63 protein-coding genes and 2 pseudogenes (2 of these 65 running past the window's edge) are annotated in these 57,671 nt (G+C 35.1%); 51 read left to right on the top strand and 14 right to left on the bottom strand.

Features of this window, described 5'->3' with window-relative positions; all coding sequences use genetic code 11:
* On the bottom strand, positions 1-918 hold the 5' portion of the coding sequence (locus MN204_RS16420) for a TrkH family potassium uptake protein (protein WP_249872173.1). Its footprint begins 450 nt before the window's first position; 918 of the gene's 1,368 nt are visible here — the first part of the coding sequence; its start codon is at positions 916-918; its stop codon lies off the left edge, out of view.
* 458 nt (positions 919-1,376) lie between these two features.
* Between MN204_RS16420 and MN204_RS16415 the strand changes: the two genes are divergently transcribed.
* Positions 1,377-1,928, top strand: a complete 552-nt coding sequence (locus tag MN204_RS16415; protein WP_249872172.1) for a CueP family metal-binding protein — start codon at positions 1,377-1,379, stop codon at positions 1,926-1,928.
* A gap of 97 nt (positions 1,929-2,025) precedes the next feature.
* Here the strand turns inward: MN204_RS16415 and MN204_RS16410 are convergent, their stop codons facing one another.
* The 4 genes from MN204_RS16410 to MN204_RS16395 form a co-directional block, all read right to left on the bottom strand.
* Positions 2,026-2,547, bottom strand: coding sequence for an RDD family protein (locus MN204_RS16410; RefSeq protein WP_249872171.1), 522 nt, complete (start codon positions 2,545-2,547; stop codon positions 2,026-2,028).
* A 172-nt stretch (positions 2,548-2,719) separates the two neighbouring features.
* Positions 2,720-3,724 (bottom strand): tetratricopeptide repeat protein, encoded by a 1,005-nt coding sequence (locus MN204_RS16405; protein WP_249872170.1) that lies wholly within the window; start codon positions 3,722-3,724, stop codon positions 2,720-2,722.
* A 216-nt stretch (positions 3,725-3,940) separates the two neighbouring features.
* Positions 3,941-4,579 (bottom strand): NAD(P)-dependent oxidoreductase, encoded by a 639-nt coding sequence (locus tag MN204_RS16400; protein WP_249872169.1) that lies wholly within the window; start codon positions 4,577-4,579, stop codon positions 3,941-3,943.
* Between the two features lie 66 nt (positions 4,580-4,645).
* Entirely contained in the window at positions 4,646-5,053 is a 408-nt protein-coding gene (locus MN204_RS16395; RefSeq protein ID WP_249872168.1) for an Rrf2 family transcriptional regulator, read from the bottom strand.
* Positions 5,054-5,515: 462 nt separating this feature from the next.
* Between MN204_RS16395 and MN204_RS16390 the strand changes: the two genes are divergently transcribed.
* Positions 5,516-5,956, top strand: coding sequence for a cell wall hydrolase (locus MN204_RS16390; protein ID WP_249872167.1), 441 nt, complete (start codon positions 5,516-5,518; stop codon positions 5,954-5,956).
* 1,012 nt (positions 5,957-6,968) lie between these two features.
* Positions 6,969-7,376, top strand: a complete 408-nt coding sequence (locus tag MN204_RS16385) for an NUDIX hydrolase (protein ID WP_249872166.1) — start codon at positions 6,969-6,971, stop codon at positions 7,374-7,376.
* 803 nt (positions 7,377-8,179) lie between these two features.
* Here MN204_RS16385 and MN204_RS16380 read toward each other — a convergent pair.
* The 4 genes and pseudogenes from MN204_RS16380 to MN204_RS16370 form a co-directional block, all read right to left on the bottom strand.
* Positions 8,180-8,332 (bottom strand): hypothetical protein, encoded by a 153-nt coding sequence (locus MN204_RS16380; RefSeq protein ID WP_249872165.1) that lies wholly within the window; start codon positions 8,330-8,332, stop codon positions 8,180-8,182.
* A gap of 173 nt (positions 8,333-8,505) precedes the next feature.
* A pseudogene (locus MN204_RS21510) lies at positions 8,506-8,592 on the bottom strand (Mov34/MPN/PAD-1 family protein); the annotation flags it as partial.
* Positions 8,593-8,813: 221 nt separating this feature from the next.
* Positions 8,814-9,128, bottom strand: coding sequence for a hypothetical protein (locus MN204_RS16375; RefSeq protein ID WP_249872164.1), 315 nt, complete (start codon positions 9,126-9,128; stop codon positions 8,814-8,816).
* A 14-nt stretch (positions 9,129-9,142) separates the two neighbouring features.
* Positions 9,143-9,928 (bottom strand): hypothetical protein, encoded by a 786-nt coding sequence (locus MN204_RS16370; protein ID WP_249872163.1) that lies wholly within the window; start codon positions 9,926-9,928, stop codon positions 9,143-9,145.
* Between the two features lie 312 nt (positions 9,929-10,240).
* On the opposite strand from MN204_RS16370, the gene MN204_RS16365 reads away from it, so the two are divergent.
* The 22 genes from MN204_RS16365 (at position 10,241) to pseI (ending at position 32,632) form a co-directional block, all read left to right on the top strand.
* Positions 10,241-10,939: a BMQ_0737 family morphogenetic spore coat protein gene (locus MN204_RS16365; RefSeq protein WP_249872162.1), complete on the top strand. Its 699-nt coding sequence runs from the start codon at positions 10,241-10,243 to the stop codon at positions 10,937-10,939.
* Between the two features lie 376 nt (positions 10,940-11,315).
* On the top strand, positions 11,316-11,576 hold the full coding sequence (locus MN204_RS16360; protein ID WP_249872161.1) for a hypothetical protein: 261 nt from the start codon (positions 11,316-11,318) through the stop codon (positions 11,574-11,576).
* Positions 11,569-11,889 (top strand): hypothetical protein, encoded by a 321-nt coding sequence (locus MN204_RS16355; protein WP_249872160.1) that lies wholly within the window; start codon positions 11,569-11,571, stop codon positions 11,887-11,889. Before MN204_RS16360 ends, MN204_RS16355 begins: the two co-directional genes overlap by 8 nt.
* Before the next feature lie 300 nt (positions 11,890-12,189).
* The gene (locus MN204_RS21355) at positions 12,190-12,312 is read left to right on the top strand and encodes a hypothetical protein (RefSeq protein WP_306798738.1); all 123 of its coding nucleotides are present in this window, start codon (positions 12,190-12,192) and stop codon (positions 12,310-12,312) included.
* Entirely contained in the window at positions 12,270-12,434 is a 165-nt protein-coding gene (locus MN204_RS16350; RefSeq protein WP_249872159.1) for a DUF4183 domain-containing protein, read from the top strand. The genes MN204_RS21355 and MN204_RS16350 overlap by 43 nt, the downstream gene beginning before the upstream one ends.
* A gap of 167 nt (positions 12,435-12,601) precedes the next feature.
* The gene (locus MN204_RS16345) at positions 12,602-12,979 is read left to right on the top strand and encodes a DUF4183 domain-containing protein (RefSeq protein ID WP_249872158.1); all 378 of its coding nucleotides are present in this window, start codon (positions 12,602-12,604) and stop codon (positions 12,977-12,979) included.
* A 387-nt stretch (positions 12,980-13,366) separates the two neighbouring features.
* Positions 13,367-14,641 carry a surface carbohydrate biosynthesis protein gene (locus MN204_RS16340; protein ID WP_249872157.1) on the top strand — a complete coding sequence of 425 codons (1,275 nt, stop codon included), beginning with the start codon at positions 13,367-13,369 and terminating at the stop codon, positions 14,639-14,641.
* A gap of 749 nt (positions 14,642-15,390) precedes the next feature.
* Complete coding sequence (locus MN204_RS16335) at positions 15,391-16,395, top strand: SDR family NAD(P)-dependent oxidoreductase (protein WP_249872156.1); 1,005 nt, start codon at positions 15,391-15,393, stop codon at positions 16,393-16,395.
* 314 nt (positions 16,396-16,709) lie between these two features.
* Entirely contained in the window at positions 16,710-18,128 is a 1,419-nt protein-coding gene (locus tag MN204_RS16330; RefSeq protein ID WP_249872155.1) for a surface carbohydrate biosynthesis protein, read from the top strand.
* A gap of 362 nt (positions 18,129-18,490) precedes the next feature.
* Positions 18,491-19,381 (top strand): NAD-dependent epimerase/dehydratase family protein, encoded by an 891-nt coding sequence (locus MN204_RS16325; RefSeq protein ID WP_249872154.1) that lies wholly within the window; start codon positions 18,491-18,493, stop codon positions 19,379-19,381.
* Positions 19,382-19,594: 213 nt separating this feature from the next.
* Positions 19,595-20,584 (top strand): ATP-grasp domain-containing protein, encoded by a 990-nt coding sequence (locus MN204_RS16320; RefSeq protein ID WP_249872153.1) that lies wholly within the window; start codon positions 19,595-19,597, stop codon positions 20,582-20,584.
* Between the two features lie 140 nt (positions 20,585-20,724).
* Positions 20,725-20,952, top strand: a complete 228-nt coding sequence (locus tag MN204_RS16315; RefSeq protein ID WP_249872152.1) for a hypothetical protein — start codon at positions 20,725-20,727, stop codon at positions 20,950-20,952.
* 885 nt (positions 20,953-21,837) lie between these two features.
* On the top strand, positions 21,838-22,617 hold the full coding sequence (locus MN204_RS16310; RefSeq protein WP_249872151.1) for a 3'(2'),5'-bisphosphate nucleotidase CysQ family protein: 780 nt from the start codon (positions 21,838-21,840) through the stop codon (positions 22,615-22,617).
* 148 nt (positions 22,618-22,765) lie between these two features.
* A complete protein-coding gene (locus MN204_RS16305; protein ID WP_249872150.1) occupies positions 22,766-23,644 on the top strand; it encodes an aldo/keto reductase in 879 nt (292 codons plus the stop codon).
* A 6-nt stretch (positions 23,645-23,650) separates the two neighbouring features.
* A complete protein-coding gene (locus MN204_RS16300; protein ID WP_249872149.1) occupies positions 23,651-24,436 on the top strand; it encodes a cytidylyltransferase domain-containing protein in 786 nt (261 codons plus the stop codon).
* Positions 24,437-25,729, top strand: a complete 1,293-nt coding sequence (locus tag MN204_RS16295; RefSeq protein ID WP_249872148.1) for an aminotransferase class III-fold pyridoxal phosphate-dependent enzyme — start codon at positions 24,437-24,439, stop codon at positions 25,727-25,729.
* A 31-nt stretch (positions 25,730-25,760) separates the two neighbouring features.
* Positions 25,761-26,441 carry an LbetaH domain-containing protein gene (locus tag MN204_RS16290; RefSeq protein ID WP_249872147.1) on the top strand — a complete coding sequence of 227 codons (681 nt, stop codon included), beginning with the start codon at positions 25,761-25,763 and terminating at the stop codon, positions 26,439-26,441.
* A gap of 82 nt (positions 26,442-26,523) precedes the next feature.
* On the top strand, positions 26,524-27,087 hold the full coding sequence (gene pseH, locus MN204_RS16285) for a UDP-4-amino-4,6-dideoxy-N-acetyl-beta-L-altrosamine N-acetyltransferase (protein WP_249872146.1): 564 nt from the start codon (positions 26,524-26,526) through the stop codon (positions 27,085-27,087).
* A 1,435-nt stretch (positions 27,088-28,522) separates the two neighbouring features.
* Complete coding sequence (locus MN204_RS16280; protein WP_249872145.1) at positions 28,523-29,467, top strand: NAD-dependent epimerase/dehydratase family protein; 945 nt, start codon at positions 28,523-28,525, stop codon at positions 29,465-29,467.
* Positions 29,468-29,482: 15 nt separating this feature from the next.
* On the top strand, positions 29,483-30,685 hold the full coding sequence (pseC, locus tag MN204_RS16275) for a UDP-4-amino-4,6-dideoxy-N-acetyl-beta-L-altrosamine transaminase (protein ID WP_249872144.1): 1,203 nt from the start codon (positions 29,483-29,485) through the stop codon (positions 30,683-30,685).
* A gap of 189 nt (positions 30,686-30,874) precedes the next feature.
* Entirely contained in the window at positions 30,875-31,570 is a 696-nt protein-coding gene (locus MN204_RS16270) for a PIG-L deacetylase family protein (RefSeq protein ID WP_249872143.1), read from the top strand.
* A 24-nt stretch (positions 31,571-31,594) separates the two neighbouring features.
* Complete coding sequence (pseI, locus tag MN204_RS16265; RefSeq protein ID WP_249872142.1) at positions 31,595-32,632, top strand: pseudaminic acid synthase; 1,038 nt, start codon at positions 31,595-31,597, stop codon at positions 32,630-32,632.
* Here the strand turns inward: pseI and MN204_RS16260 are convergent.
* Positions 32,625-32,861, bottom strand: coding sequence for a hypothetical protein (locus MN204_RS16260; protein WP_249872141.1), 237 nt, complete (start codon positions 32,859-32,861; stop codon positions 32,625-32,627). The genes pseI and MN204_RS16260 overlap by 8 nt on opposite strands.
* Before the next feature lie 1,046 nt (positions 32,862-33,907).
* Between MN204_RS16260 and MN204_RS16255 the strand changes: the two genes are divergently transcribed.
* Positions 33,908-34,762 carry a BC_2427 family protein gene (locus MN204_RS16255; protein WP_249872140.1) on the top strand — a complete coding sequence of 285 codons (855 nt, stop codon included), beginning with the start codon at positions 33,908-33,910 and terminating at the stop codon, positions 34,760-34,762.
* A gap of 136 nt (positions 34,763-34,898) precedes the next feature.
* Positions 34,899-35,720 carry a CsxC family protein gene (locus MN204_RS16250; protein WP_249872139.1) on the top strand — a complete coding sequence of 274 codons (822 nt, stop codon included), beginning with the start codon at positions 34,899-34,901 and terminating at the stop codon, positions 35,718-35,720.
* 832 nt (positions 35,721-36,552) lie between these two features.
* Here the strand turns inward: MN204_RS16250 and pseG are convergent.
* The gene (gene pseG / locus MN204_RS16245) at positions 36,553-37,644 is read right to left on the bottom strand and encodes a UDP-2,4-diacetamido-2,4,6-trideoxy-beta-L-altropyranose hydrolase (RefSeq protein WP_306798744.1); all 1,092 of its coding nucleotides are present in this window, start codon (positions 37,642-37,644) and stop codon (positions 36,553-36,555) included.
* A gap of 596 nt (positions 37,645-38,240) precedes the next feature.
* On the opposite strand from pseG, the gene MN204_RS16240 reads away from it, so the two are divergent.
* The 3 genes from MN204_RS16240 (at position 38,241) to MN204_RS16230 (ending at position 39,620) form a co-directional block, all read left to right on the top strand.
* Positions 38,241-38,618, top strand: a complete 378-nt coding sequence (locus MN204_RS16240; protein WP_249872137.1) for a hotdog family protein — start codon at positions 38,241-38,243, stop codon at positions 38,616-38,618.
* A 107-nt stretch (positions 38,619-38,725) separates the two neighbouring features.
* Complete coding sequence (locus tag MN204_RS16235; protein ID WP_249872136.1) at positions 38,726-38,917, top strand: DUF6366 family protein; 192 nt, start codon at positions 38,726-38,728, stop codon at positions 38,915-38,917.
* A 118-nt stretch (positions 38,918-39,035) separates the two neighbouring features.
* Positions 39,036-39,620 carry a Crp/Fnr family transcriptional regulator gene (locus MN204_RS16230; RefSeq protein WP_249872135.1) on the top strand — a complete coding sequence of 195 codons (585 nt, stop codon included), beginning with the start codon at positions 39,036-39,038 and terminating at the stop codon, positions 39,618-39,620.
* 240 nt (positions 39,621-39,860) lie between these two features.
* On the opposite strand, the gene MN204_RS16225 is transcribed toward MN204_RS16230, so the two are convergent.
* Positions 39,861-40,592, bottom strand: a complete 732-nt coding sequence (locus tag MN204_RS16225) for a DUF4386 domain-containing protein (RefSeq protein ID WP_249872134.1) — start codon at positions 40,590-40,592, stop codon at positions 39,861-39,863.
* 262 nt (positions 40,593-40,854) lie between these two features.
* Between MN204_RS16225 and MN204_RS16220 the strand changes: the two genes are divergently transcribed.
* The 19 genes and pseudogenes from MN204_RS16220 (at position 40,855) to MN204_RS16130 (ending at position 53,182) form a co-directional block, all read left to right on the top strand.
* On the top strand, positions 40,855-41,742 hold the full coding sequence (locus tag MN204_RS16220) for a spermine/spermidine synthase domain-containing protein (RefSeq protein ID WP_249872133.1): 888 nt from the start codon (positions 40,855-40,857) through the stop codon (positions 41,740-41,742).
* Between the two features lie 172 nt (positions 41,743-41,914).
* Complete coding sequence (gene codY, locus MN204_RS16215) at positions 41,915-42,691, top strand: GTP-sensing pleiotropic transcriptional regulator CodY (RefSeq protein ID WP_249872132.1); 777 nt, start codon at positions 41,915-41,917, stop codon at positions 42,689-42,691.
* 463 nt (positions 42,692-43,154) lie between these two features.
* Positions 43,155-43,610: a VOC family protein gene (locus tag MN204_RS16210; RefSeq protein ID WP_249872131.1), complete on the top strand. Its 456-nt coding sequence runs from the start codon at positions 43,155-43,157 to the stop codon at positions 43,608-43,610.
* 77 nt (positions 43,611-43,687) lie between these two features.
* Positions 43,688-44,146, top strand: a complete 459-nt coding sequence (locus tag MN204_RS16205; protein ID WP_249872130.1) for a GNAT family N-acetyltransferase — start codon at positions 43,688-43,690, stop codon at positions 44,144-44,146.
* Positions 44,147-44,285: 139 nt separating this feature from the next.
* Positions 44,286-44,783, top strand: a complete 498-nt coding sequence (locus MN204_RS16200; protein WP_249872129.1) for a GNAT family N-acetyltransferase — start codon at positions 44,286-44,288, stop codon at positions 44,781-44,783.
* A 118-nt stretch (positions 44,784-44,901) separates the two neighbouring features.
* The gene (locus MN204_RS16195) at positions 44,902-45,468 is read left to right on the top strand and encodes an ATP-binding protein (protein ID WP_249872128.1); all 567 of its coding nucleotides are present in this window, start codon (positions 44,902-44,904) and stop codon (positions 45,466-45,468) included.
* A 67-nt stretch (positions 45,469-45,535) separates the two neighbouring features.
* Complete coding sequence (locus tag MN204_RS16190) at positions 45,536-46,414, top strand: alpha/beta fold hydrolase (RefSeq protein WP_249872127.1); 879 nt, start codon at positions 45,536-45,538, stop codon at positions 46,412-46,414.
* 218 nt (positions 46,415-46,632) lie between these two features.
* Positions 46,633-46,988 (top strand): annotated as a pseudogene (locus MN204_RS16185) (VOC family protein).
* Positions 46,989-47,033: 45 nt separating this feature from the next.
* Positions 47,034-47,255: a hypothetical protein gene (locus MN204_RS16180; protein ID WP_249872126.1), complete on the top strand. Its 222-nt coding sequence runs from the start codon at positions 47,034-47,036 to the stop codon at positions 47,253-47,255.
* A gap of 128 nt (positions 47,256-47,383) precedes the next feature.
* Positions 47,384-47,863: a GNAT family N-acetyltransferase gene (locus MN204_RS16175; RefSeq protein WP_249872125.1), complete on the top strand. Its 480-nt coding sequence runs from the start codon at positions 47,384-47,386 to the stop codon at positions 47,861-47,863.
* A 77-nt stretch (positions 47,864-47,940) separates the two neighbouring features.
* Positions 47,941-48,324 (top strand): DUF3221 domain-containing protein, encoded by a 384-nt coding sequence (locus MN204_RS16170; protein WP_249872124.1) that lies wholly within the window; start codon positions 47,941-47,943, stop codon positions 48,322-48,324.
* Positions 48,325-48,623: 299 nt separating this feature from the next.
* Positions 48,624-49,493 carry a transporter substrate-binding domain-containing protein gene (locus MN204_RS16165; protein WP_249872123.1) on the top strand — a complete coding sequence of 290 codons (870 nt, stop codon included), beginning with the start codon at positions 48,624-48,626 and terminating at the stop codon, positions 49,491-49,493.
* Between the two features lie 103 nt (positions 49,494-49,596).
* Positions 49,597-50,037: a GNAT family N-acetyltransferase gene (locus MN204_RS16160; protein ID WP_249872122.1), complete on the top strand. Its 441-nt coding sequence runs from the start codon at positions 49,597-49,599 to the stop codon at positions 50,035-50,037.
* Positions 50,038-50,258: 221 nt separating this feature from the next.
* The gene (gene fosM, locus MN204_RS16155) at positions 50,259-50,681 is read left to right on the top strand and encodes a FosM family fosfomycin resistance protein (protein ID WP_249872121.1); all 423 of its coding nucleotides are present in this window, start codon (positions 50,259-50,261) and stop codon (positions 50,679-50,681) included.
* Between the two features lie 12 nt (positions 50,682-50,693).
* The gene (locus tag MN204_RS16150; protein ID WP_249872120.1) at positions 50,694-51,443 is read left to right on the top strand and encodes an aminoglycoside phosphotransferase family protein; all 750 of its coding nucleotides are present in this window, start codon (positions 50,694-50,696) and stop codon (positions 51,441-51,443) included.
* 60 nt (positions 51,444-51,503) lie between these two features.
* Positions 51,504-51,932 (top strand): DUF4181 domain-containing protein, encoded by a 429-nt coding sequence (locus MN204_RS16145; protein WP_249872119.1) that lies wholly within the window; start codon positions 51,504-51,506, stop codon positions 51,930-51,932.
* A gap of 196 nt (positions 51,933-52,128) precedes the next feature.
* The gene (locus MN204_RS16140; RefSeq protein WP_249872118.1) at positions 52,129-52,314 is read left to right on the top strand and encodes a DUF2187 family protein; all 186 of its coding nucleotides are present in this window, start codon (positions 52,129-52,131) and stop codon (positions 52,312-52,314) included.
* A gap of 436 nt (positions 52,315-52,750) precedes the next feature.
* Positions 52,751-52,945, top strand: a complete 195-nt coding sequence (locus tag MN204_RS16135; RefSeq protein ID WP_249872117.1) for a hypothetical protein — start codon at positions 52,751-52,753, stop codon at positions 52,943-52,945.
* Between the two features lie 90 nt (positions 52,946-53,035).
* Positions 53,036-53,182 carry a hypothetical protein gene (locus MN204_RS16130; RefSeq protein ID WP_249872116.1) on the top strand — a complete coding sequence of 49 codons (147 nt, stop codon included), beginning with the start codon at positions 53,036-53,038 and terminating at the stop codon, positions 53,180-53,182.
* 237 nt (positions 53,183-53,419) lie between these two features.
* Here the strand turns inward: MN204_RS16130 and MN204_RS16125 are convergent, their stop codons facing one another.
* Positions 53,420-54,550 carry a CAP domain-containing protein gene (locus MN204_RS16125; protein ID WP_249872115.1) on the bottom strand — a complete coding sequence of 377 codons (1,131 nt, stop codon included), beginning with the start codon at positions 54,548-54,550 and terminating at the stop codon, positions 53,420-53,422.
* 232 nt (positions 54,551-54,782) lie between these two features.
* On the opposite strand from MN204_RS16125, the gene MN204_RS21350 reads away from it, so the two are divergent.
* A complete protein-coding gene (locus tag MN204_RS21350) occupies positions 54,783-54,911 on the top strand; it encodes a hypothetical protein (RefSeq protein WP_306798737.1) in 129 nt (42 codons plus the stop codon).
* Between the two features lie 169 nt (positions 54,912-55,080).
* Here MN204_RS21350 and MN204_RS21345 read toward each other — a convergent pair whose 3' ends face one another.
* Positions 55,081-55,263, bottom strand: a complete 183-nt coding sequence (locus MN204_RS21345; RefSeq protein WP_306798736.1) for a YjcZ family sporulation protein — start codon at positions 55,261-55,263, stop codon at positions 55,081-55,083.
* An 851-nt stretch (positions 55,264-56,114) separates the two neighbouring features.
* On the opposite strand from MN204_RS21345, the gene MN204_RS16115 reads away from it, so the two are divergent.
* A protein-coding gene (locus tag MN204_RS16115) for a polyprenyl synthetase family protein (RefSeq protein WP_249872186.1) crosses the window boundary here: on the top strand, positions 56,115-57,671 show its 5' portion. The gene runs 825 nt beyond the window's last position; 1,557 of the gene's 2,382 nt are visible here — the first part of the coding sequence; its start codon is at positions 56,115-56,117; the stop codon falls past the right edge of the window.

The raw sequence follows: 57,671 nt of genomic DNA, 5'->3' as shown, positions 1-57,671 counted from the left end.
CATCATAACTAATGTTGCTGAGGTAAATTCACTTACATCCATGGTAGCCAGCCCTCCATTCCTTGTGGTAACTGATTGGAATAGACTGTAGGCCAATCTTTCATGCCATGTCTTGTCCGCAAAAAAGGCAGCATTATATTCCAATACCAATATTAACAGCCAGCCAACAAGAATCAGGGCAAAGAAAGTAATCGTGGTAAGTTTAGTAAACAAGGAAAAACTGTGTCTAGGGTTACCTTTACTATAATCTCCTCTTAAGAAGTCCTGAAGTTCAAGTAATACCGGAAAACCAATGGCTCCTAGAGTCAGTAAAACAATATTAACGAATTGTACAAAATAATCATCAGCAAAGGGTATTAATGAGGAACCAGTTATATCAAATCCCGCATTGGTTGTCGCACTTACAGCTCCAAAGAATCCTTGAAGGAGAGCTTCCTGCCACGTATCAAAATAGGATAAAAAGTAAGTACTTAAGATAATAGTACCTACCAACTCAATTAACAGGATGGTCTTAAGTATTTTAAGTAATAATATAACAACGCCATTTAAAGTAGCTCTGTTTTGATCGATTTGGATAAGTTGCCTGCCACGCAAACCAATCCTTTTTCCTAATATGATCCATACAAAAGTTCCCAAGGTCATAATTCCAATCCCACCAACTTGCAATACAAAGGAAAGGGCAATGCTCCCTGCAACATTAAAGGTATCTACGGTAGAAACAACGGTTAGTCCTGTGACACTTATAGCACTAACGGCCGTAAATAATAGATCTATAAAAGATAAATCTATCCCTTCCTTATGAAAGAACGGGATACTCAATAATACTGTAGAAAGTGTCACCGCTACAACATAAAGCATGACAATAATTCTGATGGTTGATAAATGACTTACTTTAAATATCCTCGTAAATATATTCATGATAATTTCTCCCTAAAAAAAGTAGACTTCCTTAAATAATATACTCTTTCGGATAATGAAAGTAAATTATCAAAATTGAGACTGGCCAATGAATTCTAAGCTATCTTTTAATAGATAGTTTTTTTGCGCAATACAAAGGGAACATAACTCATAGGCCGATGTTCATTCTACGAAAAACAGCAGTATTTTAGATTAGTTTAGCCGCTAAGTTTATCCTGCTACCCACACTAATGTCGTTCACCCTGTAATTGTGAACTATGGCATCATTGCAGTAAACTTCGGCAAATAGGAGGGAAACTACGGCGAAAACACTGTGAACTATGGCATTTCGACCGTGCATTTTATTCCCAGATGACATAAAATGTTCAACGTTTGAACGCTGCATATAATAATGGATATGTTAAAATGAACGGAGAGCGTGTTTACAGAGATTCATAGAGAGACAGGAGATGAATAACATGAAAAAGAAAATACTTCTATCTACAATAGTCATAGCGGTAGTGCTGGTGGGAATTTACATCTTTACAGTAGTTGGCAGAAGCAATGTTTCCGATGAAGGAACTACGCAGGATATAAAGCAATTGGTAAGTGATTACAGTTTAGGTAATTTAACGGCCGAGGCTGCTTCGATTGACTCGGAACAACTTATCGTGACCGAAAGCGACTCCAATGAGTTAACATATGATTTGCCTCAAGATGAGTTTTTCGTTTCCATCGCACCATTCGTTGAACAGACCCATCCTTGTGCCATTCACAGCTTAACGAGCTGCCAGGGGGAAATGGTGGAAGAGGAGTTTAACGTGTACATTGAGGATACAGAAGGTAATGTAATGGTGGATGAAACGATGAAAACAATGGCTAACGGATTTATCGATTTATGGTTACCACGTGACGAAACATACAACGTGACTATTACACAAGACGGGAAATCAGCCGAGTCGGTGATATCTACGTTTGAAGGTGACAACACTTGTATTACAACCATTCAATTGGCAGAGAAGAGTGCCTGATTATAACAGATTCTCAAACTACCTAAAATAAGAACTGCCTTAGATAATGCAGCATAAGTAAAAAAAGCTCAGTTCAATGAAACTGAGCTTTTTCCTATTAGTTAGAGGAAACGTTGATAACTTGTGTTTTTGCAAGTATGTCGTAAATAGATTGCTTTCTTTTCGTAAAGATTGCAGTGAAAATATAGGCAAACAATAGTATATAGATTAATCCACCGATGAGATAATAATCCAATGGAACATCTTCACTACCTAAATATATCAGGCGGTAAACAAGGAAATGCGATAACTCCCATGGGAAAAATTTCAAGATCGTCCTTAAGGTTACATGTGGCAGTGAAAGATAATTTCCGTTTTTATCAACCACCCGGATACCGATTTTCTTTTTCCCGAAAGACTGCCCGCCAATTACTGAATCGCTGATGATGTAATAAAGCGATACAGGTAAAGTTACCATAAGAAATCCCGTAAACTGAGCTACAAGTACGGAACCAGTAAATAACTCCTGTAAAGATGGAAATACAAATAGACTAAGAATAAAGAGTAAAATTAAATAAACCAATTTTAGTATATAATCAATTATGAAGGCTTTAAAACGCATTATAAATGAAGCATTCAATAATCGTACCTCCTTTTATAGATTATACTGTAAATTAAATTGCAATAGCACAACTTCTTATTTAAGTTAAAATGCTAGAGCCTGTCCACACTGCTTTTTACATTAAGCAGTGCGAGCAGGCACTTTTTTTGGTGAAACAGGGAGAGCGACAACAACCCTATACCTGTGTGCTTTAAAATTCCTTCAATTTCGCTTTTGCCTCTTCATCGCCTTTTAGAGCGGCTTTTTGATACCAATATTTTGCCTTTTTCCTATTGATTGACGTACCAATTCCGGATTCGTAGCACATGCCAAGATTGTACTCCCCATAGGTGTCTTGTCTATCTGCAGCAAGTTTGTACCATCGCAGGGCTTCTTCCCCTTGACCATTCTCAACAGCTTCATTGCCGAGGCGGTTCGCAGCAAAATCATCTCCATTTAAGGCCGATTGGGTGAACCAATGCTTCGCTTTTTCTGCATTCAGCTCTGTGCCGATCCCGTTTTCATATAAATAGCCGAGTGTATACATTGATTCGGCAACACCACGGTCTGCGGCAATGGTAAAGAGTTCGAATGCGCGTTTATCGTTCTTCTCCACATACTCACCTAGAAAATACATATCGGCATAATTATTCATTGCATCTGCATGTCCTTTTAATGCTGCTTCCTTATAATAGTGGAATGCTTTCTCAAAGTTTTTCGCAACAATAATCCCGTCAAAATAATAGTTGCCAAGCCAGTAGATTGCATCGAGATTACCTGCATTAGCTGCTGCTTCATACCATGCGAATGCCCACTCATCTCGTCCCAAGGCCTTGTAGTATTTACCGAGCGCAAGCTGTGCCCCGGAATCAGCCTGCATTGCCTTTTCATATAGAGCAATTACTTCCTGTAGTTCATTCGCTTCCATGAAAATCATAGCCGAATTGCTATTGGGTTTAACGATTTCGAGTAAGATCGTTTCAAAATCCCGTACTACCATTTTTTCGTACTGTTTGTCATAGGAAGATAAAGCGTTCAGTTGAGTGTATAGAATACGTATATCATCTGGGAAATTAATAACTGCAAGGTTACAGTTTTTGAAAATCAACTGGATCAACGTTAGTTTATTGTCATGTTGATTAAACGTATCGAGCAGTTCTGCCGCTTTTTGATAGCCTTGTTGTGACAGCTCTCGTTGTAATTGATGCCATACCATAAAATCACACTTCCTTCGTTCATTCTCCATATCATACCATTTCAGGATATAAGAGGGAAGGTGACTCAAAATCTTGTATTGCCAGGTTATAGTGGCATCGAATAATAATATGTTGGAGGGGAGTCATTCAAGTAGAGGATCAGGAACTAAGTTTTCAGGAGATTGTTTAAAGGGAAAAACGGGGAACAGGACAAATCCTGTCTCCCCATTTCCAGTTTATTCAGCTTCACCAACAACAGTGAATCTTTCTTTCACATGTTGCGGTTTTTCAATTTCATCTATTACCGCGATGGCATAGTCAGCATAGCTGATATAACTTTCGCCTTTTGAATTAACAAGCAGGTTATCTTTTCCGGTTTGATAAGACCCAGTTCTTTTTCCTTCCGCATCAAAGACAGCAGAGGGGCTGATGAATGTCCAGTTTAGGTCTGTAGTTGCTTTTAATTCCTCCAGATTGCGTCCTTGTCCTTTTCCGGTTGGTTTGACGAACTCCGGAAATTCTGGTGTATCAATTAACCGAACTGTTTTTGCTTCGTCAACATAAAGACTTCCGGCACCACCGACTACAATCACTCTTGTTTCTGTTCCTTTTGCAGCTTCAATTAAAGCATGTCCAGCATCCACATGTGCCTGTTCTTCACCAAGGGGAGCTCCAAAGGCATTAACAATGACGTCAAATTGTTTTACATCCTCGGTCGTCAGGTCAAAAATATTTTTTTCAATTACTGCCACTTTGTTATCTGTGATCTTTCCTGCATCTCTAACAATTGCTGTTACTTGATGCCCACGTTCGATGGCTTCTTTTGAAATTAAATGTCCTGCTTTTCCGCTTGCTCCGATTACTGCTATGTTCATAACTATATTCCTCCTATTATATAATTGTAACAATTATAGTTACAATTGAGTGGTGAAAAAACCTCTTTAAACAAAGAGATCTCCTACAATGTCATCGAGTGTTTGATTTGCTAATTCATTTTCCATCGCTTTCTGTGCCCGCATAAAACTGTCCTCAAGTGTGGCTTGAATGTTATTCCCAACTACGCATTGTGGATTAGGGTCTTCGTGTATGGAAAAAGTTGTTTCGTCTTTTCCTTGGACCGCTTTATAAATATCCAATAGTGTAATTTCCGAAGGTTCTCTTGTTAAATAAATACCTGGAATTCCTGCCTGTGACTTTAGGATGCCAGCCTTTTTCAACAAACTATTTATGCGCCTGATAACAACTGGATTCGTGTTAACACTGGCCGCAATGAAATCAGATGTGGCTCCAGATTGAGTAGATGCTATAGACAATATATGAATTGCAACCGCAAACCGACTATTTTTCATATGGTTTCACCACCGTGTAACAATTATAGTTACAATTGAGGATGATTGTCAAATATAACATTAGATTCGAGGAAACAACAAGGAGCGGGTAGACGATTGGGATGAGTGGATAGATTGGCCTGAAAAGTGAACTATCTGAAATTGTGAACTTTGGCTAAAAAGTTGTGAACTATGGCATAGTTGCAGGAAACATCGGCAAATTCGATTGAAACTATGGCTTAAACACTCGTTTCGAATCAGTATTCTGACCATTAATGAAAATAGATCGTTTTTCAGTTGAAGGAAGATATAGTTTTATATGTGAACTATGGCATTTGACTAATCCTGACCATCAACGTAAGCAACAAAAAAATGCATTATCTATAGTGCATATAGCGAGTCGACATGTATCTTTCTAAAACCTTTCTTATAGACGGGCATGAGTCCAGGCTTCTTTTCATACTATATTCTGGAGGTGTAAAAATGGCAAGAGTTGCTTATCGAAGTGCAGATGTCGACTTAATGGCTAGGATGATGAGAGCAGAAGCTGAGGGCGAAGGAAAACAGGGAATGTTATATGTCGGAAATGTAATTGTTAACCGTGCTATAGCAGATTGTATTGACTTTATTGACGTGAGAAACATTGAAGATGTTATTTTTCAAATACAAGGAGGGAATTACTCTTTTGAAGCTGTACAAAAGGGTAATGTATTTTATCAAAGAGCAAGAGAATCTGAAAGAAGGTTAGCAAGGCAGAATTTGGAATATTGGAGAGAACACCCAGCAAAATATTCTCTCTGGTACTTTAATCCATATGCTCCTTGTCCCCCATCGTGGTATGACCAACCCTTTACTGGCCAATTTAAACTACATTGTTTTTACGAACCATTGCCTGGAACATGTGATAGTGTTTATATGGGTTAAATGCAACCTATTTTCTATACATTGTTATGGTATATCTTTATATTATGAAATAAAAGGGAACTTCTTGTTTTTAACAGGTGTTCCTTTTTTCTTTCGTTAATCAAATATAGTAGAATTTCCTCCTTGAAGGTCAAATCGCGAAGGCGGGGTCGGAAAAATGAACTTCATCAGTGGTATGAAGATCAAATTGTGCTAGAAGAGCTGTTGAAACGACCTTCATTAGTGGCATGAAGATCAAATCGCGATGGAGAAGCTGCTGAAATGACCTTCATCAGTTGCATGAAGATCAAATTGCGTAGAATAAGCTGTTGAAATGACCTTCATCAGTGGTTTGAAGATTAAATCGCGATGGAGAAGCTGTTGAAATGACCTCATTAGGGGTATGAAGATCAAAATGCGATAGAAGAGCTGTTGAAATGATCTTCATTAGGGGTATGAAGATCAAAATACGATAGGAAGAGCTGTTTGAATGACCTTCATCAATGGCATGAAGGTCAAAATGCGATGGAAGAGCTGTTGAAGTGATCTTCATCAGGGGTATGAAGGTCAAATTGCGTAGAATAAGCTGTTGAAATGAACTTCATTAGGGATATGAAGATCAAATCGCGATGGAGAAGCCAGTGAAATGAACTTCATCAAGGCGATAAAGCAAATAACCTTCATGATTTCAATGAAGAATTAAATTGTCCAGGTGTAAAAAGTTATGGCACACTTTCATCATTTGAGTTAATATTTAATCGTAGGACTATGAAATGCAATATGCCTTTACATAACTGATTAATCATGGAACTAAAACAAGGTGAGTCTAAAAGCTAGTGGTTAACTTTTTTAAAAGCTGTTAATGTAACCGCTTCACTTAGAGCGGTTACCTGTTAAACAAGCGAAGTGGATGGGGAAAATGAAGTGGCTTTTCTCCAACAATTGAACACATTAACACGACAACGAAATGATCAAGATAGCTTTCTGCCTTATACACAAAGTCGCAAGGTAGTTTTATAGAGGAGTGGAATAGATGGCAATACCGAAGCATATCGTATCAGCAGCTACAATCGTTTTAAACAATGAAAACGAGATTCTTTTAATAAAGGGACCTAGCAGAGGGTGGGAAATGCCAGGTGGTCAAGTTGAAGAGGGGGAGTCATTAAAGGATGCTGCAATCAGGGAAACAAAGGAAGAATCTGGGATTGATATTGAGATAGAAAAGTTTTGTGGAGTTTTTCAAAATGTCAGTGGTGCTATTTGCAATACATTGTTTTTGGCCAGAGCCATTGGAGGAGAACCAACTACTAGTTCGGAAAGTTTAGAAGTAGGTTTTTTTCCAGTAAATAAAGCTCTTGAAATGGTTACATGGGGAAATTTCAGACAACGAATTGAATATAGTCTGAATAAGCGTCTTCATCCTTTTTGTATTGAGTTTTAAGTTTATTATAGTGTGACACAGTAGGTCAAAGAAACAAGGAGTTCAAGTAAAGACGGTAATCAATAAAGGCAGGAGAGTAAAAAAAGCTTAGACAAAGGGAAATAAGCTGTTTAAAAAAATCACTAAGTAATACGCTCAGTGTTCTCAGGATTATAATTGAAATTAGGAACGCAAGTAGCGTAGGCATTTTCTTTTAGGCCATTAAAGAGGAGCTTATATTCCTCAATCCAATCGAAAAGATACAGTATTATCCAGAAATGAAGAAAAGATAGGTAGTAAATTCGTGATTCTGTTTTGCTCTGATACATCTTCGGAAAACGAAAAAAAGGCTAACGTATTTTATTTTAGCCTTTTTCTCATATCCCTAAATAGTTTCCATCTCTTCTCCTGCCACACCTACAAAGTCAGTAACGGATTTTACTATGTTGATGCTTTGTCAATTCATTATACTGTTAAATCCCTTAACAATTTGTTACATGATTATAGCCTAGTGACTTTAAATTCCTATACCATTAGCTATTTGCTGGAGATGGAGGGGTAGTTGGTACTTCCCAACGATTGATTATCATTTAATTGGATTAGTTGCCTAGTAACGATGCCTGTAGTGCTTAATATAGCTTTGAGTAAAATACCTCGATTAGAACCCGCCTGGGTCGATAACGACTGGTACAACTGGTTGTGTAAATATTCCCTCTAGTTTAAGCGGTCTTTCCAAAATCACATCTGGAGGGCAAGCTCCTGGTTACATAATTGATTTTAATTCATTATTAAGACCGTTCTATATCCTATTCGGAGGAGGATAACTAAGGTCCCCAGCTTGCTTTCATACAGCAACCGCCACCGCTTCGTTTTATCGGTCTCCTTTTCATGGTTGATGAGTCAATTACTATTGGTTTACCGGGAGATTTTAAATGCTTATGATTACTTACTGTATTTTTCACTTTTATTTTTTTCATTACTTTCAACTCCTTAAGTCGGTATAATACATTATAGTTTTATTTTCTAAAAAGGACTGGGCCCTGTTGGTGGTTCTATAAAAAATGAGCACGCTTTATAAACAGATACTTGTATGAGATGAGATACCAATTTGTTATCGGTGGACTTGTTTTATAGGAAATAATACAAATGTTCACACGATCATCTGAGGATTAATAACATCATAAGAAGAAGGAACAGGTGCTGTAGTAGGGTGGGAATGATAGACAGCGAGAACCTGTTCAGTTAGTTTTTAAATTTTCCGAACATTTTCTTTAACCATCCTCTTTCTTACAAAAAAACGACTGTCAAATTTCCATTCATTCTCTAATTGCTAAATTGACTGTACTTTGTAACTATTTCCCGATAATAAGCCATGCCTCATAGGGCAACATTGACTTGCCATGTTCAACCATTTGACTATACATAGCTTGAGGGATAGTTAACTTCTTATTACTCATGTTAACTCCTCCTAAAGAGGGAAAAAAGTGAAGCGAATTCTATTTTTTTTCTGGATTGGTTTTGCTGATCATTATCCCTATCCTGCTCATCATTTAGTTGTTCTTTTTGAGTAGCTAATGTTTGATTGTCCGTTGTTTCCTTTGATAAGTACCTCATAAAAGTATTCGGTAAGTTGTCTTCTTGTTTGTTAGGTAGCTCTATGTTGTTTTCTGTATACTTTTCTAAATTCACCTCATTTGCTATTGTTTCCTCCGCGTTATTCTCCGTGGAGGGATTATCATTGATAAGAAGTGGAGTATTATTAATGGCAGTCATGGGAGGATTTTCCTCTACGTTTTTACCTTTTTTTTTTCTTCATTATTTCTTGAAGGGGTAGTCCGCGTAATGATATTTTTATTTAACTCATACTGAGAATGTCGGAAAGTCTTTTTTCCTTGACCCATCGAGACGTTGTTTTGAATGTTACCAGAAGCGTTTTTTTTATAAAATGTTTGATTGTTTAACATTGGACGTTTAGAATTTTGAGTATTTATCATGTTATTTTTTTTTGGGGTTACTGTTTGCTCTACATAGTTAGGAGATTGAAGCATGTTTTGTAATTGTCTGTATTCAGATTTTCTTGGTGCTGGTGGTTGATTGGTTGTTTCAGGTAGTTGAACATTTGATTGCATATGTTCTTTTAATTGCATTATTTCTTCTTTCAGCCTTTCGATTTTAATTTTTGTTTCCACTAAATGATCATCCTGTTTGTTCATCACTTGATTCATTTTTTCGATTAGTTCCGTAAAATGCATTTGATCGACTATATCTATCACCTTATTAACATCTAGCTTTAGTTGACCTAATGAATCACTAACTTCATCAATTCGGGATGAGAGAAATTGTTTTTCCTGTTCATAATCCATTATTGTTCGTTGATGGTTTTCTTCCATAATCTTCATTTCTCCTTTTATTTTTGTAAATTTTAATTTTAAATCATTAAACTCACTTTTCGTCTTAAGATATTCGGTCACCTCATCTCGCGATTTTATTGTTTCCAACGTCTGCTTGTAGATAGCAAGCTCCCATTCTAATTTTTCTACTTCATCAGTGTTATAAAGTTTATATCGATACATCAGCATTCACCCTTTTACAGCACATTAATATACTATTGATGAAACACCAATACGTGACAAATGTGCAGATTTTAATTGCTGAACTTATGAACTTCCGTTGTTCTATTCCTATGCATCGTATAGTGCCTTTAAGCTAAAAGAAAGTCATGTGTGATGTTCGATTGCACGGAGTACCGGAACCGTTGTAACTCTGATATTCGCCCAACGTGGTAAATATCATGGTAATTCCGCTAATTCATTATACGGTTTGGTACATCTGCTCATATGCTACAAATGAAAGAAACAAAATCTTATTCGGAGGTGTTTGCAATTATGCAAGCAAAAAATTTAAACGGGGGTCAGGAACTCCTATGTATTAACACACAGAAGGTATATGACTGGGTTCTTAACGAAGCAACATTTGATTTGAGTTTGACTGACTTGGAATTGCCGGATAGCCCTATTACTGGCGCTCCATTAGAGTGTCCCGATATTGATATTGATACCGTTACTTGTACAGTTGAGCCTATTGGTTTTGATATTTTAGATCGAGTAGATCAGCCATTTGTTATCGATGGCAAACAGGTAATGCTTCAACTGGTGAACATTCGCAAAACTTTTGAAGTAACCATTTTTGTAGACTTAATACCAGCACTTGGAGGGGCGACTGTAGAAGTCGGTACTGCAGAATTCACGCGTTGTGAACAAGTGATTCTCTGTGCACCAGAGGATACAGATGTTAATGTAACATACACAGATTTAGATTGCTTTGTATGTACAGCTGTTTGTGATCCTACAACAACTGGAATTCCAGATGAACTTGATGTGACAGTTTCTGTTCGTCTATGCCAAAGCATCCAATCAACTTTTGATGTAACGCTTGAAATTGTCGCTGATTTCTGTCAACCAAGGGATGTACTTCCAATCCCGCCATGCCCTGCACCGACAATACCCCTTCAGTGCCCAGTAGTTTTCCCGACCGATAATAAAGGTCATGATTTTCACGACCGATATAACGGTACTGATGATTAAGTTTCCAGCATATGTATTAAAGAGAGGAAAGACTCCTCTCTTTATTTTTTTGGAGGTGAATTATTTAATGAAGAGAACGGATGAGATACGAGAGAAATTTGCTGAATTGCAAGAAATGAACACTTCATATCTGAAGGAAATAAAATCCTTGATAACGGAAATGAAAGCACCGCAGAATTTTCAAGTTATCTGCTATTTTACATATTCCTTAAATGTTTTACATGAACGGGGACACGAGAATTTTAGCCTTGGTTCTTTTCACATCCAGAATTTGGGCACAAGACCACTCACGAACCCATACATTTGTATAAAATTGTCCCCAGATTCTCCTTTCGATTTTTCTGGGAAATATATATATAAGGATTCCAAGCAAAAAATGAGATTAACAAATGCATGGGAGCGAATGAATGAACCTTTGGATAAACAGGAATATTGGCTAAAACCGTCTGAAAAACGTGTACTCAACCCTTCTGAAACGATCTCTTTTACAAACTTTCAAGTGAAATGGATTCCGGAATCATCCTATGCAGGTAGTATTATGGGGTTTACCTATGGGGATGAGGTTAAAGATGGAATTGGCGCTCTCAACCAAATCAATGTTAGTGGTAAATTAGTTAAGGAGGATAAGAATGAATAGTAGCCAAAACAATCAAGACCAGCAATTACTAATTAAACAGTTGATTCGTGATTATCTAAAGAAAAACATAAAAGAAGTAAAGAAGGAAGATTTGGAAGAAGATAATAGTTTCGTCTTTTTAGAAAATAAAACACTTCAAATAATTATCACTTTTATCCTTACGCACTTAGATAATCATCCATTTCAAAATCTTAAGAATGTCGATGCCGAAGCATCTATTCTTGAAGAAATTTTCCCTTATATGGACGCTATGATTGAGGAAAATAAAATAGCGTTTGAAGAAGTCATTAATATATTAAAAGAAAGATCGTAGCATGGGATTAATATCAGAGTTAGGGGTACTTGATTCTTCGTATAGTTTGTAATTAAATAAAAGCAATTGTGAGAGAAATCCTCCTTTTTGGCAGAAACAAAGAAATAAAACACTCCTACCTGCAAAAGTATAACTAAAGCTGTCACCGAAAGGCGTGATGATAGCTAAGTTTTCTAATGGAATGTCTTTTCATTTTAAAAAGAATTTTTAAGAAGCGTTTATGTTATAACTGCCTAATCACTTTTGCCAATTATTCATATAGTAAACTAACAAACCCTTTACTCGAAGGGGGAATACAATATGATGAAGAAAAATAATATAGTTCATGAACAGCCCATATCCTCATGGGAAAAACATGAACCACCAGATATTTTGCCTTATTGGATGGTAAGAGTCGGATTTACACCAATGAAGATGAATTAACGGAATACGGACAATGCGGAATTCTTAATCCATCAGAGGTGTCATACTATAATCTCTTTGTCAATGGTGTTCTTCAACCGGAAATTCTTTATGATGTCAAGGAGGGATATTTAATCCTTTAATCCAGTGATCTTCCCCCACAAGGTGCTCCTATAATTCTGCAATTTATTACCATTAAACTTTCAGATATTAGTTGATTTTCTATGAAACCCTAGCCTCTGTCCAAGCATATAAACGCTCCTTTCATATAGTAACATTGAAACTAAATGAAAGTAGAGGTGAAAACACGATGGCCCTTCAACTTATGAAGTTGCAAATTGAGGGAACGGTTACAACCAACGTCGACCCTGATTCTGCAAAGTTTTTTTATGAAACACCAACTGAAACTTCAGCTGGAAGTACCTTAACGATTGATGCAACTAGCTTTTTCCAAAATGATGGTACAGCCGCAATGGAGCTTCCAACATTAGCCACAGACAACAGTTACTTCAACGTATATGTTAATGGCGTGGTACAAATGGAAGGTTTGTCAACGTATACTGCAGGCCCAGCAGGATCATTAGCTATTGATGTTCCAGCTGGAGGCGGTTCAATTATAGCAGGGAGTCCTATTGTCCTTGATGTTGTTAATTTCACGTCATCATCAACCACTGATATTACAACCTAAATTTTGTAGTGTCTTCGTAATACAAAACCGATTCTCCACCACAAGCGGAATCTGTTTTTGAGTTGCAAAGCATGCGTACGCTACATCATGCAAAAACACTTGATGAAACAGGAATAAGAAAATTTAGCAAGTGGATATATTTTCAACTTTCATTCCTTCATGTACAGTTTTTTATCAAGCAACGATAACAGTGATAACGTTTGATTTTCATGCATATGTATTAAAAAGCAGAATTTAGAAGGGTTTCCGATTTCTCTAATTCATTTCTGTCAGTTATATGAAAGAATATCTTGACAAACTAAATGATGAACAAAGATAAAAGTTCTATCTTCTGAAAGTAATATGCCGTAACTAAAGATTTATGACGAAATAGGAGGTTACATAACAGTGGTAAACTACAAAGGATGGTTATACTTGCCAGTGGAAATAAAAGTTAGGGAAATGGATGCAAAGTTACTTTTAGCTTACTACGCAGTGAGGGAAGGCTACCATGTAGTCATAGGTGAACATAAGATGGTCGAATTAGCATCAGTAGTGTATCCTAAAGGTATTTTCTTTTCAAAAGGTTACCCTCAAGGTTTCAGAAAAAGGATTATAACGAATGCAAACGTTAATGGCCATAAAGTAGTTGAATTGGATGAAGAAGGGTTACTTTTAAATGATACAACGCAATACATAAACGACAGAATGAAACTAGATATGCTTAATTTAGTAACGCAGGAATTTTGCTGGGGGACATTTCAAAAAGAGGTTATTACTAATAATAATCCAGATTATAGGCAGAAGTGCCATGTTGTAGGGAATCCAAGGTTTGATTTATTAAAACCAAAGTTCAAAACGCTGTATAAGGAGGATGTTGAACGCATAAGAAGTAGCTATGGTGAGTTTATTTTAATTAATACAAGGTTTTCAATATATAACTCCTTTAATGGAAAGATAAAAGACAACTTCATGTATTTTAAGAAATTATATGGAAGTTTTCTGGAAATGATAAAAGTTGCGTGTGAAAGATTTCCTCATATCAATTTTATCATAAGGCCACATCCAGGTGAAAACTTTGATTCTTACCGTAAAGCATTTTCCTCCTACAATAATGTACATGTAATTCATGAAGGGAACATTATTAAGTGGCTTATGGCTGCTGAAATAGTTATACACAATGGATGCACATCAAGTATTGAGGCTTTTTTGCTTGGAAAGCCAATAATTTCCTATATTCCTATTACCTCAAATGAGTATGATGTGGAGCTTCCGAATAAATTAGGGGTTAAGGCTACGTGTACTGAAGAAGTTAATACGACATTAGAAAATATGTTACTTAAGAATATTTTCACGAATAGTGAATATAAGCAGCAAATCGAGCAGAGCGAAAAAGAGCTAATCCATTATTACGATCGGTCAAATAACAGTTTCTCATATGAAAATATCGTACGTTTATTAAATACCATTAAATTATTTCCAGTACATAGAACATTTTCTCCGCCCCAAAAGACATTCCACTTAAAAGAAAATAAGAGCGTAAAGCATTTCTTTTCCGCCTTATCCAAAGAAGAAATAAAGGATATCTTTGACAAGTTAGATAAGTTAGAGGGCACAAGGAGTCGTATTCTTATAAAGAAGTTAGGAAAGAATTTGTTTGAAATTCAATCAAAAATGATTTAATTGAAATGAATGAAAACATAGCGTATTAAAGATTGTAACATTTTCATTAATATTCTAATACCGCAACAAGTTAAAAATTTTATGTTAAGTTAAATCAAATAGTAACTCCCAATTTCTTAACATTGAGAAATTGGGTTTTTTTATTAGTTCATAAAAGTGTCACATGGATTGGAAGGGGAAACTTTGAAGAAGTAAATTTCCGTTGCAATTTTATTGCAGCATATGTAATGAATCCGCTTTTACTAGTTCTAATTTAGTTAATATGTTTATACGAAGGATGATTGTAAACATAAATAGCTTAAGAGCTTGGAAATTATGACGATCGCTCCGAATTTTAAACAAGGGACTATGATCTCACTCTTTACAAGCTAAAGATATGGAGGCTTATTTCCCTTCTGATTTAAAAATTTGAATCCGAAAATAAAAAAGTAATTAGTAGGTTAGCGTCTCTAACTGATATTCTCTTTTTGAATATATATATTATTACACTGTACAAGGATAAATTTGTTTAAAGTCCTTGTTTAAAGTTGAATAGAATGACCGGGAAATTCGAGCGAAGCGTATGCAGTTAACATGAGTACGAAGGAAAAGCATTTTCCCTTTCCAATAGGCGGTCTTCACAGAACGTGAACGGTTTTAGCAGAAAATCATCTGTTACTATCTTAGAAATTGAATGTGTCATTTTTACTGTTTTTTGGAAAAAGCACTTGCTGTTAACAAATATTTAAATAAAGAGAGTAGGAACTTATGTGTATTTTAGTGGAAAAAAATTATTAGTTATCGGAGGTACCGGAACGATAGGCAAAAGTATCGTTCATTCTATCATAAAAGAAAATCCTAAGGTTATCAGGATATTCAGCCGAGATGAATATAAGCAACACCAACTACAAAATGAATTAGGTAAGAATGATAAATTGCGTTTTATAATTGGCGATATACGTGATTATGATAGTTTGTTTGCTGCTATGCAAGACATTGATTATGTATTCCATCTGGCTGCGATGAAGCACGTGGATTCATGTGAGTATAATCCATATGAAGCTGTAAGGACCAATGTCCATGGAACTAAGAATGTGATTAAAGCTGCAATTTCCCAAAATGCAAAAAAAGTAATATTTACAAGTTCTGATAAAGCAATCTCTCCAACTAATACGTATGGCGCAACAAAACTTATTGCAGAAAGATTGATTTCTTCAGCTGAATATAGCAAAGCTGAAGGTCAAACGATATTCGCAAGTGTAAGGTTCGGAAATGTCATGGGATCGAGGGGGTCGGTGATTCCCCTGTTTAAAGAGCAGGTTTTAAAGGATAAGAAAATCACAGTTACAGATAAAAGTATGACACGTTTTATGATGTCACTGAGTCAGGCCACACATTTAACGATAAAAGCTCTCAAGGAAGCAAAGGGTGGAGAGGTTTTTGTATTAAAAATGCCTGTTGTCCAATTAGGGGACTTGGCAGATATAATAATAGAGGAAACGTGTAAAAAATATTCGTTGAAACGTGAAGAAATCGATGTAGAAGTAATGGGGCTAAGACCTGGGGAAAAGATGTTTGAAGAATTAATGACCTATGACGAATCAGAAGTGGCATGGGAATTGTCTGATATGTACATCATATCTGGGAATTCAAACATGAAAGTAATTTACAGTAATGCTAAAAAAGCAACTCCAGGGACGTACAGTTCCACGGGTCAACCACCATTAAAGGTTAAGGAGTTACGTGTATTGCTAAAGGAAACTGATCTATATTAATTAATTCTATGGACATAGGCTTACAAAGGATTTTCTAATAATGGAAGGATGTTTTCAATAAAGAACCGTGGAAATGCGCAATGAAGGCAACTAAGAAAAAAGTATCTCCTAGTTCCCGGAAGGTGTTATATCAAAATGTAGTAAGCTAAAAGCTGGCGGTATTACGGTTCGTGCTACAAACCTGCCACTCTCACTGCAAACGATGTTGATATAGAATTACTATATATTTTAGGTTTTAATGATCAATTAAATCTTTATTCATAAGATCAGGCATAAATAAGAATTATTTAGAATTTTGAAGGAGTTGTAGTTATATGAAACCTAAAGCGAAACTGGTAGATATGATGGAAATAAAAATGAAGAAGCGGAATAACATGGAAAGAAAAAAAAGCAAAAATAAATGGTTATTCCTACCAATTGAAACTAAAGTGAGAGAAATAGATGCAAAATTACTTCTTGCTTATTATGCAGCTCAAGAGAATTATAATGTGGTATTAGGTTTATCTGAATTGGTCGAAGAGGCACTGGAATTTTTGCCAAAAGGGATTTTTCTTGATAAGGGTTACAGTAGTAAAGATAAATTGAGAAGATTTAAAATTGCTAAGGATAATGGTCATATATCAGTTAACCTGGAAGAGGAAGGTTTCCCCCTAACTGAGAAGGATTTGTATTTAGCTAAACATGTCGATCAAAAAAGCTTAAGTATTCTTAATTATGAATTTTGCTGGGGAGAAGTTCAAAAAAATACATTAACAAATGCATACCCGTTTGTTGAAAAGAAATGTTATATAACAGGAAATCCGCGTTTTGACCTGTTAAAGAAAAAATATAGAGTCCTATTCGATGATAAAGTTGCAAAAATAAAAGACCAATATGGATCTTTTATTCTTGTGAACACTAAATTTCCTTTATACACGAAGGCAGTTGATGACAACGGAACTATTAATGAAAAGATTTTTAATAGATTAGGAAATGTTTATGGTGAAAACATGACAAATAACATGTTAACTGAATATAAAAATTTTATTATTATGATAAAAGAGATAAGTAAAAGGTACCCAAAGACCAACATTGTAGTTCGCCCTCACCCAAGTGAAAAATTTAGTGTTTATACACAGGACTTGATGGGTTGCAAAAACGTATTCGTTGTACAGGAAGGTAATGTCATTAACTGGATATTGGCTTCTAAACTTATTATTCACAGTGGTTGTACCACTGGCGTTGAGAGTTTTTTGCTTGAAAAGCCTGTTGTTTCATATATAACTACCAAGTATGCTAAATATGATTTACCCAATGAACTCAGTATTAAAGTATACAATATAAGAAATCTATTTAATATAATTGATCATGATATGGAGAATTATAAATTTGGCGATGATAAGTTTGACGAAGAGAAAAAAATAACATTGTTATCGAAGCATTATGCCAATGGAGATGTAAATTATTCCTATAAAATTATACTGAATATTCTAAATGGGATTATAATAAATAATGATTATCCGAGTGATAATATAGTTTTAAATAAAGAGTTACTATCTAAACTTAAGAAAGAATTAAATAAAAAAGTTTATCGTGAAAACACAATTGTTAAACAGAAATTCCCAGACCTTACGGGCGAAGAAATAGAAAGTTTTTTTAATAAGCTTAATAAAATTGAAAAGAAAGAAAATAAAATTGTTGTTCGAAAATTGCATGATAAATTTTTCGAGATTACAGCAAAACAGGAAGGTTAAATTTTAGGATGTTGATTCCTTAGTCATAAAGTTAAGGATAAAATGAATATGCTTTATAGGTGAGTATAAAAACCAAATAATTTGACTGCATTAAGAGTGAAAGAAACAGACATGTGTAAGTTTGACCAACCACTTATCCATACTACTTCCAATATCTGCAAAACATACTAAAGACGCCTTCTTACTAATATTGTTCTTGATCATTTAACCATAGTCATAAAATTCCGATTCGAGGAATTGAGATCATAATTCTAAAAAACAATTAAAAAATTCCTTGAATTGTCGAGCAAAAACTTTATAAAGACCTATGAAAATTAATGATTCAGCTGCCTTACAAAATAATAAGATGAAAGGAGAGCATAATGAGTAAAATTTTAATATTAGGTGGAACGAGGTTTTTTGGAAAACAATTAGTATATAACTTATTAGAACATGAACATGAGGTTACAGTTGCAACACGAGGTTTGACAAAAGATCCTTTTGGGAAAAGAGTCAATCGATTAATCATTGATCGAGCAGTTAAGTCAACCCTTATAAACGCCTTTAAGAACAAAAGTTGGGATATTGTTTATGATCAGACCAGCTACTCACCCAAAGAAGGTCTTTATGCAACCCAAGCATTAAAAGGAAAGGTTAAGCGGTATATTTTCACATCCTCACAGTCTGTTTATGATTTTGGTACAAACCGAAAGGAGGAGGAGTTTAATCCACTCACTTTTTCCTTTTTGAATAAAAATAAACAAGAATATCTCGGCTTTAAGGGATATCAAGAAGGAAAAAGAGCGGTTGAGGCATTATTATTTAACGATACTGCATTCGAAGTTGTAGCTGCACGCTTTCCAATAGTAGTTGGTAAAGATGACCATACAAAAAGATTAGCGTTTCATGTTCATAAAGTATTAAATAATGAGTCAATTGGTATTTCAGAAAAAGAACTCAGGTATAGCTTTATTCGGTCTGATGAAGCAGCTGATTTCTTATATGATATAGGTCAATCAGCATTTACTGGAGCTATTAATCCAGGGTGTAGTAACGATATTGCATTAGAGGAGCTCATTCAAAAAATCGAATCCAGAACTGGTGAGAAAGCATCAATCACGAAAAAAGTAACAAACGAAAATGCGTCTCCATATGAACTTGAAGGGTCTTGTTCAATTAATACTGAAAAGGCAACTGGACTTGGTTTTACCTTTTCAAATATCGATAATACTTTTGATCATTTAATTGATTATTATTCTGAGAAACTAATATGATTTATAAAAATATTTCTGAAAAAAGTCCATAGAATCAAGAGACTGAAATGTATATAAAGGGAAGAGGGAGCTTGCGTACAATGAGAGACCTAAAAAAGGGGGACTTGTGGATAAATAAGCAGGATATGACATCTCCTTATTTTTATCAAAATATTAGAATAATTATTAAAAGAATATTATGAAAGACTAGTGGATTCGTTGGGAGGATTTTAAATGAGTCAAAAAACAGTATTTCTAACTGGAGCTGGCGGCACAGCAATCCCCATTTTAATAAAACGACTAAAGCAAAAAGGGTTTAAAGTACTTGCTGGTGATATGGATGATTTTGCTGTCGGTTTATATTTAGCAGACAAAGGATTTATACTTCCAAAGGGCCAATCACCTGAATTTCTGCCAACTATTAAACGAATTTGTAAGGATGAAAGTGTGGATGCAGTGATTCCCTTGGTCGATGAGGAACTGTTGTCTGCAATTGAATTAGAAAAGGAAAATATACCCGTACTCTTACCTCAAAAAAGTTTTATAAATTTATGCTTAGATAAGTCTATGTTGATGAAGAAATTAGCAGAGCATCATATTTCAGTTCCCAAAACGAAACTCGCCAGTGAGGGGTGCAGAGATTTAATATTTCCGATAATTGCTAAACCACGAGTTGGAAGAGGTAGTCGGGGAGTCAAATTTTTAGCTTCAGAAGAAGAATTCAATAGTTATGTAAATAGAATAAATCAACCAAGCTCAATTATCTTACAAGAATATATTGATGGAAAAGAATTTACAGTTTCTGTAATCGTTTGGCGAGATGGTAGTGTTCAAGGTGTTGTTCCAAAAGAAATCATTCAAAAACAAGGTGTAACAAAAATAGCAGTATCTCGTCGAAATAGGAAAATTGAGGATATTTGTTTAGATATTCAGGAAAAGTTGATAGCCGATGGACCATTTAATGTTCAATTACGTTTAAATGAAAATGGGGAACCATTTATTTTCGAAATTAATCCTCGTTTTTCTACAAGTATATCTCTCACAATGGCCTGTGGAATTGATGAACTTAATATTATATTAAATCAAGCACTAACAGGGAAAGTAAAAACAAACCCAATTGAATGGAAGGAGGGTATTGTTCTTTTAAGGCAAACATTAGATGAATTTATAACAGAGGAGGAGTTTAAAAGCCATCAAAATAATATTTTTGGGGGAAGTAATTGAACTTCGAATCATTCTATGTAATTACTTGATTAAAACAGATATTAATTCTCGAGAAAATATAAATAAGAATAGGAGATTTAATTGCAAACACTAAAGTAATTGCGGAGATTGCTAATGCCCACCAAGGAGAATCATCAAATTTGCAAATGCTTATTCTCGATGCTGCTAAAGCCGTGGCCGATGCAATAAAATTCCAATGGTTTAAATATGATCATTTAGCCACTACAGATTATGAAGGGTATAACGCTTACCGCACTCTATTTATAAAGGAGTGTGACTGGGCAAATACTATTGGATTTGCAAAAGGCCAAGGGTTACAAATATGGATAGATGTTTTTGACGACTTAATCTTCATTAGATCCACATAAATTTAAAGATATGGTTAATAAAATAAGGTCAGCGAAAATTATACAAGGGAATAACAGTGTTTATAGCGCGCAAAGAAAATATTTAAAAGATGCATTACGTGTAGTTGCTAAAAAGGATATTTCTGTAGATGAACCAATTACACCTATAAAGTTTCTTATAAACGTACAAGTATTATAGAGAGTTTTATGCCATCTGAATTTGCTCATGGCGACTACAAAGATCTTTAAAAATGAACCTATAAGTGAAAATAAAGTTAAAATACCTAAAATAATAATAGTTGTAGTCGCTAGATTGAAATCTACCCGTTTAAAGAATAAAGCGTTAATACCAATTAATGGTCTAGCGTCTATAAAATGCTGTTTATTAAATTGATTGGCAGCAAAAAAAATAGATGGGGTAGTTCTTGCAACTTCATAATTTAAAGATGACGCCCCTTTGGTTGAAATAAATATGGGTGGAAAAGTAACAGTTGTTAAGGACCATCCAGGTAATATTATACAAAGGATTTTAAAGGCATCGTAAATACCCAATGCAGTGTTGTTTTACGTGTAACTGGTGATAATCCAGCTGTTTCTCCTGAAATATTGATTTTTCCTTGATAAGCACCTACAAAATGATGCTTTACCAAATAGCAAATTGGAACAGGTGCAGATGTATATAATGTTAATGCATTAAAAAATTGTCATCAATAGATCAGTCATTGACCCATTCAGAATACTTGTTTCTATATTTCAATTAAAGTGGGAAGAGAATGTTACTTTCCTCGAAGAAATTAATAATGCAACAACATTTAAAAGTTAGCTTTTAATATTAATGGAAGTTAATCTATGAAATTTTAAAGGTATGAAAATTGTTTTTTTTATTAATTCCGGAGGGTTTTTAATATGATTGAAGAAATTATGGATATTGTTATAAGTACAGGGAAATTAATAGTTAAAAATTCAGAAGTTGGTTCGAAAGGTAAATGGAAAGGAACACAGTTTAAATCAAAAGCTGACCAAATAGCCCATGAAGCTCTTTTTCGTTTGTTACATCAACTAGACAATATTCCAATAATTAGTGAAGAAGAATCAACCTCCCTGGTAGAAAAGAGACCAAGAAGGTATTGGTTAATTGATCCAATTGATGGAACTGCAAGCTTTGTGCAGGGTTTTTCGGGTTTTGTAACACAAGTTGCACTTATGGAGGATAATAAGCCCGTAATGGCCGCTATTTATGCTCCAAAACTTGACTCGCTTTATTCAGCTGTAAAAGGTGAGGGGGCTTATCATAATGGAAGTCGACTTTTTCTTAAAGGCAAGGATAACATAGATACATTGATTGATAATTACCCATATCCGAATGGTCTTGCCAAAAAAGTTTATGATCAGTTTTCTTGTTCTAACTATATTGAATGCGGGAGTATTTCATTAAAAATATGTAAAGTGGCAGATGCGACAGCAGATTTGTTTGTAAAGGACGTTATAGTAAGAGATTGGGATATAGCAGCACCTCAATTGATTTTAGAAGAAGCAGGCGGTTTTTTGAGCGATATTCAGGGAAACACATTTTTTTATAATGACCAATACAATAACAATGGTTTGGTAGCATCTAATTCGTCTATTCATTGTAAAGAAGTAGCAAAATGGTATAACAAGTTGGATGGAAAGGATGAACGGGGATGAGTACATTAGTTATCGTAGTAAATTCTAATGGTGAAATAAATGACGACGAAGTAGCCTATTAATGTATCTTTATGAAAAGTGGAAAGACTGTGGGAAGAAAAGGAATTTCTGAATCGAAATATTGGAATATGTAAAGGAAGCTAAGAATATGAAAATTGCACTAGGAACAGTTCAATTTGGAATAAATTATGGTGTGACCAACCCTTCTGGAAGATCCCCTATACAGGAAGTAAGACAAATTTTGGAATTTGCGAGTAAAAACGGAATAAGTATGTTGGATACAGCACCTTCATATGGTGAAAGTGAAAAGGTATTAGGTGGAAATTCTTTAACTAATTTCAATCTTGTTACGAAAACCCCATTTATTAAAAGACAAATCATTGGTGAGAGTGAAGTTGATTATGTTGTAAAAGTATTTTATGATTCCTTAAAAAAACTAGGAGTCAAGTCCTTATATGGATTAATTATTCATCAAATCAGTGATATTTATAAATCTGGATTTGAGAAACTTTACGTGAAATTAAAACAATTAAAGGAGAACGGGCTTGTAAAAAAGATAGGTATATCTGTTTATGAACAATCGGAAATTGATTATTTTCTAGGACGGTATAAATTTGATTTGATTCAACTTCCTTTAAATGTCTTTGACCAGAGATTATTAAAGACTGGGACTTTATCAAAACTTAAAGAGGAAGATATCGAAATTCATGCGCGTTCAATTTTTTTACAAGGAATCCTTTTGGCAGAGCCTGAAGTATTACATTCTCAATTTAGAGAAGCACAATGTGTTCATACTAGGTATTACGAAGATTTACGAGCAAATGGATTATCATTGTTAGAAGGTGCATTATATTTTATTAAGGATATAACAGAAATAGATTATGCAGTAATAGGTGTAAATAATTTTAAGCAGTTAAATGAAATATACAATAGTTATTTAAATATTATGAATTATAAAAATGTCGGTATTGATTACACAAAGCATTCAGTGAGTAACGAAAAAATTATAGATCCTAGGAAATGGTGATACAGAATGAATCTTGCTATTCTTCAAGCCAGAATGTCATCAAGTCGCTTTCCTGGTAAAGTATTAAAGCCGTTAGCAGGAAAACCAATGCTTCTACAGCAAATAGACCGGATAAAAAAAAGTGAATTTATTGATAAGTTGATTGTTGCAACTACGGTAGACACTAGTGATGATGCAATAGCGTTAATGTGTGAAGAAAATAATATACTATACTATCGAGGCAGCATGGAAAATGTTTTAGAAAGATTTTATCAAATTTCCAGAATTTATGAACCAAAGAATATTATCCGTTTGACAGGTGATTGCCCGCTTATAGATTCAGATATTATTGATCAAGTAATCGAGCGTCATTTAAATCAAAAGAATGATTATACTAGCAATACAATTTCCCCTACTTTTCCAGATGGGTTAGATACTGAAGTGTTTACAATGAAGGCACTTGAAGAAATATTTAAGAAAGCAAATAGACCGTCTTTAAAAGAGCATGTTACCTTATATATCCATGAAAATCCTGCAAGTTTTAAAATTGAAAATATCGCTAATGCGGAAAATCTATCAAATCATAGATGGACAGTGGATGAACCTGAGGACTATGAATTGGTTTATCTTATTTATGAAGGTTTATACTCTAATAAACCTGATTTTACTTTTCATGATATTCTGAAATTCCTAAATGAAAATACAGAGTTGCAAAAGTTAAATGCAGTTTATAAAAGAAATGAGGGATTGCGAAAGTCACTTAATCAAGAATACGAAAGAATTAAAAATCTTAATAGAAAGGGGATGGAATAAATGTCCAAACGATATGAGCAGTCTGAATTAATGTTAGAGAGAGCAATGAATTCGATTCCCTTAGGTGCTCAAACATATAGTAAAAGTATTACTCAATTCCCGTATGGGATTTCGCCATATTTTGCAAGTCGTGGTGAAGGTGCGTATTTGTATGATATTGATGGTAATAAATATATTGATTTTATTAATAGCCAGGCATCGGTAACGCTTGGGTATAATGACCCAGATATAAATCTTGCTGTTAAAAAACAGCTTGAACAAGGTTCTATTTTTTCCCTTTCACATACTATAGAAACACAAGTAGCTGAAAAAATAATTGAGATGGTTCCATGTGCTGAGATGGTTCGATTTGGGAAAAACGGATCTGATGCAACAGCTGGTGCGGTAAGAATTGCAAGGGCATATACAAATAAGGAGTACGTTGCAGTTTGTGGTTATCACGGTTGGCAAGATTGGTATATAGGCTCAACGAGTAAGGATTTAGGTGTCCCCAATGCTGTAAAAGAGTTAACACTGAAATTCGAATACAATGATATACAATCATTACAAACATTATTTGAGCAATATTCAAACAAAATAGCAGCTGTAATTCTTGAGCCAATGAATGCAGTAGAGCCCGCTCCAGGATTTTTAAAAAATATTAAAACACTTACACATCAAAATAATGCAGTTTTGATTTTTGATGAAATGATAACCGGCTTTCGATATACAAATGGCGGAGCTCAGGAATACTTTGGAGTAACGCCTGACTTGGCAACATTTGGAAAAGGAATAGCCAATGGATTTCCAGTTTCAGCGGTTGTTGGAAAGAAGGATATCATGATGTTAATGGAAGAAGTTTTCTTCTCTTTTACTTTTGGCGGTGAGACTCTGTCGCTAGCTGCGGCACTTGCAACTCTGAATAAGTTACAAAAAGAACCTGTAATCAAAAGAATCAAAGAGAATGGAACTAAAATTATAGAAACAGTAAATAAGCTAATAGAAAGTCATAAATTAAAAGATGTAATTTCAGTTTCAGGACATCCAAGTTGGTCTTTTTTAAATATTGAAAATAAAAATGATTATTCGAATCTTGAAATCAAAACTTACCTTATGCAGGAGCTATTTAAAAGAGGAATTTTAATGTATGGAACACATAATATGAGTTATGCACATTCATCTGAAGATTTACGGAAACTTTTTTTAGCGTATGATGAAGTGTTTTCTGATCTATCTTCAACCTTAGCTTCTAAATCCTTGCTGGAACAATTAAATTGTAATCCCCTAAAGCCATTATTTAAAGTTAGGGATTAAGTAGAAAAACTGTTAATGGATGTGATTACAGATGAAAATCATTAATGACTTATCAGTCGATGATTTATATAGATTAGTAGAAAAACAATTATATAATCTATTTGAATTTGATAAAAGTAACGAAACTAAACTACTTTATAGAGGAATTGACATCGCATTGAAAAGGATTGAAAGAAACTTCGCCAACAATAAAAATAAGTATTATTCAAAGGATGGGAAGCCATTTTTTAATCCTTTTCACTCAGGTCAATACACCATTTTTTTATACTATCTATCAAATACTATAAAAAAGGAAAGTGGTACGTTGGCTGATAGAATATACTTTTTGAATAAAGCATTAAATGCTGTAGATCTATTTTACGAGATAGAATTGCCTGAAGTATTCTTTTTAGAACATCCTGTAGGAGCTGTTATGGGGAGAGCTGAATATGCTAATTTTTTTAATTTTTCCCAAAACTGCACTGTAGGAAACAACAAAGGGGTGTACCCTAAGTTTGGTGAATATGTAACTATGCTTTCAGGATCCAAAGTAATTGGTGATACAAAAATAGGCAAACATTGTATTATTGCTGCAAATACTTACATTAAAGACACTGAAATTCCTGATAATAGCATTGTATTTGGTAGCTCTCCTGATTTAATCATTAAAAGAAGGACGAAGGAAGAAATGGATAACTTTTTTGCTGAACAATGGAGAACAGAGCAAGGATAGTAGAAGGGCATGTTAGCTGGAGTTTAGCGAGTTATATTATTATTATTTATATCCTTTGTGGTGAAAAAATGGGGTTGTGCTCATGAGTATATGGGATAGAGTTTCTTTAGAGACAATAAACGATATTGACTTACAGATGGTATTATCCTGGCGTAATCAAGACTTTGTAAGAAGGATGATGTACAACAGCGAAATTATCTCTAAGAAGGAGCATTTAGAATGGTTTGCTAGAATTCAAAATAGTAATACATCAATAGCAAAAATTTTTTATTTTGAAAACCAACCCTATGGTGTCGTCAATATTCATCAGATTGACTATACGAACAGAACGTGTGAATGGAGTTTTTATATAGGTGAAAAAGGAGCTCCATCGGGATTGGGAACGATTTTGGGGTATTTAGCTATTGATTATATTTTTAATCGCCTCCATCTAAGAAAGTTGTGTGCGGAGGTAATTGAATTTAATTATAAGAGTTATCACTTTCACAAAAAGTTTGGTTTTGAAGAAGAAGGACTTTTAAAAGAACATATTAAAAAAGAAGGTAAATATGTTGATATATATTTATTTGGGTTGTTTAAGTCTAACTGGCTAGAACAATCTAATCAACTAAAAGAACAAATTGAAATTAAATTTATAGGGCAATAAAGATTATTATTACAAGATAAAAAAACTACTGACACTAGAGAAGTGAGTGTTTCTTAGCAGATAAGATAGTATAAAACTTTCTTATGCTGCATAAGTACAACTGAGGCCTTCGTAATAAAGATTTAGGCGAATGCCAAGTTTTCTAATAAAGAATTTAGTTTAGAATGAATAACGGATTTCGATTATATGTAGTAAATTTGCTCATACACTTTCGAGTACATGTATGTATGAATGTGCATTAGGCGAGGAAGGGATTAATGGAACTGCCACTTCAAGAATTAGTATGGGGCAGTTGATAGAATAGGTAATTTATGGAGGTGGGCATTACGTGAGCCTATATTCCTTTTATATTGACAGCTTTGATGATTTTAATATCAATAATGTGGATGCAGTATTATAAACACGGGAAGATTATGAAAATCATTTGAAACACAGTGAGCCATTCATCCAAGCTGGCTTACCCATTTATATTGATAAACCTATTGCTGTAAATACATGGATGGCATCAAACACATTAAATAGTGAGTTAAGGGAAGGTCAAATATTCTCTTACTCTCCTGTAAAGTATTCTAAGGAATTTTCAATTAGAAATGGGCTTAGAAAAGTTGGGTGAAATTAAAAGTATTCATGCGACAAGTATTCCATACATGTACTCGATCCGATATTAAAAATAATAGGTTTTGATCAGGAAATCATTTCGTCAAAGACTACTAAAACAAATGGTGCAGTAAATGTTATTTATTTACCCCATTACGTTTAATGAATACTATAAAAAGCTTAAAAACTGGTAAATGAAGATATTTAGAGTATAAGGGATATTAACTCTAGTTTTTTACCTGAGTGGCGACCAGGAATTGACTACAGAAATGTCTATAGCTCGAAAAAATCTGAAGGTGGTGGCGTTTCTACAGACTTAATTTATGAGTGGTACTATATTACCTATTTGTTTTGGTTTCCCTACAGAAGTATATAATATAAATTGGGAAATATTCATACCTAGAGATAAATAGTGACGATTTATCAGTATATATTGCCAAATATAATGAAATGTTATTAGAATTACATTTGGATTATTTTGGACGGGAGAAAAAGCGTGAGATAGAAATATTCACCAAAAGCGGAAAGATAATTGGTGAATTTGTGGATGATTCAATTAAATTCTCTGATATGAGGGGTGACCTGCGATTTGTTGAATTGAATTCGGATATGTATCTGGAAGAATGGAATATTTTTTGAAAAATGTAATTAATAACAATAAAGAAGAAAACAACATTCAACATGCTTATGAAGTATAGAAGATTGCAAAGAAAATTAATTAAGGAGTTCGATTTACAATTTACCCCTATTAATTTCGGAAGATATGCTAGTCCGCATGAATATATTTCAATATGCCAAAATAAGATATTTTAAGAAGCATTGGAAAGGATGAAGTTTATTGAAGATTCTTGTAACAGGAGGAGCAGGTTTTATTGGAAGATGGGTAGTCGATCGACTTTTAAAAGATGGCCATCAGGTTTGGGTGCTGGATGATCTTTCAAATGGAAGAATAGAAAATCTGGAGGGTCTAGGAAACCAGAAAAATTTTATGGATTTTATTAAAGGTGATATAAAGGATATCCGGGTGCTAAATCACTTATTCATTAAAAAATTTGATATTTGTTATCACTTAGGCGCTAGCATAAATGTACAGGACAGCATCGAAAATCCCAGAACGACGTTCGATAATGATGTCATTGGCACCTTTAATATCTTGGAGCAATGTAAAAGAAATAATGTGAAGATTGTATTTATGAGTACATGTATGGTGTATGAGCGTGCATTGGGCGAGGAAGGGATTAATGAAATGAATACAACTAAACCAGCTTCTCCATATGCTGGCTCAAAATTAGCTGCAGAAAATATGGTGTTGTCTTACTATTATGCCTATGGTCTTCCAGTAACAGTTATTCGTCCGTTTAATACGTACGGTCCCTATCAAAAAACGGGGGGAGAAGGTGGAGTCGTCGCCATTTTTCTAAAAAACAAGTTGGCAGGTAAGCCCCTTCACATATATGGAGACGGCACGCAAACACGTGATTTACTTTATGTAGAGGATTGTGCTCGCTTTGTTGTGGAATCTGGTTATTCTGACAAGGTAAATGGAGAGATTGTAAACGCCGGGCTCGGTAAAGATATCAGTATAAATGAGTTAGCAAAGTTAATGGTCGATGATGAAACTCGTATTAAACATATCACACACATTCATCCGCAGAGTGAAATACCCAAGTTACTATGTGATTACAGTAAAGCTAACGAACTACTGGACTGGGAACCAAAATATAGTTTAGAAGATGGAATTAAAAGAACAGAAGAATGGATTAAATCAACGAACCTAATATAAGGAAAGGAGCAAAAGATGAAAAAAAAGGAAAATCTAGCTCTACATGGAGGCACTCCGATAAGAGATTCTTATTTACCATATGGAAAGCAGTGGATTGATGATGAAGATATAAAAGCTGTCATCGATGTATTAAAAAGTGATTTTATTACTACTGGACCAACCATCACCCAATTCGAAAAAGCAATTGCCGAATTTGTAGAAGCGAAGTATGCTGTAGCATTTTCTAGTGGAACTGCTGCACTACACGCTGCATGTTTTGCAGCTGGAATAAAGGAAAATGATGAAGTGATAACCACTTCCATGACCTTTGCAGCAAGCTCTAATTGCATTTTATATGTCGGCGGTACCCCAGTATTCGCAGATATAGATCCCAAAACGTATAATATATCCCCTCAATCTATCAAATCCCATATCAATGAAAAAACAAAAGCAATCATAACCGTTGATTTTACAGGACAGCCAGCTGAATATGATGAGATTAAGTCATTAGCCAAAGAACATGGAATAGTCGTTATTGATGATGCTGCACATGGATTAGGCGCCACATATAAAGAAAAATATATAGGTTCAATAGGTGACATGACCATATTCAGCTTTCATCCTGTCAAACACATCACTACTGGTGAAGGTGGAATAATAACGACCAACAATGAAGATTATCATGAAAAGTTACTACTGTTTAGAAGTCACGGGATAACTCGTGATTCTCTGAAACTCAAAGACAATCAGGGGCCTTGGTATTATGAAATGCAAGAACTTGGATTTAATTATCGGATGACAGATATCCAGGCTGCACTTGGATTAAGTCAATTGAAAAAGTTAAACCCATTTCTTAAAAAAAGAAGAGAATATGCGAAAAAATATAGCGAAGCCTTTGCAGATATGAATGCAGTCATAACGCCGTATCAACAAGATGCCGCTAACTCTAGCTGGCATTTATATATCATTCGATTAAAACTTGAGAAACTGAATGCAGATCGTACTGAAATATTTAAAGCTTTACAAAAGGAAAATATTGGGGTGAACGTGCATTACATTCCGGTACATTTGCACCCTTTTTATCAACAATTGGGTTATAAAACCGGGCTATGTCCAAATGCAGAAAGAATCTATGAAGAAATTATTACTTTACCATTGTTTCCGAAAATGTCTGAGCAAGACCAAAATGATGTAATAGCTGGAGTAAAGAAGGTAATTACCTATTATGCTACTGATTAAGTTGAAGAAAAGGGATAGTAGCAAGCGATCATTCAAGCACTGATATTTGTCCCGGTTACCAGGAGTGCAAATGGATATCAAAAAGCTTTTATTTAAATTAGCTATTTTAGATTAGAATTTGTACTTGCTTCTATAAAAGATGGCTATAATTCATTCAGATGTAAAAATATTCAGTAAGGGTGAAAAATAATGAAACGGACTATTTTGGTAATTGCTGCTCATCCTGATGACGAAGTCCTTGGTTGTGGCGGTACATTGGCTAAGCATGTTCTTAATGGCGATGCAGTGCACTCTATAATACTTGCTGAGGGGATCACGAGTAGAGATAAAACTAGAAATAGGGATATAAATTCCGAAAAACTATCTGACTTAGCTAAAGCAGCACAAAAAGCTAATGACATACTAGGTGTCCATTCCCTACAACTATATAAATTTCCGGATAATCGTATGGACTCACTAGACCGCCTAGATGTTATTAAAGTTGTAGAAGAGATAGTGAGTAAAGTGCAACCTGACGTTATTTATACCCACCATGTTGGAGATGTAAATATTGATCACCGTCGTATTCATGAAGCAGTAATAACAGCTTGTCGACCAATACCAGGAAATCATTTAGTAGAAGAAATATTATTTTTTGAAACAGCTTCAAGTACAGAATGGATGACCCCTGGATCAGCTCCTCCTTTTAATCCAAACTGGTACAATGATATTACTGAAACTCTTTCATTAAAATTAAGATCTTTGGAGTCCTATAAGTCTGAAATGCGAGAGTGGCCACATGCGAGATCAATTAATTCATTAGAACATTTGTCTAGATGGAGAGGTGCAAGCATAGGAGTTGAAGCAGCAGAAGCATTCATACTAGGAAGAAAGATTATAAAGTAAATTATTGAGAGAGGGATACTGATTATGGGAAATATTATGTTGGGTAATAAGTATGTAGGTAATTCCTTTCCTCCGTTCATCATTGCAGAGATGTCTGGTAACCATAACCAATCCTTAGATAAGGCGCTAGAAATAGTTGAGGCAGTAGCAAAATCCGGGGCGGATGCGCTGAAAATTCAGACATACACGGCTGATACGATGACTTTAAACGTGAGGAACAAAGATTTTATGATAGATGATCCAAAAAGTTTATGGAATGGTGAATCCTTATATGATTTATATGACAAAGCGCATACACCATGGGAGTGGCATGAACCTATATTTAGACGGGCGAGAGAGGCCGGACTAATTCCTTTTAGTACACCATTTGATGAAACGGCAGTAGACTTTTTAGAAGGATTAGGTGTACCATTTTACAAGATTGCTTCCTTTGAGAATAATGATATTCCCTTAATTGAAAAAGTTGCTTCTACAGGGAAAGCTATGATTATATCTACTGGTATGGCTACTGTTGCTGAATTAGATGAAACCGTTCGTGCAGCAAGAGCTGCAGGGTGTAACGATATCGTGTTATTAAAATGCACTAGCACATATCCTGCTACACCTGAAAATACAAATATATTAACAATTCCACATATGAGAGAGCTTTTTGATTGTCCAGTAGGTTTATCTGATCATACCATGGGTACGGGTGTATCTGTAGCAAGTGTGGCACTAGGAGCGACTGTAATTGAAAAGCATTTCGTTCTTGATCGATCTGAAGGTGGGGTTGATGCAGCATTTTCTATGGAGCCACAGGAAATGAAAGCACTTGTAGAAGAAACAGAGAGTGCTTGGAAATCATTAGGTAAAGTTAAATATGGTCCTACAAAAGTAGAAAAGAATTCATTGCAATTCAGACGTTCAATATATGCTGCAAAGGATATTAGAAAAGGCGAAACATACACATCTGAAAATATTCGAGTTGTCCGACCAGGATTTGGTATGAAGCCTAAGTATTATAAAGAACTCTTAGGTAAGAAAGCAGAAAAAGAGTTTAAATTTGGGGATCCTATTACTTAGGAAAATTTTTAGATATAGCTCTATTGAAGATGTAGATTATATTCAATAGAGCTTTTTTTGGGGAGATTATTTTATTGTAGGCAAGTGTATTTAATTCCTTTGATTTACCATTTCCATCAACAAGTTTTTTAGCTTTTTCGCTTAAGGGATTGCTATCAATTTTCCCAAGAAAATACATAACTTCATCTTTAATTTTTCGCTCTGTAACCAACCAATTCTTAAATACCATAATGGTTAATACCTAATTGATCTACATTCTTACAAAGTTCTATTTGATTATCAGTAATAGCTATATATATTCTAAAAAACAGAAATTATTGCTTTTTTAGTAATACCTTAAGTATTTTAATAAGAAGGGGAAAGCATTACGTAGAAGGAAATTCTATTACATGAGGTGGAAGTAGAAATGAAGGTAATTCTGTCTCAGTTTTGCTAAACCTGAGACAGAATTACTCTATTCCTATGTTCAGAGCCTTCAATTTAAAGGGAAGATTACAGCACAAATTAAACATCGCGTAAAAGTTTATATTTTTATGAACAACAAGATTATGGTAAATTAGTCGAGGATTCCTAATTCGTTAATTGGAATAATGATGCTTAAGACCAAAAGTGGAAACGTTGTTAAAAACATCAAAAGTTCATTACTTTTATGATAGTTACTACGCTTAATATACCACCTAAACGTTAACGTGCAAAAACAGGTTTAAGTGATCCACTACGTCAATGTACAAAAGGATGTTTTTTCATATATCAAATTATATGATGTGGCTTAATGTAGTGATTTCTATAAAGATTAGTTTTCTATAACTACAATTGAAATGATGTTCTAAGAGTGGGTATTTTTAGTGGGAAAACTTTTTTATTATTTTTAATGCGACTAAATGCAATGCCAATCCGGCTACTTCTAGCTAACAAGATAGCCCTCTGTCCCTAAGGAGTCCAGCGCTTTGATTCTCTCTTTCGGATAATTCATTCTCTCGCGGTAGCTAATTAATTGGTCAACAAGCCCCAGGAAGTGCGTACGTAGACGAATTAGTGGTCGTCTTCTTCACGACTCCCTTATAAATACTGGAGTGTGGTATGTAATTTTGCCATCACTTTTGGCAAATACGGCTAAACTTTATCTTGCATATCATACGCAGGTTCTACTTCTTCACGTTCTTTTTCTTATAACCTAATTTGAACGAAGTAAAATTCGTGTTAACAGGGACAAAAGATGATTAACTGCATAAATAAGTATTAAGTAAGCAGTATTGTTCGAGGAGTGAAATTGAAATGAAATTTAATAATAATTATAAGATTACGTCCCTCTCTGCTCCAAAGAAAACGAAGACAGTAGAGCTATCTAATTATCATAAGAATAGCGACAAAAACACTGTTTTAACAGGATATAATACATCTATGGGTAACCAAGTTAAACACATTAAAGTTCCATTTTCAACTTATATAAAAATTGATGATTTTCTTCAAAAGCCAATTTTCTTTCATACAGCCGAAAGTTCGCTTAACTTCAAAGATCAAACTGGTATGAGCCCTGACTTTGAGACATATCAACTTAATACTTCTACTTATTATCATGAGCAACCATATGGCAGATTGGTTTTTTCTAACGTACATTCAATGATGAATTTAAACAAAGAGTCTTCTAAAGTATCTAAGAAAAATAACAACTTCCAGCAAGAAATAACGAGACCTTCTAAACAAAACTCAAACTCACTAGAAGGGCACGACATTTTTAGTAGTACATTTCCTTTTGCAAAGTTTCTTATTCCAGTCGTACTTGGGGAATATGATATTGAAATCGTATTAGAGGAAAACACGCTGATGGACAAGGGAATCATCAGGATTTTGGATGTTTCAACAGAGGTTGTATTGACAAATTGTAAATTCTTACCTTCCAATTTCAAACATTCTTCAGATCAAGCGAAACGGACAGCTTCAAATGGTATATTATTTGTTGAAGGATTTATTCAAGAATCAATGGAATACCTCCCTGCTATTAATTGGGAAAAGGTGTCACCACGAGAATGGTTAAAAAAAGTTTATTATCGAGTAGACCAAAAAATAATAGCAAATTTAAAGATCCAATTGCTGCAATTAGTTGAATTTGAAAATTCCCATAAAATCTAAAATAAAGAAATTTCAACTTACTAATAAAAATCCACGATTGACTCCTATTATAAGTCCATGCATAATTTTACTAACTGAATATCTTATTATTGTAAAGGTAATAGCCTTTAACAAAAAAATAGGAGGAATTTTTATTATGGTAGGTTATGGTTATAGTCAAAGCTATTTAAATAAAAATATTGTAAAGAAAGATCCTAGTCCTAGAAAAGTAAATTGTGATGTTAAAGCGCGTACAGAGGTTCAACTTCCAGATACTCCCGCTACTCCTGTCGTTAATCCAAATCTAACTGATGCGTTTATTAAAGTCCCGCTAGTTTTAGCTGAGACAACTCTTCAAGTCGTAGTAGAAGCTGACATTCCGCTTGATCCGCCAGCATCTGAAATTAAAAGAGTATTAAAAGATGTTTTCTTAACACAATGTAAACTCGTTCCTGTTGGTCCATTTGAAGAAATAAATGAATCAGGATTCTACACTTCTGAAGGAGCTAAGTTATTCGTAGAAGGATATATTCGCAAAAACATCGAGTATGCACCAAAAGGCTGTAATAGCGCACTACGTACTTTAACAGCGAAGGTTCCATTTTCTGGTTTTGCAGATTTAACTGGTGAAGGTGATCTTAATAATTTTCCGATTTTCGGTTTTGGAGATCAAAGAAGAGCACAATTTCTCGACCCTAAACATGGAGAATCTCCTCGTTTAGATAAATACTTCTTCCAAAATAGCGTCATTTACAATGAACAGCCATTCTGTGAACTTATTAGCGCGGAATTCTTTGAGCTTGACTTTTCTCCGCATTCATTTGACTCGCACGAAAGCAAACACTCTAATAGCGGCAGCTTTAACAAATTACGTGAAAAAATCGTTACAGATCTTACTTTAAAAGTGTTACAAGTTCAACAAATTCCACTTACTGTAAATGGTAGTGTTGCAAAACACGGACACGAAGAAGATTGCTAGGAATTATCTAACACAAAAAGTCTTTTAATTATTGGTGAAAACAAGTTGAGCTTATTAATTGCTCAACTTGTTTTATAATTATAAATCTAAAAAAATATAGTCTATTAAAAAGTAGAGCTTATTTAATTTTATGAAGTTTTCATGTGTATTAGAAAGAAGTAATCTCAGATATTTTCCTCACGTATGGTCAGTGTCTTCAATATTCAAGCAGCTGCTGAATCAACCTCTATTCGTTTTGCATCATCCAAATGAATACATGAGAAGAATTATCCGACCATAGCAGCATTTTTCATACTGGGGCATCGAGTTGCTCATAATATCTTTTAATCAGTTCGTAAGCATAAAAAAGTCAACATCTATATTCAAGTGTGGAATTCGCTTCACTAAAAAGCTCCTTCTAAATTATCTTAAGGAGATTGTTACATTAATTAAATATTTTGTTAGAAGGTGAGCTGTATTTTACGCTTACTCTTTTAATACTATTTCTAACTTTATCATCAATCTTCGTAAAACCTTCAAATGTATCAAAACCTATTATTCTTATGTCTAACGCATAGGGTTCAAGTACTGATGATAATTTGGCCCAAGATCATGATGACCCCACATTCGAAAATAATACCTTTCATTAATAGTTGCTTTTTAAACAAATTCATATCTTGCTCTAAATCTTGATAATGCTTGTCTAGGAACGTACTTTTCAAAATTATTTAGCTCCTATTTTAATTCATCTAAATCCTATTTTCAAAAATTTTGGTGTCCGATTACTTAGACAAAATTTTGCTATAGCTCAATTGAAGATGTAGATTATATTCTATAAAGATTTTTTAATTGATTATTTTATTGTAGCAATTGTATTCATTACCTTTGATTTACCATTTCCATCAACAATTTTTTTAGCTTTTTCGCTTAAGTGACTTCTATCAATCTCTTCAAGAAAAGACATTAATACATCTTTAATTGTTTGCTCTGTAACCAATTCTGAAATACCTAAATAATGGTCAATGCCTAATTGAATTACATTTTCACAAAGTTCTTTTTGATTATAAGCAATAGCTGTTAATATTGCAGGGGTACCAAGACAGTATCTTTCCCAAGTTATACTGCCACCAGCACAAATAGCGAAGTCAACTTCATACATTAGTTTCGCCATGTAATCAATATTAAAATGGAAAATGAAGTTATTTTCATCGCAATGCTTTTTTATAATATCTATATTTGGATTAGATGGACCTGTTACTATGTGGATTGTTAGGTTAGTTGGGTTTATCATTTTTATTGCATTTATTGCTTTTAATGTTTCATTCGTAGGATCACTGCCACCATAAGAAACTAAAATAGCATTCTGACTTTTTTGTATTCTTGGGATTTTGCGTAAATCAATAAATTCATCTCTTAGAAGTGCATATTCTGGACCCAATAATAATATGCAAGTAGAGGGAATCAAATTTGTATAGCGAGTAGTTGCGTTTAGGTAATAATTTTGATCTAATAAAATATCGCAATCATGTTCACGATCTGCGAGATCATCAATAACCATTATTTTTGGAATGTGGTTCCTAATTTCCTTTTCCCACGTCGAGTCAACAGCATAATGATCAATTATTATCCAATCGAATTTTATTTGGCTAGACTTTAGAATAGTAGTTGTTTCTTGTAAATCTTGTTTTTGTGATACACCTAGCCATGATGCGTGTTTCGATTGATTAGATATATCATTATTCATTACAGGATGATTGAGTTGATTAAGTTTGAAAACTGTGAACCCTTTGTGTAAAACTAAATTACAGAGATGGCCATCGTGTAATCTGCAAATGAAGTATACACTGTGTCCATTCTTTTTGAGTTCTTCTGCAAGGGTTAAGCAACGCATTACATGGCCTGTTCCTATTTTGGTCGAACTGTCGACACGGAAGCATATGTTCATTTTAGGTAACACCACACCTTTTCTTATAATTTAGTTATATGTATTCTAACAGAAATTGTTAATCTTCCTAGTAGTATATTAAGCATTTCATTGAAATTAAATATTACTATAGTAAGAATGTCCATACTGTTAATGTGAGGTGAAAGTTTGGATGGTAACAGAAAAAGTAGTTACGGTTTATGATATAAAGTATCATGTGCTAAAGGTAATTTAATATAGATTTTAATTATTTTGGTAGTTGATTATTTAGATCATTATTCGCTATCATAGTAGGAGGCACCTTTTCTAAGTGGTAGTTTTTTCTAGACAAATAAACGATACCAAAAGTTTAGGTGCTTTTCTTTTATAGTTACATTTGTCAAGGTGCATAATAAAGTACGGAAATTGATAAAACAGATAACGATTAGATATCATTTTTTCTCTACAACAGTTGAGTAAGAGTTCAACTACAATGAACTTATTTTAATCTGTCATATTGCGGGAATTGTAGTTTACAGAATTTCTGGTATGTATATTACAGTAACAAACTGATCAAACGAAAGACTTAACTGACATCAGTTACATATCAAAGGTAGATTTAAAAAGGAGGAATAAACTTGTCTTTAAAAGTTGGCGATGTCATAACATTTGAGCGGACTTTCACAGCAGAAGATGTTGAATTGTTTACGAAGGTTTCAGGTGATGAGGGCTTACATCATGTAACTCCTGATGAACAGGGAAGACTTGTCGTGCAAGGGTTGCTGAGTGCGACATTGCCGACAAAAATTGGTGGCGATAACAATGTACTCGCCCGTACGATGAATTTTGAATTTTTTATGCCAGTTTTTACAGGGGATACAATTAGATGTGAAGCGATAATCGATCAGTATGAAAAGCAGGATAATAATAGAACAGCTATTTCGGCATCATTCAAATGCACCAATCAGAAGGATAAACAAGTATTGGGAGGAAACTTTGCAGGAGTGATATTGTAAATTTAGATTGTCATCGAGTCGTTTTTCGTATCATTAAAACAACTTCTTGGAGTTTAATTAAAACTAGCAGGATTAGTGAACAAGAACAATGGAGGGGGTGTTTTTCATTGAATACAGATAAAGAAACTCCAGAAGAAATAAGAGAAAGATTGAGACAAGAAGAATTAAAAAATCCATCTAGCGGCATTCATGGGAGCAATCTTTCTGATTTAGTGGGAGGTATAGGTTGGAAAGGCACTGGAATATTGATTCTTGTAATGATAGCTGGTTTTATCATTTATGCTATCTTTTTTCGCTAAACCGATACCTATTTATGTATAAACAGGAATTATTTCAAAAAGTTGCATAGGAATAACAACTCGAAAATGAGATGATGTAGCGCGATCAAAATATAAACGATGGAGGGAAGGAAACAAGGTGAACAGCATACTGTTCAAATATATGACTACCTATACTTCGCTCAGCGAGGAAGAACAACAGGAAATCTCTGATAGTATCCTTATTAAGGAATATAAAAAAGGAAGCCTTCTCGTAAGACAAGGAGATGTTTCCAGCAAATGCTATTTTGTATTAAAGGGATGTGTGCGGCAGTATTCTATAGATGAATCAGGTAGAGAGATTACATCCAATTTCTATACGGAAGAACAGGCAATTGCTACTTTCAATCATCATAAACAAGATCAGTCCTCCAAGTACGATTTCGTTTGTACGGAAGACTGCATTCTAGTTGTCGGAGACCTTGATACAGAAAAAAGAATGTATAAAAAATACAATCAATTAGAAGCCATGACACGCAAAATGATGGAGATCAGCTTTAGTGAGGTGCAAGATGAATTTGCTTCCTTTATCAATTCTACCCCTGAAGAACGCTATAAAGCATTAATGATGAAGCGACCTCATTTACTGGACCGTGTACCCCAACACCAATTAGCCAGTTACCTCGGTATTACTCCAGAGTCTTTCAGCCGAATAAAGAAGCGAATGCAAAGAAATCGAACTTAAGCAGTGATCATAGCCTTTTTCGAGAGATAAGAAAGTAAGTATAAAATTTTGGTAGCAATTAATACATACACCTAAACGGCCACGTCCAGCTCCAGCGCCCAGGGACTAGCCAGACTTCCTTCACCTCCGTACGATAAGTCAACATCGACTCTCTCCGTTCCTCGTGTTTCCTTTATCTCCTACGTAGGAATGTTCAACCAGTTGAACCACCCCAAAGTTCGGGGCGCAGTCCGTACGTCCCTAAACGGGCGCTTGCGCTTTTGTTTGTACCTTCCCACCTTTAAACAGCAGCCATAAACCAAAGCCCAATTCTCCTAAAGTCATTGGTACACGAAGGACAGATTCCAATAGGCTTGTAAGTCCATCATATTGCGGAAGAAATGTATAGCAAAGATGGATTATCATATAGCTTACGGCAGCAATCAATAATAGAATGCTGATAAATTTTGGGATTGTGTCTGATTTAAAAGCCAAATAGCCTACGATCAATAAATGCACTCCAAAAATAATTAACCCAACAGCCCAGGTGATATGAAATGCTTCAAGGAACAGCATCACCCATGCTTGCAGTTCTTCCGTGTTAAATGATGTTCCATCGTTCGCACGATTTATAAGAAGTACAACGAAAATTAAATTCATGATGGCAATCCCTAGTATAGCCGCATATATTAGGCGGAACCACGCAGCGAGCAAGGATATGTTTTTATTAATGGGTTTCAAGAAAATATAGAAAGCCCAAGCGACTACAATGTCAGTTATAAGTATGAGGAGCCAACCGAAAATTCCAGCATAGAAAAGCAAATTGGATTCCATTATGTTCTTGAGCGTTGTGTTGGCATCGTCTGGTACGACAAGGCTTCCATGTACAAAGCCATAGGAAAAACCCGCAGCAAGGGCCATGATAATAAGGAAAATGCCAGCAGTCAGAGCAGATTTCCGCTGCTCCGATAATTGTTTTACTGAGTTAGCCATAAATATAGCAGCCTCCCTTTTTTGTCTTTAGTGTAAAAGGCGGAGATGCATCTGTCATTGACTTAAGTCAATAAGAATAATCATTTTGCTCATTTGCGGAAAAAAACCGCTGAAAAACTTCCTGAATTCGCGGAATCGTTGGGGGAACAGCTTATTTTTAAAAAAAGATTAGAGGAATTTCTATTTATCTGGTTAAATAAGAAAGGGAGTATGTCGGACTACAAAACTACTGAATCAATCATAGTTAAAAAAAGGTGAGTATATGAACAGTGTTAACGTAATAATAGATGAAATAAAAGAAGATAATTACAGAGTATTTGCTTTGCTGAGCAATTATTTGAATCATGTTCCTGACTATATTGACAAAGATGAAATGGATGCGCTTGTAAAAGGTGGCGTATCTTCTGAATATGCTTTTAGTGTCATATTAGCTGCTGCTTTTGGACTTGATATTGTAGATCATGCTGATGATAGGGCTTTGTTCAACAACTATTTCACGAAGATGTTCCATAGGCTGGATACAGATGAATATAATGACAATGCGTATTATAAAAATATCAGGATACCGACGATAAAAATTGGTACGAGTGAATTGAAATACGAGAAGTATAAACCTTTTGAAGGATTTGTCTGTAACGATATTATCCAAACAAAAGAGGGGAGACAACTTCCGCAAATAGGCTTCTTTGAAACGGAATTTATGTTTCCAGCTGTTTCAGAATACGGACGAATCTGGATGACCATTACACCGAATGAGATAGAAACGATGAAAGAAGCTGTAGAGGCGGATTCTGGCAAGGTTCTTACATATGGACTTGGGCTTGGCTATTATGCTTATATGGTATCTCTAAAGGAACATGTGGAAACCGTTACGGTAGTTGAAAGCAATCAGGATGTCATTGATTTATTTAACAGCTATATTTTACCACAATTCAATCATGCTCACAAAATTAAAATTATTAAAGCAGATGCTTTTGAATATGCACAAAAGGACATGTCCAAAGGTAACTATGATTTTGTGTTTACGGATTTATGGCATGATGTTTCTGATGGGATAGATATGTATTTGGAAATGAAAAGGTATGAGGTTCTTAATCCTAATACTGTCTTTATGTATTGGATTGAAAAGTCAATATTGTGTTATTTATAAATAAATATATTGTTAAAACTAAGTAAATTTTCACATAAAAATTGTTTTATGTCGAAATATGTATTATTATATAATATTGTATTGTATACACAGTTTTGAATAGCAGTTTTTGTGCAATAAATGAAGTTTTAGATAAGGCAATGCAACTAATCAGCCATTTGGAGGTATTTAAGTGAATTTATTAACAAAGTCTAGAAAAATCAATGCAATCATTCAAGAGGCAGGAAGTAAACCTGTTAACTTTAATGAAATGGCAGAAACACTTTCTGAAGTGATCGAAGCAAATGTACTGGTAATCAGTAGAAAAGGAAAAATCCTTGGACATGGTTTGCACGAAAGGATAGATAATGAACGAATGAACCAGATGTTAGAGGAACGTCAATTGTCTGAAGACTATACAAATCGTTTATCAGCTGTTCACAAGACAGCTGAAAACTTGGATGTGAACAGTGAATATAGCGTATTTCCTGAAGAAAGCAAAGCGTTATTCAAAACGGGTCTGACAACGATTGTTCCTGTTATTGGTGGTGGCAGACGACTGGCCACGCTAAGCCTTTCACGCCAGAATAACGAATTCAGCCCGGATGATTTAGTATTATCCGAATATGGCGCAACCGTTGTTGGGATGGAGATTTTACGCGGCAAAACGGAAGAAATCGAAGCGGAAGCTCGTAGTCAAGCTATCGTAAAACAGGCAATTAGCTCACTGTCTTACAGTGAAATGGAAGCTGTGAATCATATTTTTGAAGAACTTGATGGGATGGAAGGATTACTTGTAGCATCTAAAATCGCTGATCGTGCTGGTATTACTCGATCCGTAATTGTAAATGCACTGAGAAAATTAGAGAGTGCCGGAGTTCTCGAATCACGTTCGCTTGGTATGAAAGGAACGTTCATTAAAGTGTTGAATGATAAATTCCTGACCGAGTTGGAAAAAGCTAAACTGTAAAATTTTTAATGGAAATATATACGTTATACGAAAAAGCGCCTGCAAGCTAATTTTAGTTGCAGGTGTTTTTTTGTGGATAAAAAGGGAGTGTATTTACGTGCAACTCGGGTTGTCACGGAGAGGCTTGATGACAGCCAATTTTTCTATAGACGGTTTGCCTAAAGAGAAACAGTCTTCATGTGTTTTAAATCTTCATAACAAAATGTTCTGCTGTGAAAAAAGAAATATGCAGGAATTTATAAAAAAATGTCGAATATGTTATAGCTGGAATAGGGCTCATTATAGAGGGGGAATTTGGATATTATCGCATTCATTTTTAATTTAGCAATGTCATTTTTATTAATTAATAAATTAATTAATATCAAAATTCCTTCATTTTATTAATGATACGAAAAATAAGCTAAAGATGATCGATACGAAGTTAGAGGATATAAAAGAATTCATAAGATAGGAGGTTTTCAAAATGATTGAAGGTTTATTTGAAGCACATTTACCAGTAAGTGATTTAGAGCGTTCAATAGATTTTTATAGTAATCTTGGTTTGGAACTTGATCATATTGTTGAGGATAGATTGGCTTTTTTCTGGATAGAAAAAGATAAAAGCTGGTTGGGATTATGGAAGTCCGATAAAGTAGAACTTGAGTATCATCCATCGATCAGACACATAGCTTTTCGGGTTTCCTTACAAGGATTGAAGGAATCGGTTACCTGGTTAAAAAATAGGGGGTACAAACCTAGAGAGGCTTTTGGATTTGATCCTATTGAACCTTTTGTCATGCCACACAACAATGATGCAACCGCTAAAATTCACTTTAATGATCCCGATGGTAATAGTTTAGAATTTATTTGTAAAATAGAAAATCCCAAAAAAATAATGGATAGTATGTATTTAAGTGAATGGGAAGAAATAAATAAATAATCTTCAACTTAGAGTACATTAATGGAGCGATGGTATTAAATTCTTCCCTACTCAAGTGAAGGAGGGCTAACAACCTTATGACATTAAAATTAGAAAAAGTTGAGCAGGAGAAGAGGTCACAGTATTTAGAGTATCTGCTCTTAGCTGATGCAAGTGAAGTTGTAGTTAATAAGTATATAAATGATGGGGATATGTTCTCTATTCATTACGAAAATGAAGTTGCTGGAGTATTATTAGTTACGTATCATCCCAATCAAGTGGTTGAACTAAAAAATATGGCATTAGACACTAAATATCGTCGTGGCAGAGGTTTGGGTAAATTGATTGTCACGGAAGCATTTAAAATCTATAAAAGAAAAGGAATAAGCAAAGTAATTGTAGGAACCGCAAATTCAAGTATCGGAAATATGGTATTTTATCAAAAAATAGGTTTTAGAATGACGGAAATAAAAAAGAACTTTTTTAAAGTATATCCTGAACCAATCTATGAAAATGGCATTAGGGCTTTAGATATGGTTATGTTTGAAAAAATTTAGTTGAATAGTTTTTCTATTCTAGTGAAGGGTGCATCTCTGTAAAAAGGATTTGCACCAATTTTAACAAGTAAGTAAGAGGGATTTCCAACTATGATGGAGAATAAATTATTAAGAGAGAATAAATAGATGGAGGATGGAAATGGGCATTGAAATTGTTGCGTGTCAACCTGAGCATTCAAAAGTGATAGCGGAAATATGTGCGATTGGTTGGCAACAAACGGTGGAAGGAAAATTAAGTGAAAAATACCAAGAAATCGCAAAACAGGTTTGGTACACAGAGGAACGTGTGAAAAATGAGATTAATAAGGGGATTTATAAATATAGTGCAATTGCAGATGGGAAAGTAGTAGGAACGATTGGTGGCGAGTTAAATAAAGAACGGCTTTCATGGATATGGGTATTATACATAGACGAAGCATATCGTTATCAAGGAATTGGAAAGAAACTTCTTCAAGCATATTCAAAAGATCATCAGGAAGCAGGTGCAACAGAACAATGGGTAACCGTTATGGATGAGAACTTCCGTGGAATTCCTTTTTATGAATCAAATGGTTTTGTAGCCCAAGAGCGAGTAGTAAAGAAAACAGAAACAGATGAGGATGAAATTGTCTGGAAATATAAACGCAGTCTTAGGTGAAAATTAGCTGTGTGGAAAAGAAGAATACAAAGAGCTACCAAAATCTTAAGGAGAAAGTTTATAGGACTTATTATACAACGGGACGTTTTTCTAAATGAAAGGAGGTTCAGTTAAAGGGATGAAAAGGTTAGTGATTATTACAGTTGGTAAAACACATAGCGGGAAAAGTACATTTGCTGGAGTTTTAGAGAAAAGGTTGAACAACTCTCTTGTAATGGACCAAGATAATCACGCTGAATTTATAAACACGTATTACAATAAATTGCAGCCAAAAAAAGGGCCAAATACTCTCAAGCACGACATCTCTCACTTAATCGTCAATTACGCGATTGAACATACAGATTTTCATCTGATTATCTGTAATTCCAATCGAAGTCGTAAAGGCAGAATGTATCTGCTTGAACAGTTGTATCCTAAACATAAATTTGTTCGCATCCTTGTCCATTTTGATAGTCCAGATCATGTTCTTCATACACGAGTTGTTCAAAGTCAACGCAGCACCAATGTTTTTAGATTTGCATCAAATTTTGAGGAAGTGCTTGCTCGTCAACAGGAGGATTCACTAATAGAAGATGTAACAGATCCGGTAGAACGGGAAGCAGACCATTTATTCGTGGTAAAAGACAATAATGAAGTTGATTCTGTTATACAAAGGATTTTACATATTGCCCAATATTCTTCATAGATCACTGATGTTCGAAATGATGTTCAAATTTCAGAATGGAGAAAGAGTATGAGGGGGTTAGGTATGTATGGAAAGAAATATCGAGAATTATTTTATAGAAGGGCTAACAATCGAATATTCAATGATAGGGAACGGGGAACCTGTTTTTTTATTTCACGGTGGACATTCAAATTGTAATGAAGAATTTGGATATAAAACATTAGTAGATAACGGTTACTCATTAATTACCCCTTCAAGAGCAGGGTATGGAGGAACATCCAAAGAGATCGGAGAAAGTTTAACCAAGGCTTGCGAGTATTATGTGAAACTATTGGACCACCTTCACCTTGATCAAGTTCATGTTATAGCTATTTCGGCTGGAGGTCCAACTGGAATACGCTTTGCTTCTTTATTTCCAGAAAAAGTAAGAAGTCTTATCTTAGAAAGTGCTGTATCAAGGGAATGGTTAACGCCTAAAGATATGGAGTATAAAGCAGCTCAGATTATTTTTCGACCATTTATCGAAGGGATTACTTGGAGGATGCTGAATTTGTTTAGTCAGTTATTTCCGAAGTTTATGTTTAAGATGATGGCTCCCCAGTTTAGTTCCCTAGGTAAAAAGGAACTTAAACAAAAAATGAATACTAGTGCTGTTGAAGAATTCAAAAAGATGAATGCTCGTCAGCGATCTGGTCACGGCTTTCTAATCGATATAAAACAATCCAAAGAAATAACGGATCAAGATTTAAAATCTATCATCAGTCCAACTCTGATTCTTCATAGTAAAAATGATGGTTTTATTTCCCTCGACCACCCCAATAATGCTTTTGAAAAGATCGATCATTCAGAGTTGTACGTGCTTGATACGTGGGGGCATTTAATTTGGGTGGGTCAATCATCTAAAGAAACGGATGAAAAACTAATTTCCTTTCTTACCTCACAAAGTAATATAAAATCTTACACCTAACCATTTATTAAGTTTTAACACTTCAACTCTGGCAACTTGACAGTTATGAAGCTTAAGTTTCTTATTAGGAAAATGATAAAAGAAGATATGACAAAGTACAAGTTGTTGCACCCAAAAACTGGAATAGGATTTATGAAGATTTATCCCTGCTTAGATACAAGAAAACTATTTATACTCAGCATAGAATGATGGAGAAGTTTTAAAAGGGGAAATGATAGATGTGGAAAAGAATTGAATGTGTGGCAATCTATACAGAGAACATCGTAAAGTCGGTTAAGTTCTACCAATCGATGGGCTTAAGAAAAGTCGGGGAGACATTTCAAGATGAAGAAAAGCAATGGAAACTGATCGGAATGAAATTTCCTGATGGTGATTCAGAGTATTAAAGAATAACCCGGATTTGAATTTTGCAGAAACGGAGATAGTTGTAACAGATGTTTGGGAGACTTACGAAACATTGAAGACGAATCCTGAAATTAAATGGATTCGTACACCGTTTCCTAATTCATTAGGTGGCCACGTAGCTGTAATGCAAGCACCGGATGGAAATATTTTTGTTTTGGTTGGGAAATGAAGGAGAGAAGGTAGAACGTTAATTTGAAGGTGAAAGGGCGAAATCATGAAGCTATTTAGGAATATGTCAGAACAGGAAACAGATAACTGGAATAAAGGTGCCATACTTGGCTTTTATACGTATATGTTGCTTCTGTTCATAGACCAATCTTATAGGTACTTATTTTCAAGTAATCTCTTTTCCTCTACTATCATCTTTTGGGCTGGATTAATTGTAGCTTTTGGATTCCAATTTATTTTAAATCGAAGGATTAAGAAAGATCAATGAATTATCTTAAAAAAATAATGAAGTCGAAAGTAGAACGTTTAATTACAATTGTATTGGATTGACTTAGAGAATGATATCATGATTAATGAATAGAGTTCATTAAATGAATTTGATTTGGAGATGAAACGATGCAGATTCGTGAAATTGAGGAAAAGGACAATCAAGCAATGGAGCATATTATTAAAAGCTCCTTGGAATTATTTGAGTTAAATATACCAGGAACAGCCTATTTTGACCCCCAGCTCAGCAGGTTGGCACAATTTTACAAGCAGCAACCGAATGCAAAATATTGGGTTGCGGTAAACGATCAGGATGAAGTGGTTGGTGGCGTGGGTATTGCCCCTCTTGGAAAGAAAAGTGGGATTTGTGAGCTGCAAAAACTATACATTGCACCGGAAGCTCAAGGGATAGGCCTATCGAAGAAGCTAATGAAAGTATCACTCGATTTTGCCAACGAGCATTATACATACTGTTACCTGGAAACATTGAAGAAACTCCGAACAGCCAATCTCCTATACAGCAAATTAGGTTTTCAGCCGCTTGAAAAACCTCTGGATGAAACAGAGCATAATGCCTGTGATACCTGGTATTTAAAAGAATTATCGTGAGAAAGGAAACAAGATAATACCTAAAATCTGTTACCCGATAGGAGTCCTTTAGAATATAAGGTTAGGAGTGTTTTAAATTGGTTGCACCTCCACCATATAAAAGATTACTGTTAGCCTGCTTACTTGTTGTATTTTTATATTTTGCAATGAATGAATGGACGCCCAAGGAAGCTCCAGATGATCTTCCAGATGGCTACATGAGAGTAGAAGGGTACGTAGCATTCAAAAGTTTTGATTCGATATGGTTAACGGAAGCCCCGGTAAGTATATGGGAAACCCTGACTTTTAATTTGATAACCCCAAACTACACTATTGTGTCAAGACACGAGGAGGCTAGTAAATTTAATTTATTTAACGGTTTTCGGGTAAACCATCGAGTGCGTGTATATGGTGATATTCTTATGGAATCATCTCCTGCAAAGATAAACGCCTATTATATTGAAAAAATAAGAAATAAATAAACGTTGTTATATAGAAATATAAGACATGAAGTGCTGGTGTTTTTAGTAAAAGACATAGGCTTATTTATTCTGGAGAAAATAATCCATTTTAAAAGATTTATAACTGAAATTTAGTTATTGACTGGACGTCAGATAATAAGTATTAAAACAGACCTGAATAGGAAGCGTGGCTGCCCAGTAAAAAAGTGATGAACTCATACCGCCTCCCAATCCTATCCAGTAAGATTTTTTGACAAAGCAATCCAATTGGAGTACTCTAATATCTATTATTCAGTTTTAAGTAGAAGGAGTGGGATTTTTTGCAACTAAGAAAATACATAACTATCATTCTATTGGCTTCTATAGCGATTTTAAGTGCATGTGGAAGTTCCGATGATAGTACTACAGGCAGTGGAAGCAATGAAGACACCAAAGATGAAAGATGGGAAGGAATTCAGGAAGCAGGAGAGATTGTCGTAGGGACTTCCGGTACATTGTTTCCGGCATCGTATTATGAAGATGGCGATGACAACTTAACAGGTTTTGAGGTTGAAGTAATGCGGGAGGTTGCCGACCGTATGGAGCTGGACATCACTTTTGAAATATTGGGGATTGACAGTGTTCTTCCTGCAATTCAAAGTGGAAGGATTGATGTTAGTGCCATGCAACCTACTGAAAAAAGAAGAGAAGAATTCAATTTCAGTGAACCTTATAAATACTCCTATACGACCATGGTAGTCCGCAAAGATGATAATTCAGGGATAGATTCATTGGAGGACCTGGAAGGGAAAAAAGCCGGTGGCGGAGCGACGACTGTCTACAGTCAAATCGCTGAGCACTTTGGAGCGGAAGTGGTTACCTATGGAAATGCTCCAAATGAAGCTTACTTACGGGATGTTCATAATGGCAGAACAGATGTAGTCATCAATGATTATTATTTACAGAAATTCGGTATTGCGGAATTTCCTGAACTTGATATCCATTTGCATCCTGATCTGCAATTCAGACCAACCGTGAAAGCCATTGCTATTCCTAAAGAAGCTGATCAGCTGACAGAGGAAATCAATCAGGCCCTTCAGGAAATGCGTGAGGACGGTACACTGTCTGAATTAGCGATTCAGTTTTTTGAAGAAGATGCCTCGCAAAAACCAGACCTGGAAATGGAAGATATAGAGGGTCTTGATTTGTAGTTGATCAAATGGTCCACTTCTGAGGACTATTTAGAAAGAGAAAGGGTGCTTTTCCTGAAATTGGATTTGCACCCTTTTTAAAATAGTGAAAAGGGGATATGTTATGGATACGATGAGCATTGAAGAACTTCATACAAAAGAAGAAATAATTGAAGCGTTTCCGGTTATGAGACAACTGCGAACACATCTTGATGAAAATACATACCTGGAATTAGTCATGGAGGCAAAAGAAAAAGATAGCTATAACATGTTTGCTTTATTTGAAGCGGATAAAATAGTTGCAGTAATTGGATTTAAACCGATGATTACGCTGTATTATGGAAGGTTTGTCTGGGTATGCGACCTGGTTACAGATAGTACAGTGCGTTCTCAGGGATATGGGCAAAAACTGCTTGCATATGTTCACGGATGGGCACAAGAAAATAATTATGAAAGTGTCGTATTATCTTCTGGATTACAGCGTACAGATGCACATCGTTTTTACGAAGATCGAATGGCTTATGAGCGGGTAAGCTATGTTTTTAAAAGGTCTTTGGAGAATTAAGTATTTCATTGTGGCAAATTAAAGATGTATTCTATATTAGAAGGATATATTTCAAAAGAGAAAAAGACAGACAACCCGATGCTTCCTTCTTAATTAGGAGAGCATCTTTTTTTAGCGGAATAATTGAAGATAACAGGAATCTCTGTTAATCGCGTCGAAGTAGTTAAGACAAGATAAATTAAAGAAACACTATCAACATTAACTTCCCTGAGGTGATTAAAGTGGCAATAAAAGGACTTAACCATTTCCTGTTTTCTGTCTCCAATTTAGAGAATTCCATTAAATTTTACGAGGATGTATTTAACGCTACTTTGCTGGTGAAAGGAAGGAGTACTGCCTATTTTGATTTAGGTGGATTGTGGCTTGCCCTCAATGTGGAAAAAGACATTCCTCGTAATGAAATAAAACAATCCTACACACACATAGCTTTTTCAATCGACGAAGCGGATTTTAACCAAATATACAAGAAATTAAAAGAACTGCAGGTAATTATACTGCCAGGCAGATCTAGAGATAAAAGAGACAGGAAATCCATATATTTTACAGACCCGGATGGCCATAAGTTTGAATTTCATACAGGTACTTTACAGGATAGGTTAGATTACTATAAAAAAGAGAAAACACATATGGAATTTTATAATTAGGAGAGAGATCGAATGAACTTAGGCACTCCAATCGCAATCGGCAATACAGCAAAAATCTATCTTCGCGAAAATAAGATAGTCAAAGTGTTTAATGACTTTTTGCCTGACAATGAGTCATTTCATGAAGCAAATAAGCAAAAATACGCTTATGATTGTGGACTTTCAGTTCCTAAACTATTGGATATAACAAAAATAGACGGGAAGCAAGCTATCGTAATGGAATATATCAAAGGTAGAACTCTAGGTGATCTTCTATCCGAAAACAGGCAACAAGCAGCGTATTATATGGAAATTTCTGTTGCTGTACAGCAAAAAATACATAATAATAAGGCAGATTCGCTTGAACCCATGTCGGAAAAATTAAGCCGTCAAATAGAGTCTGCCACTGTTCTGGATAAAAGACATCAAGTTGCTTTGCTGTCCGAACTGGATGCAATGACATTTGAGAAAAGGCTATGTCATGGAGATTTTCATTTGTATAACCTAATTATGTCAACTAACAAAGTAACTATTATCGATTGGGTGGATGCCAGTGCCGGGGATATTAGAGCCGACGTATATCGTACATATCTTTTATATTCACAGATTTCCGTTGATTTAGCCAACATGTATCTGAATAGTTATTGTGAGAAAAGCGGATTGTCAAAAGGTGAAATTTTCAGGTGGGCTCCCATCATAGCAGGGGCAAGATTGTCAGAACATGTACAGTCGGAGAAATCGGACCGGCTTCTGGAGGTTGTACATCGTTATTATCCATTATAGATTTTGCTAAAGACTATATGGAGTACCTTCAATAGGTTTAGAAGAAGGGGAGAATGAGTTTTGTACAATTTTGAACCACTATTTTGGTTGCAGTTAGCTATCTTTTTGTCCATTTTTTTATTGGTGGTAGTTACATTTGATTATGTTATGAGGAAATTGTTGAAAGTGGAAAAGAAGAAGCTATTTTCATATAAGCCTGTCAATGAGCAGCATAAAAAGATGGAGTGGAATGTTAGAATTACTTTTTTAATCCTTCTTGTGATCGGATATCTCGTTAACATAATGAGAGTCCCTATGGAAAGAATCTGGTTTTTGGAAGTATGGTTTATAACCTTTCTATTTATAGTAGTGATAGAATCGGTTCGAGCTATGATGGAGTGGAAATATGCCGAAAATCGAAATGCTTATATTTTGACGATTATCCAATTGGTATTTATTGTACTTTTATTAGTCATCATTTATTCGACCGGATTTTTCGGTTGGTTTTAGAATGGAAAAATAAAGTAATTTAGTATAGTCATGCTTGTAAAAGCCTTATTCACCATAGGGGGTAGTTTGTTGCCAACGAAGCAGGATATCTGAAATTGTTCTCCCATGTTTCTTTTTACTTTCGTATTGGTTAAACTTGGTATATCATCAACTTAGATAGAATGATTTGCAATTTCCAGAAAAGGTGGGGGATACATTGAGTTCCAATTCCGTAAAGAATGCAGAAATCGGTGATGAAATCTTTTTTAAATCTGGTGTTAAAGGGATCGTTGAAAAGGTCAACGAAAACTCTGTAATCGTTTCGGTTACAGAAAACAATACGGATTTAGACTTTAAAGGGAATAAGACAGTTGTAGGTCATAAAAATTATGAGATTATATGATTGTCAGATGAAATGAGGGTGATTTCCTGAATAGGAAACACCCTCGTTTTTTCAGTAACGAGGACACTATAAAACTTTTGAATAGGTATATGTGGAACGAATGCTGTCAACGACAGAAAAGATGACAAGCAAGTTTCAAACAAGTAAGGAAGTGATACTGGACTTACAGAAACAAGCGACGTCCTGCAGCTATTCTCTCGAGGTCTTAATTGGATACTCGGTTTCCAGTCTATAGAACTGTTCCTAGATCATGTGCGATAAGGTAAGGGGTTAGTGAGATAAGATAATTAATTTAGATTACCTTCCCTAAGTTGTATTTAATTGATATTATATACTTATCCGAATTAATTAAAGATAGTATCGTATCAGGGAAAGAAGAAATCATTTTAAAAGGTTTTATTAAAGTACCGGAATTCCTAAAAACAGGGGGATGTTTATGAATTTTTCCATTATTTTAATTATCATTGTTTGTATTATCGCTTTCTTCTTAACGATACGGGAAGTGAACAGAAGTGATTCAGACTATGATAAGTCGTCAAAGAAAAATGTTACTCGTCTATCATTAATTTATATAGTAGTAACTGTGGCATCTCTGATTGCACTAGCAGCATACATTGTAAGCATTACATAGGGACGGAGTGAAACACGCGCACACTCGTCTGTTTCAGGCTAAAGATATTTCAGAAAAAAGAATATAGAAAAATTTATAAGGAATAAAAAAATGGAGGTTAATGGGATGAAAAATAAATCATTTTTTCTCCTGATGATTACGATACTACTAGTCGTAGCAGGGTTACTCGACATCAAATATAAAGGTTTATTCTATCGTCAGTTGCCAGAAAGTATTCAGGATTGGTTGACTAAATGACATTTAGCACGCACCAACGTTAGTATTACCCTTACTTTAGCGTTGGAAAAACCAAAAACGTGAAGACGGGGGATAAAACAGGGCAGAACCCCCCCACTGTATGATGTTTCACGTTATCCTTCGAAACAAGAAAAGGAAAATAGATGCTAGATATGCATGATAAAAACAAAAAAGTCCAGAACAAGAGGTAGAAAGTCTCCTCGGGTTTCCGGACTTTTTTCTGCATTATCTAAAAAGCTACTTTGTCAAAAAGTTCTCTGTATAAAATGGCTGTGAATCACGATTGAATGAAACACCAACAGCGAGAGCTTCATAGTCTTGTTTCAATTTATTTTCCCGGTGACCGAGCGAGTTCATTAAGCCTTCATGGGCAAAAATACTACTAGGCTGACCGGCAGCAAGGTTTTCTCCAGCAATTCGGAAGACGATGTCATCTTCTGCCATTCGGTCAAATGGTGACTGTCCCTCCAAGTTTGTGTGACCAAAATAGTTGTTTTCAGCCATATCTGTACTGTGGTCACGAGCTGTTTGTCTTACTGCTTCATCCCAATCTAAAACAGAAAGGCCGTGCTTTACTCTCGCGGCATTCGTCAGATCGAATAATTGATATTCAAGTCCTTCTTTTAACTCGCCACTTGGATTGGCAAAATATGCTCCTTTTTGCTTTTCCAGTTCACTGCTGATGATCTGTATAGCTGTGACCGTACTGTTTTCATGCTTGTCATAAAAGATGGTCACATAATTAGAATCGATCAGAAATGTATTATATTCCTGATTGTCCTGTATCTGGTAATTGATAAGTCCTTTCCGTATCGCTTTAAGCGGCTCATCCAACGTAGCCAAAACAGACTCTCTCGAACTTGTAAAGGTAATTCCATGTGTAGAAGATAATAAGTCCTGGTTCGTGTACAACCCCGCAACTTTATCCTGCTCATCATAGGCAGCCATGAAAAAGTTATGATAATTTTCATGGTAGCTCACCCATTCGACGCCATATTCATTCAAAGAGGAACGTATTGGTTCGCCTGCTTTTTGCTCAACATCGGAACGCTCATCCCCAATTTCCACATTATGGACGGAGAATGATTGCTTAGATGGTTCCTCTAGTTGAGGCGTCTGTGGAGCGGGTTCTGTAGATTGTTCGTTATTCTGTAGATTGTCCGTCAATCTGCCAAATAACAGTTGAATTTCTTGATTTATCGTATTAATCGCACTAGTTACATTTGGATTTTCCCTAATTTGATTGACATCCGTCTGAATTTCTTCAAAGACGCCCTCCAAACCAGAATGCTGGAACGACTCTCCATAAAAATGCCAAAGCGCACCAACAATCAGTAACAAGACGATACTATTTCTAATTATTCGCATAAACTCACACCTTGTAAAGACTTCTATTTGTCCTATTTTAGCAATATTCTTGCGTTTGAACAAATGTGAGAGAGGGCTTGTCTAAACTTACCAATTGGACAAGTGCAACGTAACAATCTTTTTTAGTTAAAATTATTTTTAAAAATTGAATACAGAAATGCATGCACACTTTTAAACTTCCGACATATATTAATTATTGTGTGAGAAATTCTTTATGGAAGGAAGAAGAACTATGTATAAGAACCAAATGATAACTTTCAGTAACACGAAGGCAATTGAAGAAGGATATAAAGTAATTGAAGTCAATGTATCTGATTCAACTGAAAGTTTATATGCAGTGTGCACTCCAGTTAAAAAGTAATACGTTATCATTTCTTATGGAAAGCCATCTCTTTTGTAAATTTACATATAAGAGATGGCTTTTTATTTTTATATGTAGAATATGACAGTCACTCATTATAAGGCTGTCGGGTGGAGGGATCCGACAGCCTTATTAAGAAATCAACTAACGTTTTCTGCAGATTGGTTATTTACAACCAGGCTGCACCTACAATAATGAGAAGGATAAACAATACGATAATTAACACAAAGTCCTTACTGGCTCCACGAGGAGGACAATAGCTGGTTGTTGTTCCAGCAACTGGTCCACTATAACCGCATCCACCATATTGTGCTCCATAAACATCATAATCAGGTCCATATCCGTAACCCATACATATCTCCCCTAACTTTTTTAGTAGCAAGTAAGAAAGTATAGACTTTCTTACTTGCATAAGTGCAACGAAGGCATCCGTCCAAAGACTTGGGCAGTTACCAAATTTTCTACTATTTACTTATTCATTTTCACTAACGATATTCATCGAAGGATGCTTCGATAATAAATAGGAGGATCAACATTACGAAAGCAAATGCGTACCCCCACCGTACTCTATAACGACAACTCCGCTCATATCATACCACCCCCATAATCATTAACATATGTTAACACCTAAAATAATGACAGGGCTCTGGCAAGCCTATTTTGGAAAGTCTAATTTAAGCAGCTATGAATACTTAAACCTAAACGGGCACGTCCGGTAAAAGCAGACTCCATCTGAGGTCTTTCTTAGCAGATAGGAAAGTATAAAAACTTTTCTGTCTGCATAAGTGTAACTAAGGATGTAATCGAAAGGCTTGGTGACAACCAAGTTTTCTAATTAACACCCTCATGAGCGAACGCCATATCACTCGGGATTTTTAAGTTAGCTTGTCGGGGGTAATCAAGACGCCCTGCATTTGCTCCTAGTCCCTTATGTAGATTTGCAACTTTGATAAGCTATATGACGACTAATCATGGTATGATTTACAACATTAAGAATTAAATTGTTGTCATAAGGATGATAAAAAAAGTATGGAGGGTACTTGTAAAGCCTTTTAATAAGGATTTACCCAAGACTCTTATGTACGTTTGTCGGAACTGTGATTATGTATCCTTTTGCATGAATGAATATTATTTTTAATACAAAGACAGAAAAGGGGGAAGAGATTCTAGCCCCCTGTCCAAGAAACAGAGGTAATATATATGATGAATCAAGAGTTACTTAAAAATGCCGATGCGTGCTATCGGTTTGCTGAACAACAAGCAGCCATTTATTTTGAATCCCTTTCTGTACAGCTTTCGGAACAGAACTATATTCCTATCCTAACGAATGACATCCATTCATGGAAACACAATCATGTTAAGCCTTCGTTTATTCCTCTTTTATGGCGCAAAAAGAAAAAACTGGATAAGCAGGATTACTCCAGTTATATTCAATGGCTGGAACATACAGGCAAACTGGAAAGTTATCTCGATCGTAGCATTTCCTATATATTTATTCGTGATCTTGGGAAAGCCTTGGACGAACCGGCAACACAGGCAAGAATACAGCGTGATGTTGCCCGTTTAAGAAAACACGTAACCGAGTCCGTTGCAAAAAGTCAACAAAACAAGCACGAGACATTCAGTATGGTCGGCTTGTATCGATTGGCTCAGAAGGAAGGCGTTGAGTCAACGCTAATCTGGGTGATGGATAAAATAAAGACTGTTTCGTTGAATATTCCTAGTGGGATGAATGCTGAGGAAGCACAGCGGAAATTGATTAAAATTATTGCTGGGGTAGTTATGCAAGTATTTGAAGAGATGGGGGATAAACTAGAACCAAAAGAACGAACGGAGAAATTGGATAAAGCGATAAGGCTTGGCTATTCCTATGGACTGACATATCCTTTCATTGACGACCTACTCGATTCCAAAGTTTTATCTAGGAAAGAGGAAAGGCAATATTCTGAGATGATACGCATAACCCTTACCACAGGAACGGTACCTGACATGGAAGAGTGGACTGGGGACAATAGGGAACTAATGAAATACATTCATGCGGAACTGAAAGATGCTTTTGAGTTCATTAAAGCAAATCAGGAACAAGCGACGTGGCTATCATTTCTTGAGCAATCTTATATTTTCTTTAAATCACAGGAAGTGGACCGCGATAAAGAGCTATCAAATGAAACTTACAGTAATGAAGAACTATATATACCAGTAATCGTAAAATCCGCCTCTTCCAGGTTAATTGTTAGGTCAATCATCCGTGCTTCGGAAGATAAGGACATTGACAATCGAACGTTTTTTTATGGCATATACAATCAGCTCGCTGATGATTTTGCAGACATGTTTGAAGACTTGGAGGAAGGAAGAGTAACCCCGTATACGTATTACTTGAAGCATCATGACAAGCGTTTGGATCTGATTAATCCCTTCGAATTGTATTGGACAGTAATCTCCTATTTAATCCATGACGTCTATCACTCCGATGCAAAGACATGTGAGATTATTCTAGATCGTGCAATAAACGGCCTGAAACGATATAAAAATCGGATGGGAATAAAAACATACAACGATGTAATGGAGATCTTTGCTTCCTTTCATCAATCTTTCAACCATCTTATCGAGCAGATGGTACGAAAAGCAGATGATGTTGATTTCTTCGATAAGCTACTCAGGGACCATATGATAAAAGAGCTGATCAATGAGCGGAAGCAACAGGAAGAATTTTTGAATGTAGGAAAAAATATACGCATGAAAATTAATCATATTTTAGAA

The sequence above is a fragment of the Oceanobacillus saliphilus genome, assembly GCF_023522835.1.
Taxonomy (GTDB): domain Bacteria; phylum Bacillota; class Bacilli; order Bacillales; family Amphibacillaceae; genus Oceanobacillus; species Oceanobacillus saliphilus.
This window is presented reverse-complemented; position numbering and strand designations above follow the sequence as displayed.

What these genes read in the sequence shown, in the direction of transcription:
- MN204_RS16415 (WP_249872172.1), top strand. Translation starts at nt 1,377, where the DNA reads ATGAAAAAGAAAATACTTCTATCTACAATAGTCATAGCGGTAGTGCTG.
- MN204_RS16405 (WP_249872170.1), bottom strand. Translation starts at nt 3,724, where the DNA reads ATGGTATGGCATCAATTACAACGAGAGCTGTCACAACAAGGCTATCAA.
- MN204_RS16400 (WP_249872169.1), bottom strand. Translation starts at nt 4,579, where the DNA reads ATGAACATAGCAGTAATCGGAGCAAGCGGAAAAGCAGGACATTTAATT.
- MN204_RS16395 (WP_249872168.1), bottom strand. Translation starts at nt 5,053, where the DNA reads ATGAAAAATAGTCGGTTTGCGGTTGCAATTCATATATTGTCTATAGCA.
- MN204_RS16390 (WP_249872167.1), top strand. Translation starts at nt 5,516, where the DNA reads ATGGCAAGAGTTGCTTATCGAAGTGCAGATGTCGACTTAATGGCTAGG.
- MN204_RS16385 (WP_249872166.1), top strand. Translation starts at nt 6,969, where the DNA reads ATGGCAATACCGAAGCATATCGTATCAGCAGCTACAATCGTTTTAAAC.
- MN204_RS16380 (WP_249872165.1), bottom strand. Translation starts at nt 8,332, where the DNA reads ATGAAAAAAATAAAAGTGAAAAATACAGTAAGTAATCATAAGCATTTA.
- MN204_RS16375 (WP_249872164.1), bottom strand. Translation starts at nt 9,128, where the DNA reads ATGACTGCCATTAATAATACTCCACTTCTTATCAATGATAATCCCTCC.
- MN204_RS16370 (WP_249872163.1), bottom strand. Translation starts at nt 9,928, where the DNA reads ATGTATCGATATAAACTTTATAACACTGATGAAGTAGAAAAATTAGAA.
- MN204_RS16365 (WP_249872162.1), top strand. Translation starts at nt 10,241, where the DNA reads ATGCAAGCAAAAAATTTAAACGGGGGTCAGGAACTCCTATGTATTAAC.
- MN204_RS16360 (WP_249872161.1), top strand. Translation starts at nt 11,316, where the DNA reads ATGAGATTAACAAATGCATGGGAGCGAATGAATGAACCTTTGGATAAA.
- MN204_RS16355 (WP_249872160.1), top strand. Translation starts at nt 11,569, where the DNA reads ATGAATAGTAGCCAAAACAATCAAGACCAGCAATTACTAATTAAACAG.
- MN204_RS21355 (WP_306798738.1), top strand. Translation starts at nt 12,190, where the DNA reads ATGATGAAGAAAAATAATATAGTTCATGAACAGCCCATATCCTCATGG.
- MN204_RS16345 (WP_249872158.1), top strand. Translation starts at nt 12,602, where the DNA reads ATGGCCCTTCAACTTATGAAGTTGCAAATTGAGGGAACGGTTACAACC.
- MN204_RS16330 (WP_249872155.1), top strand. Translation starts at nt 16,710, where the DNA reads ATGAAACCTAAAGCGAAACTGGTAGATATGATGGAAATAAAAATGAAG.
- MN204_RS16325 (WP_249872154.1), top strand. Translation starts at nt 18,491, where the DNA reads ATGAGTAAAATTTTAATATTAGGTGGAACGAGGTTTTTTGGAAAACAA.
- MN204_RS16320 (WP_249872153.1), top strand. Translation starts at nt 19,595, where the DNA reads ATGAGTCAAAAAACAGTATTTCTAACTGGAGCTGGCGGCACAGCAATC.
- MN204_RS16310 (WP_249872151.1), top strand. Translation starts at nt 21,838, where the DNA reads ATGATTGAAGAAATTATGGATATTGTTATAAGTACAGGGAAATTAATA.
- MN204_RS16305 (WP_249872150.1), top strand. Translation starts at nt 22,766, where the DNA reads ATGAAAATTGCACTAGGAACAGTTCAATTTGGAATAAATTATGGTGTG.
- MN204_RS16300 (WP_249872149.1), top strand. Translation starts at nt 23,651, where the DNA reads ATGAATCTTGCTATTCTTCAAGCCAGAATGTCATCAAGTCGCTTTCCT.
- MN204_RS16295 (WP_249872148.1), top strand. Translation starts at nt 24,437, where the DNA reads ATGTCCAAACGATATGAGCAGTCTGAATTAATGTTAGAGAGAGCAATG.
- MN204_RS16290 (WP_249872147.1), top strand. Translation starts at nt 25,761, where the DNA reads ATGAAAATCATTAATGACTTATCAGTCGATGATTTATATAGATTAGTA.
- pseH (WP_249872146.1), top strand. Translation starts at nt 26,524, where the DNA reads ATGAGTATATGGGATAGAGTTTCTTTAGAGACAATAAACGATATTGAC.
- pseC (WP_249872144.1), top strand. Translation starts at nt 29,483, where the DNA reads ATGAAAAAAAAGGAAAATCTAGCTCTACATGGAGGCACTCCGATAAGA.
- MN204_RS16270 (WP_249872143.1), top strand. Translation starts at nt 30,875, where the DNA reads ATGAAACGGACTATTTTGGTAATTGCTGCTCATCCTGATGACGAAGTC.
- pseI (WP_249872142.1), top strand. Translation starts at nt 31,595, where the DNA reads ATGGGAAATATTATGTTGGGTAATAAGTATGTAGGTAATTCCTTTCCT.
- MN204_RS16260 (WP_249872141.1), bottom strand. Translation starts at nt 32,861, where the DNA reads ATGGTATTTAAGAATTGGTTGGTTACAGAGCGAAAAATTAAAGATGAA.
- MN204_RS16255 (WP_249872140.1), top strand. Translation starts at nt 33,908, where the DNA reads ATGAAATTTAATAATAATTATAAGATTACGTCCCTCTCTGCTCCAAAG.
- MN204_RS16250 (WP_249872139.1), top strand. Translation starts at nt 34,899, where the DNA reads ATGGTAGGTTATGGTTATAGTCAAAGCTATTTAAATAAAAATATTGTA.
- pseG (WP_306798744.1), bottom strand. Translation starts at nt 37,644, where the DNA reads ATGAACATATGCTTCCGTGTCGACAGTTCGACCAAAATAGGAACAGGC.
- MN204_RS16225 (WP_249872134.1), bottom strand. Translation starts at nt 40,592, where the DNA reads ATGGCTAACTCAGTAAAACAATTATCGGAGCAGCGGAAATCTGCTCTG.
- MN204_RS16220 (WP_249872133.1), top strand. Translation starts at nt 40,855, where the DNA reads ATGAACAGTGTTAACGTAATAATAGATGAAATAAAAGAAGATAATTAC.
- MN204_RS16210 (WP_249872131.1), top strand. Translation starts at nt 43,155, where the DNA reads ATGATTGAAGGTTTATTTGAAGCACATTTACCAGTAAGTGATTTAGAG.
- MN204_RS16205 (WP_249872130.1), top strand. Translation starts at nt 43,688, where the DNA reads ATGACATTAAAATTAGAAAAAGTTGAGCAGGAGAAGAGGTCACAGTAT.
- MN204_RS16200 (WP_249872129.1), top strand. Translation starts at nt 44,286, where the DNA reads ATGGGCATTGAAATTGTTGCGTGTCAACCTGAGCATTCAAAAGTGATA.
- MN204_RS16195 (WP_249872128.1), top strand. Translation starts at nt 44,902, where the DNA reads ATGAAAAGGTTAGTGATTATTACAGTTGGTAAAACACATAGCGGGAAA.
- MN204_RS16190 (WP_249872127.1), top strand. Translation starts at nt 45,536, where the DNA reads ATGGAAAGAAATATCGAGAATTATTTTATAGAAGGGCTAACAATCGAA.
- MN204_RS16180 (WP_249872126.1), top strand. Translation starts at nt 47,034, where the DNA reads ATGAAGCTATTTAGGAATATGTCAGAACAGGAAACAGATAACTGGAAT.
- MN204_RS16175 (WP_249872125.1), top strand. Translation starts at nt 47,384, where the DNA reads ATGCAGATTCGTGAAATTGAGGAAAAGGACAATCAAGCAATGGAGCAT.
- MN204_RS16160 (WP_249872122.1), top strand. Translation starts at nt 49,597, where the DNA reads ATGGATACGATGAGCATTGAAGAACTTCATACAAAAGAAGAAATAATT.
- MN204_RS16150 (WP_249872120.1), top strand. Translation starts at nt 50,694, where the DNA reads ATGAACTTAGGCACTCCAATCGCAATCGGCAATACAGCAAAAATCTAT.
- MN204_RS16135 (WP_249872117.1), top strand. Translation starts at nt 52,751, where the DNA reads ATGAATTTTTCCATTATTTTAATTATCATTGTTTGTATTATCGCTTTC.
- MN204_RS16130 (WP_249872116.1), top strand. Translation starts at nt 53,036, where the DNA reads ATGGAGGTTAATGGGATGAAAAATAAATCATTTTTTCTCCTGATGATT.
- MN204_RS16125 (WP_249872115.1), bottom strand. Translation starts at nt 54,550, where the DNA reads ATGCGAATAATTAGAAATAGTATCGTCTTGTTACTGATTGTTGGTGCG.
- MN204_RS21350 (WP_306798737.1), top strand. Translation starts at nt 54,783, where the DNA reads ATGTATAAGAACCAAATGATAACTTTCAGTAACACGAAGGCAATTGAA.
- MN204_RS21345 (WP_306798736.1), bottom strand. Translation starts at nt 55,263, where the DNA reads ATGGGTTACGGATATGGACCTGATTATGATGTTTATGGAGCACAATAT.